Annotated in this window: 31 protein-coding genes and 11 pseudogenes; 30 read left to right on the plus strand and 12 right to left on the minus strand. The window is 58.8% G+C overall.

What is annotated here, in order from left to right; translation table 11 throughout:
* Positions 1-120: 120 nt before the first annotated feature.
* The 3 genes from tnpB to EOD15_RS01085 are packed head-to-tail and all read right to left on the minus strand — an operon-like array spanning position 121 to position 1,374.
* Positions 121-474: an IS66 family insertion sequence element accessory protein TnpB gene (gene tnpB, locus EOD15_RS01080; protein WP_127318491.1), complete on the minus strand. Its 354-nt coding sequence runs from the start codon at positions 472-474 to the stop codon at positions 121-123.
* Positions 475-505: 31 nt separating this feature from the next.
* Positions 506-715 (minus strand): hypothetical protein, encoded by a 210-nt coding sequence (locus EOD15_RS36210; protein ID WP_346016453.1) that lies wholly within the window; start codon positions 713-715, stop codon positions 506-508.
* On the minus strand, positions 682-1,374 hold the full coding sequence (locus tag EOD15_RS01085; protein WP_164762578.1) for a hypothetical protein: 693 nt from the start codon (positions 1,372-1,374) through the stop codon (positions 682-684). Before EOD15_RS01085 ends, EOD15_RS36210 begins: the two co-directional genes overlap by 34 nt.
* A gap of 245 nt (positions 1,375-1,619) precedes the next feature.
* Between EOD15_RS01085 and EOD15_RS01090 the strand changes: the two are divergent.
* The 4 genes and pseudogenes from EOD15_RS01090 to EOD15_RS01105 form a co-directional block, all read left to right on the plus strand.
* A pseudogene (locus EOD15_RS01090) lies at positions 1,620-2,752 on the plus strand (relaxase/mobilization nuclease domain-containing protein); the annotation flags it as partial.
* Positions 2,753-3,615: 863 nt separating this feature from the next.
* Complete coding sequence (locus EOD15_RS01095; RefSeq protein ID WP_127309732.1) at positions 3,616-4,851, plus strand: D-amino acid dehydrogenase; 1,236 nt, start codon at positions 3,616-3,618, stop codon at positions 4,849-4,851.
* 34 nt (positions 4,852-4,885) lie between these two features.
* Positions 4,886-5,314 (plus strand): annotated as a pseudogene (locus EOD15_RS01100) (heme-binding protein).
* A 190-nt stretch (positions 5,315-5,504) separates the two neighbouring features.
* Positions 5,505-6,674: a Xaa-Pro peptidase family protein gene (locus EOD15_RS01105; RefSeq protein ID WP_127318489.1), complete on the plus strand. Its 1,170-nt coding sequence runs from the start codon at positions 5,505-5,507 to the stop codon at positions 6,672-6,674.
* A gap of 58 nt (positions 6,675-6,732) precedes the next feature.
* On the opposite strand, the gene EOD15_RS01110 is transcribed toward EOD15_RS01105, so the two are convergent.
* The 3 genes from EOD15_RS01110 to EOD15_RS01120 all read right to left on the minus strand — a co-directional run bounded on the left by EOD15_RS01110 (position 6,733) and on the right by EOD15_RS01120 (position 9,706).
* Complete coding sequence (locus EOD15_RS01110) at positions 6,733-7,917, minus strand: glycine C-acetyltransferase (RefSeq protein ID WP_127318487.1); 1,185 nt, start codon at positions 7,915-7,917, stop codon at positions 6,733-6,735.
* Positions 7,918-7,980: 63 nt separating this feature from the next.
* Positions 7,981-8,940 carry an aminotransferase class IV gene (locus tag EOD15_RS01115; protein WP_245463536.1) on the minus strand — a complete coding sequence of 320 codons (960 nt, stop codon included), beginning with the start codon at positions 8,938-8,940 and terminating at the stop codon, positions 7,981-7,983.
* Positions 8,941-9,250: 310 nt separating this feature from the next.
* Positions 9,251-9,706, minus strand: a complete 456-nt coding sequence (locus EOD15_RS01120) for an Lrp/AsnC family transcriptional regulator (RefSeq protein ID WP_127309735.1) — start codon at positions 9,704-9,706, stop codon at positions 9,251-9,253.
* Between the two features lie 250 nt (positions 9,707-9,956).
* On the opposite strand from EOD15_RS01120, the gene EOD15_RS01125 reads away from it, so the two are divergent.
* The 11 genes from EOD15_RS01125 (at position 9,957) to gfa (ending at position 20,536) form a co-directional block, all read left to right on the plus strand.
* Positions 9,957-11,123: an amidohydrolase gene (locus tag EOD15_RS01125; protein ID WP_245463537.1), complete on the plus strand. Its 1,167-nt coding sequence runs from the start codon at positions 9,957-9,959 to the stop codon at positions 11,121-11,123.
* A 166-nt stretch (positions 11,124-11,289) separates the two neighbouring features.
* Entirely contained in the window at positions 11,290-12,135 is an 846-nt protein-coding gene (locus EOD15_RS01130; protein ID WP_127309737.1) for a transporter substrate-binding domain-containing protein, read from the plus strand.
* Between the two features lie 61 nt (positions 12,136-12,196).
* Complete coding sequence (gene ehuC, locus EOD15_RS01135) at positions 12,197-12,862, plus strand: ectoine/hydroxyectoine ABC transporter permease subunit EhuC (RefSeq protein ID WP_127318483.1); 666 nt, start codon at positions 12,197-12,199, stop codon at positions 12,860-12,862.
* 3 nt (positions 12,863-12,865) lie between these two features.
* A complete protein-coding gene (ehuD, locus tag EOD15_RS01140) occupies positions 12,866-13,531 on the plus strand; it encodes an ectoine/hydroxyectoine ABC transporter permease subunit EhuD (RefSeq protein WP_127309739.1) in 666 nt (221 codons plus the stop codon).
* 1 nt (position 13,532) lies between these two features.
* The gene (gene ehuA / locus EOD15_RS01145; RefSeq protein ID WP_127309740.1) at positions 13,533-14,348 is read left to right on the plus strand and encodes an ectoine/hydroxyectoine ABC transporter ATP-binding protein EhuA; all 816 of its coding nucleotides are present in this window, start codon (positions 13,533-13,535) and stop codon (positions 14,346-14,348) included.
* A gap of 466 nt (positions 14,349-14,814) precedes the next feature.
* Positions 14,815-16,038 carry a cytochrome P450 gene (locus EOD15_RS01150; protein ID WP_127318481.1) on the plus strand — a complete coding sequence of 408 codons (1,224 nt, stop codon included), beginning with the start codon at positions 14,815-14,817 and terminating at the stop codon, positions 16,036-16,038.
* Positions 16,039-16,049: 11 nt separating this feature from the next.
* Positions 16,050-16,367, plus strand: a complete 318-nt coding sequence (locus EOD15_RS01155; protein ID WP_127309742.1) for a 2Fe-2S iron-sulfur cluster-binding protein — start codon at positions 16,050-16,052, stop codon at positions 16,365-16,367.
* Between the two features lie 64 nt (positions 16,368-16,431).
* A complete protein-coding gene (locus EOD15_RS01160) occupies positions 16,432-17,649 on the plus strand; it encodes an FAD-dependent oxidoreductase (RefSeq protein ID WP_127309743.1) in 1,218 nt (405 codons plus the stop codon).
* 210 nt (positions 17,650-17,859) lie between these two features.
* Complete coding sequence (locus EOD15_RS01165) at positions 17,860-18,555, plus strand: hypothetical protein (protein ID WP_127408240.1); 696 nt, start codon at positions 17,860-17,862, stop codon at positions 18,553-18,555.
* 213 nt (positions 18,556-18,768) lie between these two features.
* On the plus strand, positions 18,769-19,896 hold the full coding sequence (locus EOD15_RS01170) for an S-(hydroxymethyl)glutathione dehydrogenase/class III alcohol dehydrogenase (RefSeq protein ID WP_127309745.1): 1,128 nt from the start codon (positions 18,769-18,771) through the stop codon (positions 19,894-19,896).
* 70 nt (positions 19,897-19,966) lie between these two features.
* On the plus strand, positions 19,967-20,536 hold the full coding sequence (gene gfa, locus EOD15_RS01175; RefSeq protein ID WP_127309746.1) for an S-(hydroxymethyl)glutathione synthase: 570 nt from the start codon (positions 19,967-19,969) through the stop codon (positions 20,534-20,536).
* A gap of 219 nt (positions 20,537-20,755) precedes the next feature.
* Here gfa and EOD15_RS01180 read toward each other — a convergent pair whose 3' ends face one another.
* On the minus strand, positions 20,756-21,982 hold the full coding sequence (locus EOD15_RS01180) for an acetyl-CoA carboxylase biotin carboxylase subunit family protein (protein ID WP_127309747.1): 1,227 nt from the start codon (positions 21,980-21,982) through the stop codon (positions 20,756-20,758).
* Positions 21,983-22,664: 682 nt separating this feature from the next.
* Between EOD15_RS01180 and EOD15_RS01185 the strand changes: the two are divergent.
* Positions 22,665-23,468: pseudogene (locus tag EOD15_RS01185) on the plus strand (transposase); the annotation flags it as partial.
* Between the two features lie 398 nt (positions 23,469-23,866).
* Here the strand turns inward: EOD15_RS01185 and EOD15_RS01190 are convergent.
* Positions 23,867-23,958 (minus strand): annotated as a pseudogene (locus EOD15_RS01190) (IS5/IS1182 family transposase); the annotation flags it as partial.
* 148 nt (positions 23,959-24,106) lie between these two features.
* Between EOD15_RS01190 and EOD15_RS01195 the strand changes: the two are divergent.
* From EOD15_RS01195 to EOD15_RS01230, 8 genes and pseudogenes are all read left to right on the plus strand, one after another.
* Positions 24,107-24,773: pseudogene (locus EOD15_RS01195) on the plus strand (transposase); the annotation flags it as partial.
* Positions 24,774-24,797: 24 nt separating this feature from the next.
* Positions 24,798-25,768, plus strand: a pseudogene (locus EOD15_RS01200) (IS110 family transposase).
* Positions 25,769-26,559: 791 nt separating this feature from the next.
* Positions 26,560-28,230 carry an ABC transporter substrate-binding protein gene (locus EOD15_RS01205; protein ID WP_127308898.1) on the plus strand — a complete coding sequence of 557 codons (1,671 nt, stop codon included), beginning with the start codon at positions 26,560-26,562 and terminating at the stop codon, positions 28,228-28,230.
* A 17-nt stretch (positions 28,231-28,247) separates the two neighbouring features.
* Positions 28,248-29,234 (plus strand): ABC transporter permease, encoded by a 987-nt coding sequence (locus EOD15_RS01210; protein ID WP_127408241.1) that lies wholly within the window; start codon positions 28,248-28,250, stop codon positions 29,232-29,234.
* On the plus strand, positions 29,231-30,160 hold the full coding sequence (locus EOD15_RS01215; RefSeq protein ID WP_127308897.1) for an ABC transporter permease: 930 nt from the start codon (positions 29,231-29,233) through the stop codon (positions 30,158-30,160). Before EOD15_RS01210 ends, EOD15_RS01215 begins: the two co-directional genes overlap by 4 nt.
* Complete coding sequence (locus EOD15_RS01220) at positions 30,157-31,164, plus strand: ABC transporter ATP-binding protein (protein WP_127320659.1); 1,008 nt, start codon at positions 30,157-30,159, stop codon at positions 31,162-31,164. The genes EOD15_RS01215 and EOD15_RS01220 overlap by 4 nt, the downstream gene beginning before the upstream one ends.
* On the plus strand, positions 31,157-32,158 hold the full coding sequence (locus tag EOD15_RS01225) for an ABC transporter ATP-binding protein (RefSeq protein WP_127308895.1): 1,002 nt from the start codon (positions 31,157-31,159) through the stop codon (positions 32,156-32,158). Before EOD15_RS01220 ends, EOD15_RS01225 begins: the two co-directional genes overlap by 8 nt.
* A gap of 82 nt (positions 32,159-32,240) precedes the next feature.
* Positions 32,241-33,683, plus strand: a complete 1,443-nt coding sequence (locus tag EOD15_RS01230; protein ID WP_127320658.1) for an amidase — start codon at positions 32,241-32,243, stop codon at positions 33,681-33,683.
* 46 nt (positions 33,684-33,729) lie between these two features.
* Here the strand turns inward: EOD15_RS01230 and EOD15_RS01235 are convergent, their stop codons facing one another.
* Positions 33,730-34,326 carry a hypothetical protein gene (locus EOD15_RS01235; protein WP_127320657.1) on the minus strand — a complete coding sequence of 199 codons (597 nt, stop codon included), beginning with the start codon at positions 34,324-34,326 and terminating at the stop codon, positions 33,730-33,732.
* A gap of 311 nt (positions 34,327-34,637) precedes the next feature.
* A complete protein-coding gene (locus tag EOD15_RS01245) occupies positions 34,638-35,849 on the minus strand; it encodes a tyrosine-type recombinase/integrase (RefSeq protein WP_245463538.1) in 1,212 nt (403 codons plus the stop codon).
* A 124-nt stretch (positions 35,850-35,973) separates the two neighbouring features.
* Between EOD15_RS01245 and EOD15_RS01250 the strand changes: the two are divergent.
* The 6 genes and pseudogenes from EOD15_RS01250 to EOD15_RS01275 form a co-directional block, all read left to right on the plus strand.
* A pseudogene (locus EOD15_RS01250) lies at positions 35,974-36,117 on the plus strand (transposase domain-containing protein); the annotation flags it as partial.
* Positions 36,118-36,354: 237 nt separating this feature from the next.
* Complete coding sequence (locus EOD15_RS01255; RefSeq protein ID WP_127308894.1) at positions 36,355-36,687, plus strand: hypothetical protein; 333 nt, start codon at positions 36,355-36,357, stop codon at positions 36,685-36,687.
* A 13-nt stretch (positions 36,688-36,700) separates the two neighbouring features.
* Positions 36,701-37,259: pseudogene (locus EOD15_RS01260) on the plus strand (tyrosine-type recombinase/integrase); the annotation flags it as partial.
* A pseudogene (locus tag EOD15_RS37310) lies at positions 37,256-38,135 on the plus strand (tyrosine-type recombinase/integrase); the annotation flags it as partial. The pseudogenes EOD15_RS01260 and EOD15_RS37310, both read left to right, overlap by 4 nt.
* Before the next feature lie 245 nt (positions 38,136-38,380).
* Complete coding sequence (locus EOD15_RS01270; protein WP_127320656.1) at positions 38,381-39,262, plus strand: tyrosine-type recombinase/integrase; 882 nt, start codon at positions 38,381-38,383, stop codon at positions 39,260-39,262.
* A gap of 12 nt (positions 39,263-39,274) precedes the next feature.
* A pseudogene (locus EOD15_RS01275) lies at positions 39,275-40,472 on the plus strand (IS91 family transposase).
* A gap of 459 nt (positions 40,473-40,931) precedes the next feature.
* Here the strand turns inward: EOD15_RS01275 and EOD15_RS01280 are convergent.
* Both EOD15_RS01280 and EOD15_RS01285 read right to left on the minus strand, forming a co-directional pair.
* Positions 40,932-41,939, minus strand: a complete 1,008-nt coding sequence (locus EOD15_RS01280) for a tyrosine-type recombinase/integrase (protein WP_127321397.1) — start codon at positions 41,937-41,939, stop codon at positions 40,932-40,934.
* A pseudogene (locus tag EOD15_RS01285) lies at positions 41,936-42,179 on the minus strand (integrase); the annotation flags it as partial. The pseudogene EOD15_RS01285 and the gene EOD15_RS01280, both read right to left, overlap by 4 nt.

Here is a 42,179-nt window from a genome sequence, read left to right on the forward strand (position 1 = left end):
CTGCAAAATCTGCGGGTCGGAAGGCAGATTTTCGAGATCGATCAACATGATCGAATCTATCATAAACAGCCTAAAAACCCAAGCTTTCCGGGCTTTTCCGCGACAATCGACGAGGCGATTTCAGCCCGCCAGCATCGGTCGCCAGAAGCGTTCCGGCGTGCGCCAGTCGATCCCCTCGATGAGCATCGCCAGTTGCGCTGGCGACAGTGTCACCGAGCCGCCTGGCTCAGCCAGGCGCGGCCACATGAACTGTCCGCGGTCCATGCGCTTGGTGAACAGGCACAGCCCCGTTTCATCCCAAAAAAGGATTTTCAAAAGCGAGGCATTCTTGCCGCGGAAGACGAACAGATGTCCCGAGAACGGATCCTTCTTCAGGTGTTCCTGGATCAGCGTCGCGAGGCCATCGAGGCCCTTTCGCATGTCGGTGTGACCCAAGGCCAGATGCACTTTCACGCCGGCCGGAACGACAATCATGACGCCTTCTCCTTACCAGTGAGCTGCCGCTTCACGGCGGCCGTGGTCGCGCCCGCCGGCGCGAACACGCGCCGTCCATATCCAGTTCCATTGCCACCATTCCGTCCGGCGGCTGCACGAGATCGCGCAACGCCGCGAGTGCCGGCAACTCGTTCGCCGCGCCGTCGGCGAGCGCGACCATCGCCAGTTGCGGCGCCTTGCGGGCAGTCAGGCCGAACTCTTCGCGCCAGCGGAAGGCCATGCTGGTGGCAATGCCGTGGCGGCGACAGACCTGCGCCACGGCGACGCCAGCCTCTCGGTCTCCGCGACGATCGCCCGCTTCTGCTCGTTGGTGAAGGTGCGCCGGTTCGAGCGACCGTCCGCAGCCCCAGGCGTCAAGCGGTATTTGCGCCGTACGCAATTAGCAGCGCTGCTTAATTGGGCCCGGGTACTCGGATGAAGAAGCGACCGCCAGTCCATTTCAGTGCCGGATTCCTCGAACCGATCGCGCCATCTGCGCAGCGCGTGCGGCGAAAGATCGAGCGCCGCCGCATACTCGGCGAGCCCCATGCCGCTCCAATTCATCGCCTCCACATGCATTCCCCAGAACGCATGCAGCGCAAGCGGACCGCGGTCCGTGCGCGCGCCGTAGCGGCGGCGAGGTGGCGCGTTTTGCTTCCGCCGAGGCGCATTCCTGGCGCGCTTCTTCTGCTTCTCCGCGTACAATTCCCGCAGATATTCCGCACGTTTACGCAGGTCTTTCGGCGTCAGCAGGTGGCGCGCCCAACGCTCGAAGGTCACCGTCGAAAGCTTGTGCCGGCGGCAATATTCCTCCGCCTCCAGAGAGCTGCGAAACCAGCTGCCGACATGCGTGCGCCAGTAGGGGTTGTCAGCCTTGTCCCAGGAGCGGCGGGGCGCCATCGCAGATCATCCTCCTCGACAAGAAGGAACCCGACATGACGCGAGATTGCACTACCTCAGATATGTGCAGGGACCGGACGCTTACCGGGGCTGGGGGGCTGGGCGCGTAAGGCAAGATAAAGGCACCGCCTCCAGGAGGCGGCTAAGTCTTTGTCTGCACATCGTTTTTCCAGGAGGCTGCCGCCGGTGCCAAGAGGGTTTGACGTGTAAGTGTCTGATTTTGCTTGATATGTCTGGGAGGTCGCATGGCAGATGACGAGTTCAGGCCGAAGCTCGGCAAAATCGGGTCGCGCGGCTCGAAGGCAGGCAAACGCTATGCCGGTCAAGTCCGGGCAGCCGTCAACCGAGCCGGCGGCCAGCCCCAGCCCGGCGGTCGCTTCACGGGCAGCCGGACAGGGCGTGGCGGGGCGGCTGCGGAGCTGCTGAAATCGCGCGACCGGTATGCCGCCTTCCGCCAGCGCCGGGTGATCGTCAAGGCGCGGATCGTCAAGCTCGCCGGCAAGGGCGCGGACGGGGCGCGTGCCCATCTACGCTATCTTCAGCGCGACGGCGTCACCCGAGAAGGTGCGCCTGGCGAGCTCTACGGCGCCGACAGCGACCGCGTCGACGGCAAGGCGTTCATCGATCGCGCGGACGGCGACCGCCACCAATTCCGCTTCATCGTCGCTGCCGAAGACGGCATCGAGTATGAAGACCTGAAGCCGCTGACGCGGCGGCTCATGGCGCAGATGCAGGAAGACCTCGGCACGAAGCTCGACTGGGTCGCGGTTGATCACTTCAATACCGGCCATCCCCATAGCCACATCATCGTCCGAGGCAGGGACGACCGTGGCGAGAACCTGGTCATCGCGCGCGAATATATCTCATCTGGCATCCGCGAGCGGGCGGCCGAGCTGGTCAGCCTCGATCTCGGTCCGCGAACCGACCGCGAGATTGAGCTTCGCCTGCGCCGGGAAATGGAGCAGGAACGCTTCACCAGCATCGACCGTCGGCTGCTCAGCATGCGTGATGATGACGGCCTGGTCTCGCCGGGCGGTCCCGACGCCATTCGCCAGACGCTGCACCAGGGACGGCTGCGCAAGCTCGAGCGGATGCCTCGACGATGAGCTCGAAGCCACGCTGCGCCGCACCGGCGAACGCGGCGGACATCATCAAGACCATGCACCGCGAACTGACCGGCAAGGGGCTTGCCCGCAGTACCGCCGACTGGGTGATCCACGATCGAGCCGGCGAGCCCGTCCAGTCTCTCGTCGGTCGCGTTGTCGCGCGTGGACTGGCCGACGAGATCAATGACCGCCATTACATGATCGTCGACGCCGTCGACGGTAAGAGCCATTGGATCGACATCGGTAGAGGCGAGGCGACAGAACCGACGCCGCCGGCTGCATCGTGCATGTCACAGAAATGGTCGAGAAGGAGTGGCTTTGGCTGGCTGTCGATACAACGGCTTTGTCCTCGACGTTCTGGTGCAAAGCTGCAGAAATGCCAAGGCTGCAAAGCAGCTGATGCGCAGGCTCTGAAAAAGCAGGGCCATGCTCTGCGCGTGATGATCACCGACAAGCTCGGCTCCTCTGCCGTCGCCGGCATAGAGATCTTGTCGGAGGTCGAACATCACCGGCACAACGTTGCTTGACAATTGGCCGAAAACTCCCGCCTGCCTGTGCGACGACGAGAACGGATCACGAAGCGCTTCCAGTCACCACGCCAGCTTCAGCGGTTCGTCTCTATCCAAAACCCCATCGTCGATCTGTTCACTTCCCCGCCAATGTCTATCATCTTCCGACATTCGGGTCTGCGCAGCGCTGTCACAGAAAATACCGCGAAATCTCGCATGTCGCGCAGCTTGAAGTCTAACTTCGCTGGCCCGCTGTGCCGGCCTATCGGTGTTCCTCGGTGGCCAGGAGCCAGCGCCGACCTCCGCGGCCAGACCCACGTTGAGGTGCTAATTGACCCCAGTCGGAGTGGCTGGTCTAGGCCAAGCCGCCCTGTCTGATTGGGTCAGTCATCTCTCGATGGGTTTCGATCAGAAATCCACAAAAATGGTCCGTATGTTTCAATTAACCTGAGAAAATGGCGATCTATGGCAAGAGTTATCATCGTATAGCTCCACCGTTCATCAGGCACAGCGGGAGAGATCGGCGAAATGCCGACGCCGACGCAGCAAGCTCTCAGGTACCCGAGACAGATTTGGGGATTCGCCGCGGGCCAGCCTCGCACCCGTTGCACCGTTCGGAGGTTAGAATGCCTAAAATAGTTGTCATCGGCGCCGGAATTGCCGGCGTGTCGACGACCTACGCATTGATAGAGCAAGGCTACGACGTAACTGTGGTCGAGCGGCGGCGCTATGCGGCGATGGAAACTTCATTCGCCAACGGTGGCCAGCTGTCCGCAAGCAATGCAGAAGTCTGGAATCACTGGTCCACCATCCTCAAAGGGATCAAGTGGATGCTTCGGCGGGATGCGCCGCTTCTTATGAACCCCACTCCGTCATGGCACAAGTACACCTGGCTGCTGGAATTCGTGTCCAATATTTCGCGATATCGCGAGAACACCATTGAAACGACCCGTTTGGCTATCGCGGCCCGTAAACACCTCTTCGATATCGCTGACCGAGAAGGGATCGATTTTGATCACGTCCGTCGCGGGATTCTGCATGTCTGTTGGGACAAAGCCGCCTTCGATCATGCGTTGAAGGTGAACGAGATGTTGAACGAGGGCGGCCTCGATCGTCGATCGGTGACGCCCGGCGAAATAGCCGGCATTGAACCTGCCCTGCATGGTAATTTTTATGGAGGATTTTACACCCCTTCGGATTCTACCGGCGACATCCACAAATATTGCGCGGGCTTGGAGAAGGCCTGCACAAAGCGTGGTGCCCAATTCATCTATGATGCTGCGGTAACTCGGATTGGACGCAGGGATCGCCTTGACCTCGCTTATACGACCGGTGGCGCCGATCAGACGCTGGAAGCCGACGGCATTGTAGTGTGTGCGGGAACGAACAGTCGCGATATCGCTGCGATGTTCGGGGATCGCGTCAACGTTTATCCGGTGAAAGGGTATTCAATTACGGTGGGGTTGGAGAGGTCTGCCTCAGATCTGGCACCTTGGGTAAGTATTCTGGACGACCGCGCAAAAATCGTGACCAGCCGCCTCGGCGCAGCGCGCCTGCGCGTAGCAGGCACCGCAGAGTTCAATGGTGTCAATTTCGACATCCGTGAGGATCGCATCAGACCTTTGGTAGACTGGACGCGTATGATGTTCCCGAAAGTGGCAACTGAGCACGTTGTGCCATGGGCGGGGCTTCGACCGATGATGCCAAATATGATGCCACGGGTCGGCAAGAGCCGGGTTCCGGGCGTGTTCTATAATACGGGTCACGGGCACCTAGGGTGGACGCTTTCTGCCGCTACGTCGGCGACGCTGGCCACAGTTGTGGCTACGGATCTTCCGGTCGATGCACGTTTGGCGGCATAGAGCCGCCTCTGTTATCAAGCTCAAGGGACTACAGATGACCAAACTGACATTGACATTTGCCAATTCAATCATTAGTCAGGCGTGCTTTACAGCAAACGGTAAGGGCCTGAAGCCCTGAGCATTGCGGTTCTCGATACTGGCGACCACTTGGTCGCGTTCCAGAAGCAAGTGGTGCTTCAATGCTCCGCTTTGAGATTGCATTCGGAAGGCTTACGGTGCGTTGGCCGCCGGATTCGGTTCACGCTGGCTCAACCAAGCGTCCGCAGACCGCCCTCACTTTGTAGCCGGGCTGACCGCTATATCAGGCGGCAAGATTGTCCCCGTGCCCGGGGGTGTCCTGGTGCGAGACCGGGTCGGTCGATTGCTGGGTGCGGGAGGGATTACCGGAGAAACATCTGACAACGATGAAGCCGTGGCCCTGGCAGCAATCGAGATTAGCGGTTTGAATGCACAGGCGGCCTGACTCAGGCAACCAGCGAAGCGCCTCGATCTTGCCGGGCCAGAGATCGGAGATCTGGCGGCCAATCAGGGCACATTTGCAATAGGGCCTGTGCCTCTGGCCCTATTTTGAAATGTTCCGCGCACTGGTTGCCCTTAGGTTGGTGGCTAAATGCTGCTGTCACGGCGCAAAACGTTTGGGAACAGGGTTAGAGATGGATCAGGAAGCCTCCTACGGCTTTGCGCCGACAGAGTTCGAAGAACGGGTCGCCCGGGCTCAGCGGTTAATGGGTCAACATCGCCTAGACGGCTTGTTGCTCACGTCGATGGACAACATCCGCTACTTCATCGGTGTCGATTCCACATTCTGGGAGAGCTATACCCGACCTTGGTTCCTGTTAATCCCTGCTACCGGTGCGCCCTTCGCAATCATTCCGGAGATCGGAAGGGCTATCATCGAGAAGACGTGGGTCAAGGAAATCAGATCCTGGCCTTCGCCTCGCCCAGAAGACGAGGGCACATCTCTTGTTGTCGAGGCGATATCGGGCCTACCCCGCCGACACGGACGCGTCGGAGCTGAACTTGGTTTCGAACTGCGACTGGGAATGCCGGTAACGCAATTGAATGCGATCAGCGGCGGTCTGAAAAGCGTCGAGATTATTGATGGCGCAAGCCTCATTTGGCAGCTTCGCATGATCAAGAGCCCGGCCGAGATCAGCAAAATCCAACAGGCCATCGACATCGCAGGTGCCGTATACGCCCAGGTGCCCGATTTCGTTAAGGTCGGCGATACCGAGCGTATGATCCTTCGGGAATTCCGCGGTCGCCTCAATGCTGGCGGCGCCGGCGCAATCCCAACCCTCATTTGCAGATCCGATGTCGGAGGGCCTTTCGAGATTACGGGCGGCCCAAGGGACCGGCCCATCGCTGATGGCGACCTGCTCTTCATCGACACAGGCACGACCTTCGACGGGTATTTCTGCGATTACGATCGCAATTACCAGATTGGCAGGGCTACAGATGCCCTACGGTATGCTCAGGAAAAGGTTTGGGAAGCGCACGAGACTGGGCTTCAAGCGGTAAGAGCGGGGCTTACTGCCGGATTTGTCTTTGAACAGATGGCCAAGGCACTCTCTTCGCGTGGTGCGGACCTCAACAGCAACGGACGCATGGGGCACGGCCTTGGGTTGCGGCTGACCGAGCCCCCGTCAATTCGACTGAAGGACGAGACAGTGTTGCAGCCAGGCATGGTGCTCTGCATTGAGCCTGCCTTGGAATACGAGCCAGGTAAAATCGTGCTGCACGAGGAAACAGTCGTGGTTACTGAAGGAAAGGCGCAACTGCTCACAGATCGGGCGCCGAAGCAGCTAGCGCAGATATGTTGATGGGGAAGAGACGCTGACGATTTGCGCTTTCCCCGAAGAGGTAGTTAGAGACCACCGATCATATGATCGAAAGTTCCTTAGCTACCTCCGCAAACGCCGTTACCGCATGGTCGATGTCCGCACTGGAATGCGCAGCCGACATCTGAGTGCGGATCCGCGCCTGGCCTTTCGGCACCACAGGAAATGAGAAGCCGATGACATAGATGCCGCGCTTCAGCATTCGCTGCGCCATCTCCTGCGCAAGGGCGGCATCGCCCAGCATCACCGGAATGATCGGATGATCGGCACCAGCAAGCGTAAAGCCCAGCCTACCCATTTGAGACCGGAAGCGTTCCGCATTGGCATATAGGCGCTCGCGTAGCGCGTCGCCATGCCGGATCAGCTCGAACACTTTCAGCGAGGCACCGGCAATCGCCGGCATCAGCGTGTTGGAGAAAAGATAGGGTCGCGATCGCTGGCGCAGCCAGTCGACCACCGGTTTTTTGCCCGATGTGTAGCCGCCGGACGCGCCACCCAACGCCTTGCCGAGCGTGCCGGTGATGATGTCCACCCTGCCCTCGACGCCACAATGTTCGGCCGAGCCACGGCCATTCCTGCCGACGAAACCGACTGCATGGCTGTCGTCGACCATGACCATCGCATCATATTTGTCGGCGAGGTCGCAGACGCCCTTCAGATTGGCGATGATGCCATCCATCGAGAACACGCCGTCGGTGGCGATCAGCCGGAACCGGCAATCCTTCGCATCCTTCAGGCGCGCCTCGAGCTCGGCCATGTCGTTGTTGGCGTAGCGGAAGCGCTTTGTCTTCGACAGCCGCACACCGTCGATGATCGATGCGTGGTTCAGCGCATCGGAGATGATTGCATCCTCCTCACCGAACAGCGCCTCGAACAGGCCGCCATTGGCGTCGAAGCAGGAACCGTAGAGGATGGTCTCATCCATGCCGAGGAAGGCGGAAATCGTGGCTTCGAGCTCCTTGTGCTCTTCCTGGGTGCCGCAGATGAAGCGCACCGAGGCCATACCGTAGCCATAGCGGTCGAGCGCCTGCTTGGCGGCCTCGCGCAGCTCAGGGCTGTCGGCGAGGCCGAGATAATTGTTGGCGCAGAAATTCAGCACCTTCTCGCCGCCGACCTCGATCTCGGCCGATTGGGTCGAGCTGATCACCCGCTCGGACTTGTAGAGCCCGGCTGATTTCAGGCCGGCGAGTCCGTTGGAGAGATGCAAGATGAAAGCGTCGGACATCGGCAAACTCACGGCAACACGGCCTTCCCCAATGGGAAGGCTTTTTCGACAAATATCGCGGCACTATCCGAAATTTACCGGGGTCGACCATGCGGGGTCGGCATGCTTCTCCCAATACAGATGTGTCAGCTGGCACGTCAGTCCACCGACCTTGCCGCCGCCTATCACGGTTTCGTCAATCTTGGACACGGGCATGATCCCGCCCGCTGTGGATGTGATGAAAACCTCATCGGCACCCTTCAGCTCGTCGCGATCAATGTCGCCGGCGCTGACAGAGAGGCCCAGTTCGCTGCATAGATCAAATACGGTCTGCCGGGTAATGCCGGCAAGGACGCCATAAGCCGGGGTCTTTAGACGGCCGGCTTTGACGATGAAAACGTTGAAGCCAGGCCCTTCGGCAATGTGATCGTTGATGTCGACAATCAATGCAGTTTCGGCACCGTAGTCATACGCATCAAACAGGCCTTTCACCAGATCGAGCCAGTGATAGTTCTTGATGGACGGATCGATCGACCTGGGCGGAATCCGAACGGTGTTGCTGATGGCGACGTGCAGGCCGCGCTCAAGCTGCTCTTTGTTCGCGACGGATCCGAACGGCACCGCGAATGCGATAAACCTATTCTCCGATTCCCGCGGGTCACGGCTAAAGGTGGGCGAGCCACCTCGCGTGCAGACCATTTCGACATATGCCGACTTGTGACCAGATAGCGCCACGCAGGTTGACAGAATCTTCTCGATCTCACTGCGGTTGTAGTGAAGCTTCATGCGGAGCTTTTCCATGCCGCGAAAGAACCGCTCCAGATGCAGGTCCAGCCTGAAGAACCGTCCGTTCCATACATGGACGGTGTCGTAGGTGGCATCGGAATGCAGAAAGCCCCAATCCAAGACGGATATTTTGGCTTCGGACATCGGCAGGTACTGACCGTCCATGAAGGCTACGCCATGAGGATACTGTCGTTGATCCAGGTGCCGTTGCTCTATGGTCGGGAGAGATGTTGCAGGTTCGGCTGCAGCAAGTGTCATTCCTGAGTCCTCCAAATCTTTCAATCCAGGCGCTTCGCACACCCGATCACGATTTACCGCCGCGAGACCGCCCAGCGGCTCCACGTCCCAGCAGTTCGAATGTTGGCGCACCTCGGACCACCCAGCACGCGGCGCGTGCCGGTGTCGACCCGACCGGGGCCATAAGCCCTTTGGTCCGACCACGGGTCACCCCGCGATCCAATTAAATCGCAGACTTCGATGCGCTGATTGCGATCAAAGTGGCGCGCCGGCCGAAATGCACGCTTCAAAAACCGGGTGGGAGTGGTGGAAACGTTCAGCCTTGAAGTGTCTACACTAGAACCCGGGGCTCAAACTTAACTCGGTCCAACGCAATCATGCTCTTGAACTTGCGCACATTGGGATTTGTGTAGAGTTTGGTCTTTACAAAAACGTCGAAGGCCTCGACGTCCTCCACCGCTACAATAAGAACGAAGTCGGCATCGCCTGTGATCATATAGCATTGAGTGACTTCTTTTGCCGTCCTCATCGCTCGCTTGAAGTCGTCGACGAGGTCCAAACGCTCACGGTCGAGTTCTACGGTGACGACCACTGTCAACGACTTCCCGAGCGCCTTGGGGTCGACTAAGGAGATATCAGCGGTCACAACCCCGTCGGCGCGTAACCTGTTGACCCGGCGCATGCATGAGGCAGCAGACGAACCCACGAGGTCCGCAAGCTCGGCAAACGACAGCCTGTTGTTCTTCTGAAGCGCCCCGAGTATCCGGCGGTCAAGATCATCTATCATCCCTGCACCTCAGATGCGAAACCATCATGTGGCATTAGCGATCCGAAATGCTCGTTGCAAGATCGGAGGCGTAACGAAACGCTACCCCATGCAAATGGAGCCATCATTGCAATCGTGATGGAAGCGTGATCGTTTCCTCTCATCCCAATGCGTGTTTTGACCAAAATATCCCAAATGTTTCCTGTAAATCTGCACAATGCCAGCCACATGGCGCTCCGTAGGACGACAGGCGCCGATGAATGGAGTCAGCATGTTCCAGAAGTTTTATCATCTGGCCGACGAGGCTACAGCTTGGCGCAGGCATCTTCATCAAAACCCCGAACTCGACTTCGCTGTGCATGAGACGGCACGTTTCGTCACGGAAAAGTTGGTGTCCTTTGGAATCAACTATATCGAAACCGGCATAGCCGGCACCGGCGTCGTCGCTTTCATCCAGGGCGAAGGCGGCGACGGGCCGACTATCGGCCTCCGTACAGATATGGACGCCTTGCCCATCCATGAAGTGTCTGGAAAGGATTGGTCCTCGAGGACCCCCGGGAAGATGCACGCCTGCGGTCACGACGGCCACACGGCGATGCTGCTTGGTGCTGCAAAGTACCTTTCCCAAAGAAGGAGTTTCAGAGGCACCGTCGCGCTTATCTTCCAGCCGGCCGAGGAGGTCGAATTGCCGTCGGGCGGGCTCAAGATGGTCGAAGACGGCTTTTTGGACCGTTTTGGCATCTCCCAGGTCTTCGGAATGCACAACTGGCCAGGGATCGATGTAGGCAAATTCGCGATCTGCGCAGGCCCGATGATGGCCTCCCAAGATGATTTCGATATCGTTGTAAAAGGTCGCGGCGGGCACGCTGCAGCCCCGCACCTTGCGGTCGATCCGGTCGTTATCGCCGCCCAAGTCATCACTGGCCTGCAAGGACTTGTGTCGCGCAGCACCGATCCAATCGAGTCGCTGGTAATTTCCGTCACGAAACTCAGGGCCTCGAATGCTTACAATGTGATCGCCGACGAAGTTGAACTGGCTGGAACCGTCCGCGCATTGGCCCCTTCCCTGCGTGACTTCGCCGAGACCCAGATCGAGCTCGTTGCGCGGAAAATCGCGCAAGCTTTCGGGGGCGGCATTGCCTACCGGTACCGCCGATCGGTTCCAGCGGCAGTGAATGATAGCGCTGCCACTGCTCTTGCCATCCGTGCGGCTCAAGGCACCGGCGCGGCAGCGGTAGACGACAGATTGAGGCCGGCCATGGTTGCAGAAGATTTCGCTTACATGCTGCAGGCACGCCCAGGAGCCCTCATTTTCATCGGCAATGGCCCTTCGGCCGCTTTGCACAATGGCGCTTACGATTTTGACGATCACGCAATCCCGTACGGCGTGGCTTATTGGGTGAACGTCGTGGAGGCTGCCCTTGGAAAAGATGGCTAACATTTCAAAAAAGCTGGACTTATGGTTGGAACGTTTCGCCCATCCGGCACATTTGGCGAAATACCATGCAAAGAGTGCCCCATGATGCGCAAGTACGGTCGGTTGCATCTTTGCCACAGGCAGCCGCAATCAACCACGATCAATCGTGGCAGTAAGGGGTAGCAAAATGAAAACCAAAATGGGAACAGCCATTCTAGCAGCCGGTATTTCCTTGTTCGCAGGCGCCTACACGGTAACTGCAGGTCCACTTTCGGACCGCATCAGCGCCGGTCAGCCGATCCGGATCGGGTTCTCTAACGTGCCGATCTATGCCTTTCCGGACGACAAGGGCCAGCCAAAGGGGTTCGTGAACGACGTCGCGCTCGGCATTTTGAAAGACATGGGCCTGACCAATTTCGAGACCACCGTTACCGATTGGGGCGGCCTTATCCCCGGCCTGCAGGCCAACCGCTATGACATAATCACGGGTGGAATGTACATCCTGGGAAGCCGCTGCAAGAACGTTGCGTTTTCTGAGCCAATTGCGAAGACCGGTGATGCGTTTCTGGTGCCCGCCGGAAATCCCAAGGGCATCCACAACTACAAGGATATCCTTCAGAAGAACGCTGCATTCGTCACCTATTCAGGCGCAAACCTGATCGAGGCAGCAAAAAAGGAAGGCGTGAGCGACGACCAGATAACACAGGTGCCAGGACCGTCTGAGGTCCTGGCCGCGGTCAAATCGGGCCGCGCGGACGCCGGCGGTATGACCTATTTCGAAGTGAAGTCCATGGCGGATGGGTCGAACGGCCAGTTTGAAGCTACAAACCCCGCGGACCTGCCCGAATGGACACAGAACTGGGTGGGCATTGGGTTTCGCACCGAGGACGCTGATTTCTTGGCCAAGTTCAACGAGGCCTTGAAAAGATACGTTGGGACTCCTCGGATGATCGAGGCCATTAAGCCGTACGGCTTGTCCGAGGTTAATCTTCCGGGTCCCACCACGACCCAGTGGGCTTGCTCAAACCGGTAAGGTACAGCGGATGCGGGCACCCGCTGGGAGCCCGCATCCCGGTCCTGCTAGCGGATAGATTATGGGTTTTCTAGAGTTTCTTGCGCAGTACTGGCCCCGGTTGTTATCAGGCACCTGGGTGACGATCCTTATTTTTGCATGCTCGGCGGTTCTAAGCATCGCGTTATCGATGATCGCAGGCCTCTGCAAGCTTGCGCCAACGCCCCTTCTGCGAGCGGTCGCCGTTTGCTACGTCGAACTGTTCAGAGGCACGTCCCTATTGGTCCAGCTCTACTGGATCTTTTTCGTGCTTCCGCTCTTCGGCCTTACAATCGAGAAGTTTACCGCAGGGTGTTTGGCGATTGGCTTGAACATCGGGGCTTACGGCGCCGAACTGGTTAAGGGCGCCGTTCTTGCAGTGCCAAGGGGGCAGTGGGAAGCCGCATTGGCCATCAATATGGCTCCAGCCCAGCGGATGCGGCGCGTTATCCTCCCCCAGGCGCTGGTGATTGCATTGCCGGCCTGGGGCAATCTTTTGATCGAGTTGTTGAAGGCCACGGCCCTCGTGTCCCTAATATCGGTTTCGGACGTCATGTTCGAAGCCAAGCAGATCAACGGCCAGACATTTCTGTCGGCCCAGGTTTTCGGCGCAGCGCTGGTCATCTACTACATATTGGCGAGATGCTTGCTGACTCCCGGTATGCGCAGTCTCGAGAAGCGAATGCGCTCCAAGTTGGGCTCAGCTTGAGTCATGTTCAAATGGGACTGGGATTTCACCTGGCAAATCTTACCGCGGTTGATACACGCCACGGGCAACACCCTCATTGCCGCACTGTCCGGCTATGCTATTGCTATGGTGCTGGGTCTGGCACTTGCCCTTGTTCAGCGTGGCAATGCTACAGTCCTGCGTTGGCTCATTCGTGAACTGATAGAGTTTATCCGCTCGACACCGCTCCTCGTTCAGGTTTTTTTTGTTTTCTACGTTGCCCCACAATTTGGAGTTCGGCTGAGTCCATGGGTATCAGGGATGCTAGCCATCGGGCTCCACTATGCCTGCTACCTGTCCGAAGTCTATCGCGGCGGGATCGAAGGGGTCGCCCATGGGCAATGGGAGGCGGCAACCGCGCTGAACATGTCCACCAAACAGACCTATGTTCGAATCGTCATCCCTCAGGCAATCCCGCTCTGCATTCCAGGAATGGGTAACTATCTGGTTGGTATATTCAAAGACACCCCGATGCTCTCGGTGATAGGTGTCGCAGAGCTGATGCACACGGCCAACGCTATTGGAACCGAGAATTACCGTTTCCTAGAGCCTTACACTTCGGTCGGAGTGATATTCCTAGCGATTTCATTGCCTTCAGCCGGCTTGGTGAACCTATTGGAACGGTATCTCCGCCATAGGTTAGGAACTTAACATGACCAACCTTATGAACATGCCCCTGCAACTCACTGGCGATACCACGCCCGTCGTGAGTTTCAGAAAGGTGCGAAAGGCCTACGGGCCGATCGTTGTGCTTGAAGACCTGAACCTTGATGTGGCGGCAGGAGAAACGGTCACCATCGTAGGCCCGTCAGGATCAGGCAAGACAACCGTATTGAGAGTCTTGATGACACTGGAGACAATCAATGGAGGATGTATTTACGTCGATGGAAAGCCCCTGACCCACATGGAAAAGAATGGAGTGCTGGTCCCGGCTAGTCAAAAATACATTCGCAGCCGCCGCTCCGATATCGGCATGTGCTTTCAGCATTTCAATCTTTTTCCCCACATGACTGCCCTGGAGAATTGCATGGAGGGCCCGGTTCAGGTGTTAAACATGCCAAAAGCCGAGGCTCGCGACCGCTGTGTCGAGTTGCTCGAAATGGTCGGCATGCTTCATAAAATGGATCAGCACCCCTCGAGGCTGTCAGGCGGCCAGCAGCAGCGCGTAGCAATCGCCCGCGCGCTAGCAATGCGACCGAAGGTTATGCTGTTTGACGAGGTCACATCCGCGCTTGACCCAGAAGTTATTGGTGAGGTCACTAACGTCATCAGGAAGCTCGTCGCGGAACATAACCTGACCATGCTGATGGTGACGCATCAGATGGGGTTCGCCCGCGATATTTCTGACAGGGTGTGTTTCTTCTACGGCGGCAAGATTGAGGAACAAGGTACCCCAGCAGAGTTATTCTCAAACCCGCAAAGGGAGAGGACCCAGCAGTTTCTTCGCGCCGTAAAGGAAGCCATCTGATCAGGATCGGCCTCGCCCAAAATGATTGACGCGGGCTCAAAATGGCTCGAGAAGCGGCCAACGCTCTTTGCCTTTAACTTCGCTGGACGGTCCCTCCTGTAGATCCGTTTCATGCCACGCAAGACTATGCAGAGCCTATTTCAACCGGCATCATCTTTTGACACGTATGCAGGCCATGCATGGCCTAATTTGCACCTGGTCACGCTTCCCCATGATCGTGCCTAGCGATCAGACGAAGCTACGTAGCGCCTGTTGAGAGCCCTAGGGCGGGCTTGTGACGGCTTGGCAATGCATGGGGCGTTAGAGGTGGAAACGTGGTGCGTGGTTGTGTCGGGCGAACAGCAGCGTACGCGCAGCTTCAACGCCACCCTTGGAGCCGTTCTCCCGAAAGCATCCCGCGATTGGTGTACGGATACTCTCGCAACCTGGAACCGATAAGACACTATTTTGATCAAGGAACGCCATCATGACACCTGCCTTGACGCCGATTTCTTCCCCCGATTGGTCGATGCTATCGCTGGCAGACGTGGACCCGTTCCCAAGTTACGATGAACTCAGGAGGCGCGGCCCCTTGGTGTGGGACCCCGGCATGAACTGCTGGCTCGCCGTCAGTTACCATGCCTGCAAAATTACGGAATCCGATGAAGAAACTTTCCGGATCATGTACGTCGACGCATCGCCGAAGACGCTCGAGATCAATGGCGGGGCGACCGGCGTATCGGTGATGACCGGTGAGAAACACGCGGCCATGCGGCGGGTTTATCTCAAGCTTCTCAGCCCCAGTGCCATGACAAAATACCGAGTTGACCACGTGTTGCCCGTTATCAACGATGCGATAGACCGCTTCCAGAAAAGGGGCGGTGCTGAACTCGTCACTGAGTATGCGCAGGCCATTCCAGAGCGGGTAATGGCCTCAATGTTCGGGCTCCCGTGGAAGGACGATGCGCTCGTCACGCAGGTTGCGGAGTGGCACAAGGATATCGTGGCTTGGATCGGTATGAAAAATGCCGGCGGCGAATTGATGCAAAAAGCTCAGCATGCGTCGGACAAGCTGAACGAGCTGTTCCTTCCCCTCGTCCTGGAACGAAAAGACAAGCGCGGAGACGATTTCATAAGCTTGCTCTGGTCGCAGGGTGAGAAAGATTATCCTGGCCTCGGGGTAACGGAAGTTCTCCATAATACACGAGATTCTGCCATTGGCTCAGGAGAAACGACGGCAAATGCCATTGCCAACGCGGTCTACCTTTATCTGACTAATCCCGAAGCCCGGCGTGCAATCACAAACGATCAGGGAGCAACCCTCAACGTCTTCGTGGAAGAGACCCTGCGGCTTTTGGGATCCGTGCAATGGCGCTTCCGCGTAGCGAACCACGACGTATCGGTCTTGGGTGTTTCGGTGAAGAAGGACGACGTGATTTGCAATCTGCACGCGGCCGCGAACCGCGATCCGGAACACTATAGTTGTCCACACGCCCTGGATCTCACCAGAAAAGCGCCGAATGACCATCTGGCCCTGAACGTTGGCCCGCGGCTCTGCGCAGGCATGCACTTTGCCCGGCTTTTAATGCGTGAAGGCATGAAGGGCCTTATCGAACGGCTTCCCGAGCTACGGCTTGATCCGTCCATGGAGCCGCCACGCTTTAGGAACTATTCCCATCGTTCCTACGGACCACTCAACGTTCTATTTTGAGGTAAATCAGGGTGAGAATAGTCGTATACGACCAGGGCGGCGCAAGAGTCGAAATCCGTGATGTAGCCGGACAAACTCTTATGAGCGTTATCCGCGATGCAGGCCTCAACATCACGGCCCAATGCGGCGGCTGTGCGGCATGCGCGACGTGCCACGTATATGTGGAAGATGAATGGACCAGCAAGCTAAAGCCAGTCAGCGATGTTGAAGATGCCATGCTGGACATCGCTGAAGAGCGGCAGGAGAACTCTCGACTCTCTTGTCAAGTCAAGCTGACTGAAGATCTCGACGGTTTGACCGTGAGGCTGGCACCTGGTTCCGGATTCTAGCGCAAGCCTATCACCTCTTGCGGCCCTTTTTTGCAGCAATCCAACGACGGCGGAAGCACGCCTTATGCGAAAGAGACTACTGATAGTCGGGGGCTCATACGCCGCATCCGAGTTGGCGTGCCAGGCGCGTGAGAGCGGCTATGCGGAAGAGATCTTGATCGTTAGTGATGAAGGCGACCTTCCATACCATAGGCCGCCCCTTTCCAAGTCCTATCTCAAGGACCCTGGTGAGGAGCTCATGCCTCTAAGGGCAGAAGCCTTCTACAGGGACAAGGCCATTGAAGTAGAGCTGGGCTCGAAAGTCGTCGCGATTGACGGGCGTGGGAATCGTGCCACCCTGTCCAACGACGTTGTCATACCATTCGACACCCTGGCCCTGACAACAGGCGCCCGTGCGCGCACGCTGCCCGGCCTCGAAACATGCCCCGGCAACCTGCACTACGTTCGCAGCGTTGCAGATGCCCGAAATCTTCGCTTGGCAATCCCTGGTGCGGAAAAGGTAGTGATTATCGGCGCAGGGTTCATTGGTCTCGAAGTCGCATCTGCCCTTGTTCGGCAAAACAAACACGTAACGGTAGTGGAAGCTGCGGACCGGGTTCTGGCTCGCGCGGTATCCCCGGAACTTTCGAGATTGCTGTCGGCAATTCACGCACAAAACGGGGTGAACCTAATCACTTCCCGTAAGGTGCGCCCGATCATTGGCCCCAGCGGCCAGATCAATCGTCTCGAAATGGACGACAGCTTGATCCTGAAAGCGGATATCGTCGTTGTTGGGGTCGGCTCTCAGCCCAATCTCGAGCTCGCGCAGCAGCTCGAGTTGCATGTGGGAAACGGGATTATTGTCGACAATAGGTCGCGCACCTCCAAGAGCAACGTATTTGCAGCGGGAGACTGCGCCACGTTCGCTGGTGAGTTCAACCGCGCGGGGATCCGCCTTGAATCGGTGCAGAACGCGATCGATCAGGCCCGCATAGCCGGCAACGCGATAGCTGGAGGAGACAAAGTCTACCACGCCGTACCTTGGTTCTGGTCCGATCAGTACGAGTCGAAAATCCAGATTGCGGGTCTATCTAGCGAGACGACCCATTCTGAATCGCGGCGCGGAGAGAAATCGGATGTTTCTGTGTTTCATTTCCGCGACGACGTCTGCGTCAGCGTTGAAAGCGTTAATCGTCCCCGAGACCACATGGCAGCGCGCCGCCTTCTGGCGGGCGGTAAGGACATTACCAGACGGCGTCTTCAAGAGGTTGATTTCAATATATCGGCCCTCCTAAACGCCTAGGCGTCCATAATACCAAGAGGCAGCATCATGTCTACTTCAGCTCAGTTAGCGTTGCATGATGAGATATTCTCTGTCGCCAGCGTGGCACAGGGCGTGCCCGCTTGCACTGAAGCTGAGTGTCTGGCGTACGGCAATGGTGTTTGGGTTGAGGTCGAGGGAATAGGCGACTGTATCCGCCACTGGTCGTCCGGTTTGTCCAATCGGACCCCAATGGCAGTGTTCTACATACATGGCGATCGCTTGTGGTTTGGAGAACCTGCGGGGTACGAGGACAACAGCGTTGCGAGGCAGCAGACCTATGCGAATATGACAGCGTCTTCGCTCGGAATGCCGTTCGTCAAGATCGCCCGGCCGGGACTCTATGGGTCGTCGGGCAAACACAGTTTGGCTCGCCAGATGCGCGAGATGGAGCTCGTTGCGGGGGCTGTTCGACAGCTTATCGCACGCCATAATATCAAGCGTTACGGATTTGCGGGACAGTCCGGCGGCGGTAGTGTAGCCAGTTATTTGCTGACGCAATTTCCGGACGTAGAATGTGTCGCATTTTCAGCCGCTTGCCTGTCCCTGGATGGGCTGCGCAGGGGTAGCCTGGAGCGCAGTGGGTACGATGGAGCGGATAATATCTATGACCCGGTTGCGCATCTGTCCAAGATCGCGATGAATCCTCGCCGTCGCTTGTTTGTCATTGGTGATGAAAAGGATGAGTCAGCGCTATTTTTGAACCTGGAGGACTACTATCAGGCTGCGAAGGCGCTAGGCCACGATGTCACTCTCATCCGAACCGAAGCTCTCGGTAACAACCATGTCCTGGACGCCACAGGCCAGCACGCGGTGGCGTGGGCTTTGAAGGGACTGTCCACGAAACAGATCGAAAAGAAAATCGCCAGCAAAGAAATCGTGGGTTAAACGGTGGCTGGCTGAGACAAACGAGGAGATCTACCAAGTTGCTCATATTTGCAATGTGAGTATGCCTGTTCCGTGCCCAGGCAGCTTTTGCAGAAACGCTGCCGGCAATTAGCTGATATCAGTTGATCAGGGACCCCAAGAGACATCCGTGTTAGTCAGTCACATGACATGTCGAAGCGAACAAGCCAGTAGCCAAGATTAAGGATATAAATCATGAAAACCCGCGCCGCTGTCGCTGTCGCCGCCGGAAAGCCGCTGGAGATCATGGAGGTCGACCTCGACGGCCCACGTGAGGGCGAGGTTCTGGTCGAGATCAAGGCGACAGGCATCTGCCACACCGACGAATTCACGCTGTCGGGCGCCGATCCGGAAGGTCTGTTTCCGGCCATCCTCGGCCATGAGGGCGCCGGCGTCGTCGTCGATATCGGCAAGGGCGTCACCTCGCTCAAGAAGGGCGATCACGTCATCCCGCTCTACACGCCCGAATGCCGCCAGTGCCATTCCTGCCTGTCGCGAAAAACCAATCTGTGCACGGCCATCCGCGCCACCCAGGGCCAGGGCCTGATGCCCGATGGTTCATCGCGCTTCTCGATCGGCAAGGACAAGATCTTTCACTATATGGGCTGCTCGACCTTCTCCAACTTCACCGTGTTGCCCGAGATCGCGCTGGCCAAGGTCAACCCCGACGCGCCCTTCGACAAGATCTGCTACATCGGCTGCGGCGTCACCACCGGCATCGGTGCTGTGATCAACACCGCCAAGGTCGAGATCGGCGCCACCGCCGTCGTCTTCGGCCTCGGCGGAATCGGCCTCAACGTGATCCAAGGCCTGAAACTTGCCGGCGCCGACATGATCATCGGCGTCGATTTGAACAACGACAAGCAGGAATGGGGCGAGCGGTTCGGCATGACGCATTTCGTCAATCCGAAGGAGATCGACGGCGATGTCGTGCCCCACCTCGTCAACATGACCAAGCGTGGCGCCGACCAGATCGGCGGCGCCGACTACACATTCGACTGCACCGGCAGCACCAAGGTGATGCGCCAGGCGCTGGAAGCCTCGCATCGCGGCTGGGGCAAGTCGGTCGTCATCGGCGTCGCCGGTGCCGGCCAGGAGATCTCGACGCGGCCGTTCCAACTGGTCACCGGCCGCACCTGGATGGGAACCGCCTTCGGCGGCGCGCGCGGCCGCACCGACGTGCCGAAGATCGTCGACTGGTACATGGCCGGCAAGATCGAGATCGATCCGATGATCACCCACACGCTGAAGCTCGAGGACATCAACAGGGGTTTTGACCTCATGCATGAAGGCAAGTCGATCAGGAGTGTGGTGGTTTACTGAGGAGGAGAAAGCCGCCGGCTAACCAGCCAGCGGCCGAAAAATGCAGATGCTCAACACGGGAGGAGACAAAATGCCGGAAAAACTGCATCCTAAAATCGACAATGGACTGCCACGGGAAAAGCCCGACTTTGCCGGCGGCACGCTGGTCTGCGCCTGCACCAGCAACCCGGTCAAGGTGAAGGTCAAGGGCCAGATCGCCCACAACCATGCCTGCGGCTGCACCAAATGCTGGAAGCCGGAAGGCGCATTGTTCTCGGTCGTGGCGGTTGCCGCTACAAACGACGTGACCGTGACCGAAAACGGCGACAAGCTGAAGGTGGTCGATCCGGGCGCGCTGATCCTGCGCCATGCCTGCACGGGCTGCGGCGTCCACATGCACGGCCCGGTCGAGCGCGACCATCCGTTCAAGGGCCTGTCCTTCATCCATCCGGAACGCTTCCAGGAAGACGGCTGGTCGCCGCCGGGCTTCACCGCCTTTGTCTCGTCGATCATTGAATCCGGTGTCGATCCGAGCCGCATGGACGGCATAAGGTCACAGCTGAAGTCGATCGGGCTCGAACCTTATGATTGCCTCAATCCAGGACTGATGGACTATATCGCCACCTGGACGGCTAAGAAGTCTGGCGCACTGCGGGCCTGAAACGTTGCGATAGGGCCGGGTACTGTCCGGCCCTTGCGCAACGCTGGAATTCACACACCGGGTGGAAAGAAGTATCATATGGGACTTTCTCCAGCCAAGAAAGCACGATGCAGGTCCGCAAAGAAAACGCAGACAAACACCTTCAGTACCCCGCCGCGCTCGACGGGGCTACGATGCCTCTTATTTCGATGGTGCGCGGACGTTAGCTTCTTCTATTTACTAAGGGGTCGGAAATGGTGCAATCGACCAGCCGATTAAGTCCACAGCCTCCTGAAGTATCGCCTCGGTCTGCGCACGGGTGGCTGAAGCGGCGATGACACATCCGATCCAGTCTCCGAGATCGCCTTTCCTAACGATGGGCGTCTTGGGTTCAACATAAAACGTGACCTCGGCTACCCCCGGTATGGCAGCCGCCCGACTGTCGCCACTGATCCAATCGAGAGTGCCATCGCGATCAGGTATCAAAAAACGCGCGGCCGCAGTGCGCGAATGCATTCTGCGCAAATTCGATTCCTCGCCGATGACAAGCTTGATGTGCTCGGTGACGAGATCGAGCCCGTAAGTGAGCTGAACCAGTTGAGGACCGGGCACACCACCAAGACGCGGGTTAACTTCAATAACCACAGGGCCACGGTTCGTCCAACGGAATTCTATGCAGGTGGGTCCCCAACCAAGGCCGAGAGCGCGCAAACAGGTCAGGGAAAGTTCAACAATCCGCTCTTGCTCTTCATCAGTCAGTAGGGCCGGTAGGGTGTATTCACGAAAGACGAAGTACGGCTCGGGGCCGACCTCACCGCCGTAAATCCCGATGACCTCATCTCCCATTATCTCGGAGCAATAGTAGGGACCTTGCGCGAATTCTTCGACCAGGATCCTGGGTGAAAACCGCCATACGTGCTTCCCACCCAATAGATAAGTCGTATGTTCCTTTAACTCATCGACGTTTCGGCACAACCGGACCCCGCTGCTGGCGTTGCCTACCGCTGGCTTAAGAACCACCGGCAGGCCGATTTCGGCGGCGGCGCTTTTAACGTCCGCCGCATCCGCTGCCAAGCGATAAAGAGGGAGGGGAACGCCAGCCTCCGCAAGAAGCTGAAGTTGAATAAATTTGTCGGAGCACTGTTCAATCGATGCCGGGTTCGGTCCAGGTAGATCGAAATGCCGACAGAGCCTGCCAGCTGTCGCATAGACCCATTCGCCGGGGTTCGGAAAGCCGGTAATGCCGGCAATGTCATAGTTCTCAGCCAGGCGGGAACATTCGCGGATTAGCGCATCGAGATTGTCTGTATCCACACATATCGCCTCTATGCCTTCCGCCGCAAGATAGTCGTACCGAGTTGGATCAGATGACATAACAAATGGTAAAAGATCAAGATTCTTAGCCGCTTTGACGTATCGGGAACCATTACTTGAAGATTCAATGAAGATGAGCGCTCTTCTTGCCACTTGTTTCGACCTCCAATATTTCGTGCTGTGCGGCTATCCTGGGATAATTCGGCGCAGCTCTTGGCCGTGCGGGCCTTGAACAATGCGGTGAACATACCCTTTTCAGTTCACCGCGGTCGCAAAAAGTCTGTAAATTAAGTTGAAGGATCTGTTGCAACCGATCGAAGGCGGCGATCGGCACGGTCTGGAGGGTGGCTCATGTGGCGGCGCATGATGTAATTAGATCTGGTGGACAATCGACGCAGGGCTGAGTAGCGGAGATGCTGCGCTCGAAGCGGGAGTGTAGCAGGCTACTTCAAGATTGGCGGCTTTTTCGGCAGGGCAACAACCATCGGAATTGACCGGTCAACTTCCTCCTGGAGGCAAGATCGGTGCCGACATGGCGCAAATTCCCCGCCTTTTCAGCACCCTGATTTTTAATGCCGCAGATTATGCCCAATCATTCCGTCGAACGATACGCATGTTAATCCCCCGATGAGGTTGATAATTCTGAGTTAGAGATGTGGGATGGCGTGTTCCCCGGGGGGCGGACTGCATCCAGCAGATGGGCAGCCTCCGGCTGGCTAACGGTCCATCAAGACGCGTTTTTACCGTGATCTGCACGTACAGCCAGTATTGAGCCTAGAGCTATGGCGGAAACTGGGTGATAACGTTTTGAGGAGAGCGGCGTACGAGGCGGGTGATGAAGCCTGCCAGAACCTCTCGAGGAGAGCGATACGCCATGAACGAGACTATCAACATTGTTCTCCTTCGTCAGCCTGACGAGTTTGATGATCCACTGATCGATGTGCTTCGCACCGGGGCGCGCAAATTGCTGGCGCAGGCGATCGAGATCGAGGCCGAGACGTTTCTTGCCGAGATGCGGGATCTCAAGCTTGCCGATGGCCGTGACCGGATTGTCCGGCATGGTCACGGCCCGGAACGGAGCCATCCAGACGGGCATCGGGCCGGTGCCAGTCAGGCGGGTGAAGATCCGGGATCGCGGCGCGAATGGCAAGGTGATCGGGTCCGGTTCTCCTCATTGATTCTGCCGAAATGGGCGCGTCGGACGCGGAGTCTGGATGCGCTGCTTCCCGTTCTCTACCTGCGCGGCGTTTCGACAGGGGATTTCCAGGAAGCGCTGAGCGCGCTTATGGGCAAGGACGCGCGGAACCTTCACCCTCGGTGATCACTCGGCTGACGGCGGAGTGGAACGCCGACTACGAGCGTTGGCAAAAGCGCGATCTTTCGGCGCGGCGCTACGTCTATGTGTGGCGGACGGGGTTTACCTGCAGGCCGCATGGAAGACCAAGCCGAATGCATGCTGGTCCTGATCGGCGCCACGCCCGAGGGCAGGAAAGAACTCGTCGGTTTCCAGACCGGCGTTCGCGAGAGCGCGCAGAGCTGGCGCGAGTTGCTGGTCGACGTGAAGCGGCGTGGCCTGAAGATCGCGCCCGATATTGCCGTCGGCGATGGCGCGCTCGGTTTGTGGAGAGCGCTCGACGAGGCCGTCCGGGTCGGCAATCAGGCAGCAGCGTGAACCCCGCAGATATCCAGAAGCGGCTAGAGCACTTCCGAGGAGGCGCGTCACACCGACTGCGTTACGCGGCCCATGCGCCGCCCATCGGCATCGGTCGATATCGGCTTCATGCCTTCCGAACTCGCAAGCGCTGGCGGAGCGCGTATGCAGCCGCAGGCTGCCCCGATAGGTTGCGACCTAGGACGTAGACTCATTACCACACAGCCAGATGCTTGATGTGAGCCCACCTCGCGAGCGACCGAGACTATGATCTCGATCCCCCCTTTTGCTGTCGCGCCCTGCTTATGGACGCGAACGATGGAGGTGTCGATCATCTGCGCCCGGCCGTCATGCGCTTTAGCAATTTCGATCATGAGGCGGTCCCACACACCTGCTTTCCGCCATCGGACAAAGCCGTTGTAGGGCCGTATCGCTCGGGGAGGTCCCGCCAAGGCGCACCGGACCGCAGTACCCAGAACTTGTTCGCTAAATCTCGGCTTTCTTCCAACCATTTACAGTTCCTGTAATTCAGAAACTGTCCCCTATCTATTTGCCTCAGTCGAGGGGTGCACTCCACTGCTGTCCGGGAATTAAAGGAACTCTTGTCCGGCTTGCGAAATCCGCACTATCGCCGGCTGGAGGGGCTTGAAGCCGCTGCGACTCTGGCACAACTCTACGCAACGGCGCGGCTGTTCGTGAACTTCTTCCAGCCCTCCTTCAAGCTGGCGGGAAAAGAACGGGACGGCGCCCGCGTGCGCAAGCGCTATCACCCGGCGGCAACACCATGCCAGCGACTGCGGCACATCCACTCACGGCTGAACCGGTTCGGGCCATGCTGGCGCAAACACAGGGGCGGCTGGATCCGGTAAAGCTGCTGCGAGAGATGCGATCGGCGCAGCAGCGCCTCGTCGACATTGCTGATGGATCTTGCACGCCGGCGCTGGTGGTGAGCGATCTGGCGCTGGATCAGTTCCTGTCGGGCCTGCGGACGGCCTGGAACTGGGGGAAATCCGCCCAGCCGCAAGAGCCAAGCCGAAGCAAAAGCGGGGTCGTCGGCGACCGGATCCGCTGCTGAAGGTCACGGGCCGGCTGCGCGCGTGGTTCGACGAAGAGCCCTGGCGGACGAGCCGCGAATTACTGGTGCGCCTGCAGGAGGAGCAGCCGGGGCAATATCCTGATCAACTTCTGCGCACGCTGCAGCGCCGTTTGAAGATCTGGCGGAAGGAAAAGGCACACGCGATGGTGTTTGGGCCAATGCACGTCGAGCCGCCAATCGAGCCGATGGCGAATTGATCCCAACCCGGCCCTGGGGAAATTATGGTGAGGCAACGGAAAATCGTTCGGGAACAATCCAGGGTGAGGCAATACGACCTCTCTCCCCAGATTTTCGAAAAGCTTCCGCCGTGTCTGGTTGGTTTGGAGGCGTGCGGCGGTTCGCATTATTGGGCGCACCAGATTGCGGCGCTCGGTCACGACGTGCGTTTAATCCCGCCGATTGTGTGAAGCCTTTTGTGAAACGGGGCAAGACGGACGCCGCCGACGCCGAAGCGATCAGCGAAGCCGTCACCCGCAAGACCATGCGTTTCGTTCCGATCAAATCGGCTGATCAACAGGCGGCGGCCATGGTGCTGAGGACGCGCGCCCTTTTGATCCGCCAGCAAACTCAGGCGATCAACGCGCTTCGCGGGCATTTGTCGAAGTTGCCGCCCTCGGCACGGCTAAAGTGGCTGCGTTGATCGAGATCGTCCGCGACGAGGCGGACGTTTGCCTGCCAAAAGCCGCTCGTTTGGCTCTGGCTGAAATCGCCGGTCAGGTCGAGGCGCTGACGCGTCAAATCGACAAGCTCGAATGAGGGAGTCGGCGAGGCGAAGCGCGACGAGGACATGCGACGGCTGACCACAATTCCGGGCGTCGGAGCGATCACCGCGGCTTCCGTCAAAGCGCTGATCCCGGATCCCGACGGGTTCAAATCCGGTCGTCACTTCGCCGCCTGGCTGGGATGACGCCAAAACCCCATTCGAGCGGCGGCAAGGAGCGGCTCGGCGGCATATCGAAATGGGCAACCCGACGCTCCGCTCGCTGCTTGTTTGTGGCGCGACGTCGGTCTTTGCGGCGTTAAGGGCAACGACAAAGCGCCGCGATGGCTCGTCGCCCTTTAAGCGCGGCAGCCTTTCAAGGTCATCGCGATCGCGCTCGCCAACAAGATGGCGAGGATTATCTGGGCGCTGCTCACCAAGGGCGGGACATATCGAAATGCTGGTGCGGCAAGCGGCGCACCACGCGCCTGAGCCGAACGACGACCAGGACGGATTGGCCGGCGCGACGCCGGACAGAGGCGAGGTGCAAAATTAGACGATGACCCACGGGCGAGGCGAGGCGAGAGAGGCCGGCGCGACAATGCGCTTACAGCGCGTCAGATTGATCAGCCCCTGGCATCGCGAATTTCATCGAGGCCAGCGGTCTTAGACCGCGCTGAAAGGTCGGACATATGACCGCACCTATCCCGCTGGATGACATGTCTGAAAAAGCGCTTGCCCGCGTGGCCGTTCCACATATGTCGCGCTATAAAATGGGCATGCGTTCGATGATGGCCGAAGTCCAAAGGTCTGCAAACCACCTGTCGTGGTTTCATTCCGCACTTATGAGTTCACGGCCTAGTCGTGTCCGCGATTTCTGAAACACGCACTTTGCTCGGGAGAGCCGTTCGAATGCAGAACGTTAGCATCAAATAGTAGCAAATTTTGGTCGATGCGTTTCAAGAAGCTGAGGCATTTGATCCATAAATATCCCGATGCAAGTTTAAGTTCTGGCGGGAGCGTGAATACTTGGGAGAAAAAGCAACCCGCGATGCAAAGTTCGCCGCCCTGGAGGGGATCGCTTGGCGGACCAGAGATCCACGAGTGCCTAGGTGGAGCTTTGGAATGAGCGGGCACAGCCGCCGCAAGCGTCGTTGCGCGGCTTTGAACCTCAATCTTGGCAGTCAAGAATCGTCGAAGTCCGGGTGTTCAGTTGACGCCTAGTGCGGCCGTATTCGCGACGACAAGACAAGGAGAACAATATTCTTAAGGGAGGGATGTAAATGAATATGTTGCCAGTCAACCGCCGCCTCTTAATCAAGGCGATGCTTCTCGGATCGGCGGCCCCCTTGCTCGCGAGCTCTGTGGCCCTTGCATCGTCATGTGGTGATCAGATCGTGCGCATGGCAGCAATTTGGGCTGCCGACACAATGAATCCATTCGCTACTTGGTCGTCCTTTTGGCCGACTGCATTCACCTATGACCCTCTCGTTGGCATGGATGCGCAACGCCATCGTGATCGGAGAGGCTTTGCCAAGGAATGGTCGGTTGCGCATGACAATCTGACATGGACGTTTAAAATCTGGCCGGGCATGAGGTGGTCAGACGGCCAACCCGCCACAGCCAGAGACGCTGCATTCACCTATAACTATTTGCGCGAGTCTATCGGCACCCCAAACGAGCTGAATGTTGGGTGGAATAATGCTGCTGGGTTGGAAAACGTCGAGTCCATTAGGGCTATTGATGATGAAACCCTCCAAATTGTGACCAAGCTTCCAACGCGATGGCCAGTCAATAATGCAGTTCTGATTGTTCCCGAGCACATTTGGGCGAAGATTAGCCACGCCGACGCGCGTAACACCTTTCGCAATGATCCTCCGCTGGTGGGCACAGGCCCCATGATTGTTTCAGAGTTTCAGCCGGGTCAATTTGTCCGCTTGGCGTCGAACAAGTATTTTCGCATGGGACAGCCGCCCATGGCAGGCATGATTTTGAACCTGTTCAATACAGCAGATCCCATCGCCCAAGGTCTAAAAAGTGGCAACCTTGACTACGGTTATGGCATCACATCTGCTCAGTGGGAGGATCTCTCCAACCATTCCGACATTAGGGTCGGCCAATCGCGGGTCGAACAACGGAACTATCTGGCCTTCAACACTGCGTCCGGGGAGGGGGCAGGCAGCACGAAGGCCCTGCAAGATACGGCGTTTCGCGATGCCATTGGGTACGCGATCGATCAGAAGACCATCGTCGATCGCGCCTTTCGTGGGCATGCCGACCCGGGCGTGGGGGTGGTCATGCCGGCGGCGACCGATTACTATTCAGAGTTGAGCGACATAAGGCGCCGCTTTGACCTTGCTGAGGCTGCTCGCCGGCTTGATGCCGCCGGTTATCTCGACACAAACGGCGACGGACTTCGGGAGGACGAGGAGGGAAACAGCCTTCAACTTGAGCTGATCACCGGAGCATCCGGGGGCGGCCTCGAGATTCCGATCGCGGCGGTGCAACTCGTTGCTGGTTGGTTGGGGCAAATTGGCATTCCGGTGTCAGTGACGCAGCTTGAAACCGGCGCGCTGGGCGCCCGCACAGCAGCACCGGCCAATGGCGGTGGAGGCTGGGACCTGTTGGTCTCTTCGACTTGGCTGTCGCCCACCCCACACGACATCCTCAACTTGGGTAACAGCAAGGGCATTGGGACAAACAACACCTCTTATTGGAGAAATGACAAGTTTGACTCACTTCTTTCAGAAGCGGACGTCACGGTTGACCTCGCGAAAAGCAAGCAGCTGGTCGACGAGGCGACGCGTCTCATCTACACACAAGCGCCCTACATCATGCTGTGTTACCCTTTTCTGCTCGACGCGCATCGAACGGACTGCATCCAAGGTTGGGGGACAGAGGATGCCGTATCAATGTGGGGCTATTTCCCGTTCGATCGTCTGAGGCCGGTCTGATGTCTAGTGCCTTCGCAATGGGAGGGCCAAGGAGCCGGCGCATCGTGCGCATCGTCATTAGGGCGATTGTGACACTTCTGATGGTGGGAGTCCTGAACTTCGTTTTGTTCAGGATCATTCCGGGCGACCCAGCCAAGCTTCTGCTCGGCGGAGCACGCAGCAGCGTGACAGCCGAGCAAATGCAGGCGCTGCGCCAGAACTGGGGCCTCGATCGGCCGCTATTCCCGGACCAGGTTATCGACTACTTGTCGGCAACTATTCAGGGCAATTTAGGCTACAGCTTCAAGTTCAGGGGCAGACATGTCGCTGACCTAATCTTGGAGCGTTTGCCGGCCACCATTGCCCTTGTAGGTCTAGCCCAATTAATCGCCATCCCATGGGGTGTCATGCTTGGCCTATATGCAGGGTGGCGCAGAGGAGGTGCCGTCGATCATATCGCCACGGCAACCTCTCTGGCGCTCTATTCGACACCCTCGTTCTGGCTCGGCATGCTCCTGGTGGTAGTCTTCAGCACGGCATTGGGTTGGTTTCCCGGCTACGGTGCATACTCGCCCGGCGCGATCACGGGCTCCCTTGGTTCGTTCCTCGACTATCTGCTGCATCTCACGCTTCCGGTTACCGCGGTGGCACTTGGGCTGATCGGCCAATACGTCGTGGTCGCACGTGCAGCGATGAGTGACGTAGTCACAGAAGATTATATGGTAACTGCGCGGGCCAAAGGGCTGACCAACCGTCAGATGCTAATGCGTCATGCATTTCGCAACGCAATGTTGCCCGTCGTAACGCTGATTGCTCTTAATCTTGGCTACGTAGTCGCCGGGGCCATCACCATCGAAGCCGTATTCGCCTGGCCGGGTATCGGAGGGCTGACAGTGGAAGCGCTGAATGCACGGGACTACCCTGTCCTTCAAGGCATATTTCTGTTGCTTGGTGCGTCGATTGTTGTCGCAAACCTTGTAGCCGACCTGGCCTACGGCTTTCTTGATCCGCGAGTCCGGCAATGAGCGAAGGAACAGTTCGGTATCCCCCGCGAGGCCGAGCGCGAGCGATAAAAAGCTTTCTGCGTCAATTTCTTGGCCGGGGCGGTGCTCAGGCTGGCGTCCTATGTTTAGTCTTCTTTCTTGTGCTGGCTGCCGTCCCAAATATCCTTGTAGGACCGCTCCAAACTGCAATCAACGCTACGGGCGATTTCCTCGCGCCACCATCAAGCCAGCATCTGCTGGGCACCGATGATGTGGGGCGAGACGTGCTCAATCTGGTTGTCCATGGTGCCCGGATATCGCTGACGATCGCGGTGCTGGCGACCGTGATAAGCCTTGTCTTCGGCACCACTGTTGGTATCAGCGCGGGCTATTACGGTGGAAGGGTTGACGTCTGGCTGATGCGCTTGACGGATTTCTTTTTTGTCATGCCCTCCTTCGTGCTGGCGCTGGTCATCACGCCAGTAATCCTTGAAGTTTGGGGGCGCGGTGGAGATATCTTCGGGTTCCGTCCTTCTCTTTTTGTGATTATTGTCGTTATCGGAATGACGAGCTGGGCTTTTGTTGCGCGGATCGTTCGCAGCCAAACGCTGTCGCTTAAGGAGCGAACATTCGTAGATCGCGCGCGGGTTGTGGGCAGCAGCAATATCGTCATCATGGTAAAGCACATCCTGCCCAACCTCGTGCCGCAAATCACGGCCAATGGCGCTCTAGTTGTCGCAGGCGCAATCTATGTTGAGACATCGCTCTCGTTCCTTGGACTTGGCGACCCTTTGCAGCCTTCATGGGGCACTTTGCTTGCGCTCGCTCAACGCGCCGGTGCTGCCAGTGCAGGAGCCTGGTGGGACCTCAGCCCAGGAGTATGCGTCCTTACGGTTTCGCTTAGCTTCGTCCTGATCGGCAATGCCCTCGACGACACCTTTAACCCACGACGCAGGGTGATCCCATGATAAACTCGTCCCAGGACAACGCACCGCTTCTGGAGGTCGACAGGCTCTCTGTCGATTATGGGCTCAAGGGCGTTTCATCGCGTGCGATCGACCGCGTGAGCTTCGCGCTCCGGGCCGGAGAGGCGGTTGGCCTCGTCGGTGAATCGGGCAGCGGGAAGACTACGACTGCAATGGCGATCGCGGGTCTGCTTTCACCCAACGCGCGGGTCAGCGGGGGTGAGGTACGATATCGCGGTAAGCGACTGCCGATCGATGACGATGCGGCGATGCGGCCACATCGCTGGAGTGAAACGTCCGTTGTCTTCCAGGGCGCGATGAATGCGCTTAATCCTGTTCACCGCATCATCAAGCAGATAGCCGAGCCGTGTGTGCTGAAGCTTGGCATGTCGCGTGTCGAGGCAACCGCGCGGGCAAGAGAACTGCTCGAACTCGTCGGCATTCCGGCAGATCGCGGCGCTGCCTATCCCCACGAGTTGTCGGGCGGTATGCGACAAAGGGTGATGATTGCCATGGCGCTGGCATGTCGCCCCTCGATCGTCATTGGTGATGAGCCGACCACGGCGCTCGACGTCATTACCCAGGCTCAGATTCTCAAACTGCTGGGTGACTTGCGATCGCAGCTTAACCTTGCTCTCATTTTAATCACTCACGATCTTTCTGTGGTGGCTGAGGCTTGTGATCGGGTGATGATCATGTATTCCGGCCGCCTCGTCGAGGACGGCACTGTCGCTGAGATCTTCGGCAAGCCTAAGCACCCGTACACGCGATTGCTGATCGACTCGATCCCGAACCCGGCGAACGGCAAAAAGGTGATCCGGCATATACCCGGTGATCCCCCCAGTCTGGTGAATCGGCCGTCGGGGTGCGCCTTCCATCCACGTTGCCCTTCGGCCATGGGGGTATGCCAGACAGAAGTACCTAGCCTCACTGGAGTCGGGCGGGGACGCGTCGCCTGTCACCTTCACCGGTTCTTGCAAGAAGACAAGGTCGCTGCTCATGCCTGACAACGCCAACTTCCTGCGTCTCGAGGGCCTGCAAGTTCACTTTCCCATACAGGGTGGGCTGTTCGACCGCGTCTTGGGCCGACCTCCCCGCGCCGTCCGCGCGGTGGACGGGATCGATCTCAACATCAGACGGGGCGAGATCGTCGCCTTGGTCGGAGAGTCGGGAAGCGGTAAAACGACGGTAGGCCGCGCAATCACCAAGCTTGCACAGCCAACAAGCGGCAGGTTGTTGTTCGAGGACGAGGACATGAGCTCAGTGCGCGGCTCTTCGGCCCTGCGTCCTTACCGGCACCGCGTGCAGATGATCTTCCAGGACGCTTATCAGGCGCTCAATCCGCGCCACACCGTGTTTGAGATTGTGGCAGAGCCATTGCGGTCACTGCAACTGGTCGAGGGCGGGAAGCAGCTTGCAGATCGTGTGAGCGAGGCGCTTGCAGCCGCCGGGCTCAATCCTCCTGGTGATTTCTTTTCCCGTTTCCCGCACGAGCTGTCTGGTGGCCAGCGCCAGCGGGTGGTGATTGCCGGAGCGCTTGCCGTGAAACCGAAGCTCATCGTCGCCGACGAACCTGTGTCAATGCTCGATGTTTCTATACGCGCACAGATTCTTCAGGTCTTGGTCGACTTGCGCGCAAAGCACAACATGGCGTTGCTGTTCATCACCCACGATCTTCCGCTTGCGTGGTTGATCGCCGACAGGATTGCCGTTTTGTATCTTGGAAAATTGGTCGAGATCGGCAGCGCCGACGAGATCACATTCAATCCACACCACCCTTATACGGTCGCACTGCGCAACGCGACGCCGCAAATTCGCAGCGACGCTAGTCGCGTCGGTCTGCCGGCGTTGCAAGGAGAGGTTCCAAGCGCCGCACGCGTGCCCAAGGGCTGTCGTTTCCATCCTCGCTGCCCGGTTGCCTTCCACCGCTGCAAGGAGGAGGAGCCGCCGGCCATCGAGGTGGCCGCGAACCACACCGCTGCATGTTGGCTGGCGACATAACTCCGTCCAGCAAGACATACCCACGTTGATTTGAATGCCGTCGTTAGACGTAATGTTTAACAATCAACCCGAGGCTGCATTAATGAAATTAAATGAGTATACAGAATTCGACGCTACCGGTTTGGCAGCTCTGGTCAATCAAGGGGAGGTCACCGCTTTGGAACTGACGGGTTTGGCGCGGCAGGCTTACGACGATGTGAATCCACGCGTCAACGCTGTAATCGAATTCTATGAAGACGCCGAGACAATTTCAGGCCCAGCTTCCGGGCTTCTGAACGGTGTGCCTTTCCTTCGCAAAGATATTGGAGCCAGCGAAGCTGGACGTCTCCAGGAAATGGGAAGTCGGCTGTTCAAAGGTTGCCGTTCCAAAACCGACAGCTTTTACTTTCGGCGCGCCCGGGATGCTGGACTTCGAACAATCGGAAGAACAGCAACGCCGGAGCTTGGTATGTCCGGTATGACTGAAACGATTGTCAATGGGATTACTTGCAATCCGTGGGATTTGAACCGTTCAGCAAGCGGCTCTTCTGGAGGTGCTGCGGCGGCAGTGGCGGCTGGGATCACACCAATCGCGCATGCAAGCGACGGTGGTGGATCCATTCGACAACCTGCGGCTTGGTGCGGGCTTGTTGGGCTGAATCCGTCTCGCGGTCGCATTTCTGGTGGCCCGAATGGTCAAGACGGGTGGTTCGGTCTATCTAGGCATTTTGTCCTATGTCGAACTGTGCGAGATATGGCAGCAGCGCTTGATGTCTTTTCTGGTCACGAGCCTGGGGACCCATTTGTTATCGTCCAGCCGAATCGCCCTTACGTTGAGGAACTTTTACACTCCACCGGGCACCTGAGGGTCGGGCTTGCCAGGACAAAATGGGGCCCGGTTGATCTCGAGCCTCAAGTTCTACAAGCGGTCGACGGGATCGCGTCACTGCTCGAAGAAATGGGACACTCGGTAGTAGAAATCGCCCCGCCATATGAATTCGAAGAATTGCCGAAGATAATGCTGGGGTTGTCAGATATGGGGGCAAGTTGGCTCGAAAGTGCGGCGCGCGCCTTGGGACGCTCCATTAGCGCAGACACCCTAGAGCCGGTTAACCTTAAACTTTATCAACGAGGGCAGAAGCAGCCTCTCTCAATCTCAACTGAGATACATGAGGCCATCCGAGGAATGCGGCTCAAGGTGGGCGAGGCAATCAATGCCTTCGATATACTTTTGACCCCGGTAATGTCGACCGTCGCCCGGCCGCATGGCGGGATCGACACCTTGACCAATGAAACCGTCTCGGTAGAAGAATTTATACAAGCCGAGTATCAAGAAGGTGGCCACCTCGGCGTGTTCAATGTGACTGGTCAACCTTCGGTCAGTTTGCCTCTGGCGCAAAGCACTGATGGACTGCCGATCGGCGTTCAGATCGTCGGCCGTTTTGGGGATGAGGCAACACTGGTCCGTATGGCACGAGACCTAGAGGATGCCCGACCTTGGATTGACCGGCGTCCAAACGTACGAGCTGGGGTTTCGCGGGCTTAATCTGCAGTCTATCGTGCAGGTCTTTCTATAAAGGACCACATCGTGCTCACCAACAATGGCACGGCCTTCGCGCCAACCTGCCCAAGAACCGCCACGGCTGCCTGGTCCAGGGGTGATACTGCTCGGTCAGCCGGCGCTGAGGTTTTTGCGGTGCAGACGCGGTCGAAGATGGATCCAGAAGGTTTCGGCTGGACGTACGCCGCCGGTGAAGCTTCCGAATAACCACATCGTCGGCTTGAGAGCGATGTCGTGCAACCGGGTCATGCCCGCCAGACGACCATATACCCGGAGGCGGATCATGGTTGCGGGCGAGATAGCCGCCAAGCATGGCGATTTGCAGCAGGTAAGCGGCGAGAGTGGTCCGTTGGAGGCGCGGTCGCGTTCGGGACGCGTCGATCGGGTTGAGCGTAGTGATCTCGGCGAAGGTGAGAACGCTGTCGGGCGCGGCGTCTGGCTTGGCTCGCGCCGACATCGTGACGAAGAATATGCGCCAGCTGACCACCGCGATGAGGGCGAGGAACTTCGCCAGCCTCTCGGCGGTCTCGAGCCTTGCCTCCTCGGCACGGCAGCCGGACTTCATGACCTTGTGGAACACCTCCGCCTTCCAGCGCAGGGCATACCAGCCGAACTTCTCGACCGCCACGGAGAGATCTTCGACCGGTAAGTCGTCACCAGCTTCCAGTCGATCGTAACCGCCCGATTGTCACCGCCTGCCTGACATTATAGCGCGACAATCTGGGAAAGAGGTCGTATTGCCTCACGTAACGACGCTCCCCGAGATTCGAGCGTTGCGCTGGCAATGAAGTGGGTGACGTTGATCGGCCGACAACCGAGTTGGTCCATCCGCCTAACCGATGTGCGCTGCTTCGCTCTGCACCTCGCTCATTTCGACCCCATAACGGAAGTGCCACCTCAAGACGCTGTGTCGCCGGCGCGGCGTGCAAAGCCCTACATCTATAACGATGCTGAGATCACGGCGCTTCTGGCGGCGGCACTGTCGCTGCCGCCGGCCAACGCCCGAAGCAACTGGCCGATCTCGGCAAAGCTGGCCCCCGACCGCAGCAGGTCGGTCGCAAGGCTGTGGCGGAAGAGGTGCGCGCCGTGGTGCGCATAGCCGTGAATACCCGCCCGCTCTAGGGCCTCCTTCGCGATCATCGTGATGGCGCAGCCTGAGGCAAAGCCGACGTGCGGAGCAAGCATTCGCAGAAATAACCGGCGACACGGTGAAGCCGGCCGCCCATGCCGGATGTAGGCGACGATAGCTGCACCGACGTCGTGGCGTAGCGGCATCATCGCTTGCCGCCGTCCCTTGCCATGGACGAGGACACTGCCCGACTGCCAATCGATATCGTCAAGACTGAGCGCGGCAACCTCGCTGGCGCGCAAGCCCAGCTTGGCCAGCGCCATCAAAACCGCATAGTCGCGAAGCCCCATTGCCGTGGTCCGATCGCAGGCATCGAGAACCACCTGAACCTTCTGTGGTGGCAGGAAGGTTGGTAGGCCAGCAAGCCGCCAGCGACGGATCGACGGCACACAATCGGCCAAGGCCACCGAAATGAAGCTCTTCAGATGCAAATAGCGCAGGAAGGCGCGCACCACCCCGCACATCGCCTTGCCGCTGTCGGCGGAGCCATCAAGAGCATGTCGCTCGACATAACCGATGACGATCTCCGGGGTGAGCGCTGCAAACCCATCTGCGCCAGCCGGACAGACCTCCTGCAGAAATCGGCGTGAGAGCAGCTTGTGGCTTTCCACCGTCGAGGCGGCGAGCCCTCTCTCATTCGTGAGGTAAGCCGCGAACACATCAACAATCTGCTCGTACTCCGTGCGCTCAATCGGAAGGGCGGTTGGTATCAAACCTTCTTGCCGTAACGCGGCAAGCAAGCGCCGGAGCGCCGATCGGTCGCCCGAATCGATGCTCCAGTGTTTGGAACGGTGCTCAAGAAACCGCTCAACATGAACTTCGCTTAAATCCTGGAGATCGTGCCCGTTGCCGACATGCCAGTCTTTCAACTCACGAAATATGCTTAGCGATCGCCAGGTGCATTGCCGACCGAAGCCTTCGTCCGACAATCTGCCCGCATAAACGCGTGCAAACTCGCCATATGGCCCGTGGATCAGCTTCCGATAAAGTGCGCTGCGTTGCAGATACTCATTCGCGTTCATGTGTCCTCTCCTTCGCGCCAATCGCGACGGAGAGACCCTAATCTATGCCGATCCTGCAGCGGCTAAGTCATGAAAAACGTTGGCGGAAACGCGCCCGCTCGGCATAGTTCGGTGGTCGGCATAAACCTGCAAGCTGAACGACGTCGAGCCGCTCGGCTACCTCGCCGACGTGCTCACGAGGATCATCGACGGCCACTTGAACAGCCAGATCGACGATCTCCTGCCCTGGGCCTACATCACCCCTCCAGAGCTTAAGGCCGTAGCCTGAGAACACCGCTACGATGAAAGCACACGAGGCGGATAGTTAGTTGAAGCAGCCGGAAGCTATCACGCCGGGTTCAACCACGATAGGTTCTGGCATCAACTGGGTTGGCCAACGAGACACACCCACCAGGCGGGCTACAGGGATGGCGATCACACCTACGCCCTCGGCAGTGGCCAATGCGATTGCGTTGATGAAGCTTCGGATGTGCCCATTGAATGAGGCGGCGGCATGCGGCACATAATGAGTGACCACAAGCACGGCATTTACGAGAACTGTGGATGCGATAAATGCACAGCGGCTCGCGGCGGCTCCGAATCGGCTGCCCTCTCGGAAGTGCCTGAAAGCACATACGTGCTTACGGTAGAAAAGATAAAGCCAGTCTGGGCTGCGCTCCTTGCAATGGCGGAAGACATCCGTAGCGGCCAAGACAACCTTTCTGAGGCGGATTGGCCCGCTGCTGATGCAGTTTTGGCGGATCTAACGCAGATCATGGAAGCTCGCCGCTTCCTGGAGCAGAAAGCGGCAGAAAATACGGGGCATCCATTTTGTCATTTTGTCCATGATGTCGGCTAGTTGCTGGTGGCCCCTGCGTCGCTGGACATATCATTGTCTGTTCGGATTGATAGCGGTCGCCGGGCTACGCCATTCCGAAGCGCTCGACCTGCGCCGAGACGACGTCGATCTCGACCAAGGTATCCTCACCATTCGGGAGACGAAGTTCGGCAAGTCGCGGCTGGTCCCGCTCCATGCCACGACGGTCGCCGTGCTGTCGGACTATGCCGCGCGACGCGACGCGCATCTCGTCGCGCCTCGTAGCCCCTATTTCTTTGTCGCCGAGCAGGGCGGCAGATTGCTGCACCAATACGTGCACCGGGTGTTCTGGCAGCTGTCGCGACAGATCGGTCTGTGGCAGCGGGGGCAGAGCAATGGTCCGCGGATTCACGATCTTCGTCACCGTTTCGCAGTCCAGGCCCTGACCAATTGGTATCGTGCGGGCGAAGATGTCGAGCGGGAACTGCCGGTCCTCTCGACCTTTCTCGGCCACGCCAATGTTCGCGACACCTACTGGTATCTATCCGCCGCGCCGGAGCAAAATGACCCATGCCGCGCGACTGCTGGATGAGCGGTGGGAGGTTCGCTCATGAGTGCCTCGAACGATCTGGCCGTGCTGATCGAGCGATGGTTCACCGATCGGCTCATGCGACATCGAGGCGTAAGCTCCAACACCATCGCCTGCTATCGCGACACCTTCCGGCTCCTGTTTGCATTCGCGCAGACACGCCTTGGCAGGTCTCCGTCGCAGTTGACACTTCGGGATTTGGACGCGCCTTTCATCGGCGCATTCCTGGAAGACATCGAGACACTGCGATCCGCCTCAGTGAGGACCCGGAACCTCCGCCTCACGGCCATTTGGTCTTTCTTTAGATATGCGTCGTTCGAGGAGCCGGCCCATAGCGCCCAGATTCAGCGCGTGCTCGCGATCCCGTGCAAGCGATGCGATAAGCGACAGCTTCAGTTTCTCACCAGGCCCGAGATTGAAGCGATCCTGGCCTGTCCGGATCGCAGCACATGGCTGGGACGGCGTGATCACACTCTGCTGTTGCTGGCCGCGCAAACGGGGTTGCGGGTCGGAGATCATCGATCTCGACCGGGACTCGGTGATGCTGGGGCACGGTGCCCACGTGCGATGCGTTGGCAAGGGCCGCAAGGAGCGAAGTACGCCGCTCCCCAAGGTTGCACAGCAAGCCCTTCGGGGCTGGCTCAACGAGCCCAGGAAACGGGGTGCAACGGCTCTCTTTCCGAACATGCACGGCGGCAGGCTGAGCGCCGACGGCGTGCAGGCGCTGCTGAACAAATATGTCGCCAAGGCTCGCGAACACTGCGTCACCCTCCGCTCGAAGCGGGTGTCGCCACATGTTTTGAGGCACAGCGCTGCAATGGAGCTGCTGCAGGCGGGCGTCGATTGTTCGGTCATCGCCCTATGGCTGGGCCATGAGGCGATGGAAACAACGCTGACCTATCCGGCAGCGCCGAGCATTGGGCGGTGATCGCTTGGCTGATCGAAACCTGCTTATGCCGCACGCGGCATAAGCAGGTCTGGACTAACCCGCTCCGCGATTGCGGAGCGGCAAGGAGGGTGTGTGCCGCCGGCGTGACCTGATCGCGTCGTCTGTCGCGCTGGTCATGTGTCCACAACAAGCTCCGACTGCGTCAGCATGGAGTGGCTGCTTGCAGCCCATTCCATCGGACAAAGGAGGAGTTTGTCATGACCCAACTTCGCCAACGCATGAGCGAGGACATGCAGGTGCGCAACTTCGCGCTCAACACCCAGCTGTCGTATCTGCAACAGGTGTCGCTGTTCGCCCGATACTTCTGTAAGTCACCGGACTTGCTCGGGCGCGAGGACATTCGGACCTATCAGATCTATCTGGCCAACGAGAAGAAGCTGGCGCCCGGCTCGATCCACACCGCCATTGCGGCGCTGCGCTTGCTCTACACTGTGACACTTGAGAGGGACTGGGTGCCTGAAGAGGTCCTGCCGCTTCCCAAGAAGCCGCAGAGGCTGCCGATCGTCCTCAGTCCCGAGGAAGTTCAGCGGTTTCTCGGCTGTGTCCTCGACATCAAACATTACGCCATCCTGACTACCTGCTATGCCGCCGGCCTGCGCATCTCGGAAGCGGTACAGCTGAAGCCCACGAACATCGACAGCCAGAGAATGGTCATTCGCGTCGAGCAGGGCAAAGGCCAGAAGGACCGCTACGTGATGCTGTCGCCCAAGCTCCTGGAGATTCTGCGCAAGTATTGGAAGGTGCGTCGGCCAGAGGCGTGGCTCTTCCCCGGCGATCGCGCCGGCCAACCGATCACCAGGGATGCGGTGGGACAAGCCTGCGCGAAGGCGCATGACCTTTCCGGATTGTCCAAACCGGTCACGCCACACGGCTTGCGGCACGCCTTTGCCGTCCATTTGCTGGAGGCCGGTGCCGACGTGCGCACCATTCAACTGCTGCTCGGTCACAGGAGCCTTGCGACCACCGCCCATTACCTGCGGATTGCCACCAACAAGGTCTGCGCCACGTCGAGCCCCTTCGGGCTTTTGCCGCGTCCGGCGCCCACCATGCCGCCGCCTGCCAAGCCGCAATACTTCTGAACGGTCACGGCAATGGCCCGCTCGGGGCCGGAAGTGGCGGATATCTTCCGCTACTACGGCGAAGCCTATCGCGCACAGCATGATGCGTCGCTGTCGGTCGCCCAGCGCCGTGTCATGACGGCTATTGAACTGTGCCGGACCGCCGCGCTCGGCGGGCACGTCGAAGCATGTGATCAATGCGGCCACCGGCGCATCGCCTTCAACAGCTGCCGCGACAGGCATTGTCCCCGCTGCCAATCTCTGGCCCGCGCGCAATGGCTGGAGGACCGTCGCGCCGAGCTTCTCGACACCCCGTACTTTCACGTCGTCTTCACGCTGCCGGAGCCCATTGCCGCGATTGTATCAGAACAAGGCACTCGCCTACGGCCTGCTCTTTCGCGCTACCGCGGAGACGTTGCGGACGATCGCCGCCGACCCCCGACATCTCGGCGCCGAGATCGGTTTCTTCGCCGTGCTGCACACCTGGGGGCAAAATTTGCTGCACCACCCCCACCTGCACTGCGTCGTGCCGGGTGGCGGGTTCTCGCTGGACCGCACGCGATGGATCGCCTGCAAGCCCGGCTTCTTCCTGCCGGTCCGCGTGCTCTCGCGCCTGTTCCGACGATTGTTTCTGCAGCACCTGGAGAAAGCCTTCGACGCCGGCCAGTTGAAGTTCTTCTCTGACTTGCAGGCCTTGAGCGAGCGCAATGCCTTCCAGCGCTATTTGGCGCCGCTACGAAAGGCCGAGTGGGTCATCTATGCCAAGCCGCCCTTCGCCGGACCCGAACAGGTCCTCGACTACGTCGGCCGCTATACGCACCGCGTCGCCATTTCCAACAATCGCCTCGTCGCCATCGAGGACGGCAAAGTCGCCTTTCGCTGGAAGGACTATCGGCACGGCAGTCGGCAGAAGGTCATGGCCGTCGCGGCCGATGAGTTCATTCGCCGCTTCTTGTTGCACGTCCTGCCCGAAGGCTTCCATCGCATCCGCTACTACGGCTTTCTCGGCAATCGCTATCGTGCGCAAAAGCTCGCCCACTGCCGCGACCTGCTCGGCATGCCGGTTCCCGAGCCCTCGGATAGCCGATCCGCAAAGGACTATCGCGACCGCTACGAGGACCTCACCGGGCATTCCCTCAGGCAATGCCCCGCCTGTCGTCAAGGCCAGATGATCATCATCGAAACATTCGACGGCGTCACCGGACGCCCGCAATACCAGGATACGTCATGAAACAGGGGCGTCGCCTTCGTTGTCATAGTAATCGCGCCGGCCGGCTCGGAAGCCAAACTGAGCCGGTCCTGCAAAAGTGTGCGCCGTCATCACCGGCAACCTCTCCCAGGCAGGGGCCGGCGCCGATCCTCACATGCCGGAACCGATATCTGTGCCGCTTTCGGCGTATGCCACGCCTTCAGTTGCCGCGGCCGCGACCGGATCCGCACCGTCATGCGATACCTGTTCATGGGTGCGGCCCTAATTGAAAACCCATAGCGGCCACCCTTGCCCGCGGCTTAGTCCAACACGTTTTTAGCTCACCGTCGCGATCCACCGCAGCGCGCTCTCGCCACCCGCCTTTCTGCGCGACGCCAAGCTAAAAACGCTCTGCATTATGCGTCGGGCGAGATTATGTGGCGGAGCCGCCCTGACCGCTTTCGGGCCGGCCAAACCCAGCTTGCCTCCGCCACATAATATTCAGATGGAGTTCAGCAGTTGCAGAACGGAGTCATTCGGTCGGAATCGCGCGCCGTGATCGCCGTTGACGCCGGCCTTCTCGAGTCCATTGCGCATCATCTCGACATCCGCTGCGGTATAGTGGTGGGTCGTGGCGACCTGTGCGTGCCCGAGCCAGGCTTGGATCGTCAAAAGGTCCACGCCAGACTGGAGAAGCTTCATGGCGAGGGAGTGCCGGAAGATGTGCGGCGATATGGGCTTGTCGGCCAAGGCTGGCCTGATAGGCACGGCCTCGGCCGCCGCACGCCGCACGATATGGGTCGCTCCGAAGCGAGTCAGGCGCTCGTTGCGGGCGCCGACGAATATCGGTCGCGGCTCGTGATGGGTGATCCCGCGCTCGCCCAACAAGGTCGTCAGCGCTCGCGCCAGGTCCTTAGGAATGGGCACGACGCGGTCTCTGCGCCCCTTGCCGCGCAGCAGCACTTGCGGGTGAGAGCGCTCCAACTGAAGGTCATTTGCGTTGACGCCGGTGGCTTCCGAGACCCGGGCGCCGGTCCGTGCCAGGAAGAGCAGAAAGGCTCGGTCGCGCCGACCACGAGGCGTCTTTGGATCGGGCGGCGCGATGAGGGTATCCACTTCGGCCTTGGTGAGATGGTGCGTTACCTCGATGTGTGCCCGTTTAATGGGAATCGACAGCACGCGTTGGGCGACACCGAAGGACGCCGGGTCGGCGGCAGCGACGTGGTGGAAAAAAGACCGGATCGCGGCCAAGCGGGCGTTGCGCGTCGCGACGCAATTGTTCCGCTTCTCCTCGAGTTCGTCGAGAAAAGCGAGAACGAGGTCTCGATCGAGATCTTCGAGCGCCAACGCCGCCGGCTTCTTATGCAACCGGTCGGCGGCAAAGAGGATCAGCATGCGCAAGGCGTCGCGATAGCTGGCCACGGTCGCGGGAGTCGCATTGCGCTGCTTCGTCAGGCGCCGGCGGAAATAGGACTCCAGGAGCGGCGCCAGGAGCAGGTGTTCGCTCATGCTGCGCCTCCATCGAGGGCGGCACGCTCAGCCGCGATGGCGAGGAGCTCCGCCGAGCCCGTGAGGTAGTAGGCCGTGTCGCTGTAACTGGCGTGGCCGAGATATGTGGCGAGCAAAGGCAATAGCGCCTGAACGTCTGCGCGCTGTTGGTGCCAGAGGCTGAGGCGGGTCACGGCGAAACGATGCCTGAGATCGTGTGGCCTTAACGGCTTGCCGCCATCAAAGTCGGCGAGTTTACGG

It is taken from the genome of Mesorhizobium sp. M7A.T.Ca.US.000.02.2.1 (genome assembly GCF_003996995.1).
Taxonomy (GTDB): Bacteria; Pseudomonadota; Alphaproteobacteria; order Rhizobiales; family Rhizobiaceae; genus Mesorhizobium.

What these genes read in the sequence shown, in the direction of transcription:
- tnpB (WP_127318491.1), bottom strand. Translation starts at nt 474, where the DNA reads ATGATTGTCGTTCCGGCCGGCGTGAAAGTGCATCTGGCCTTGGGTCAC.
- EOD15_RS36210 (WP_346016453.1), bottom strand. Translation starts at nt 715, where the DNA reads ATGGCCTTCCGCTGGCGCGAAGAGTTCGGCCTGACTGCCCGCAAGGCG.
- EOD15_RS01085 (WP_164762578.1), bottom strand. Translation starts at nt 1,374, where the DNA reads ATGGCGCCCCGCCGCTCCTGGGACAAGGCTGACAACCCCTACTGGCGC.
- EOD15_RS01095 (WP_127309732.1), top strand. Translation starts at nt 3,616, where the DNA reads ATGCCTAAAATAGTTGTCATCGGCGCCGGAATTGCCGGCGTGTCGACG.
- EOD15_RS01105 (WP_127318489.1), top strand. Translation starts at nt 5,505, where the DNA reads ATGGATCAGGAAGCCTCCTACGGCTTTGCGCCGACAGAGTTCGAAGAA.
- EOD15_RS01110 (WP_127318487.1), bottom strand. Translation starts at nt 7,917, where the DNA reads ATGTCCGACGCTTTCATCTTGCATCTCTCCAACGGACTCGCCGGCCTG.
- EOD15_RS01115 (WP_245463536.1), bottom strand. Translation starts at nt 8,940, where the DNA reads ATGACACTTGCTGCAGCCGAACCTGCAACATCTCTCCCGACCATAGAG.
- EOD15_RS01120 (WP_127309735.1), bottom strand. Translation starts at nt 9,706, where the DNA reads ATGATAGATGATCTTGACCGCCGGATACTCGGGGCGCTTCAGAAGAAC.
- EOD15_RS01125 (WP_245463537.1), top strand. Translation starts at nt 9,957, where the DNA reads ATGTTCCAGAAGTTTTATCATCTGGCCGACGAGGCTACAGCTTGGCGC.
- EOD15_RS01130 (WP_127309737.1), top strand. Translation starts at nt 11,290, where the DNA reads ATGAAAACCAAAATGGGAACAGCCATTCTAGCAGCCGGTATTTCCTTG.
- ehuC (WP_127318483.1), top strand. Translation starts at nt 12,197, where the DNA reads ATGGGTTTTCTAGAGTTTCTTGCGCAGTACTGGCCCCGGTTGTTATCA.
- ehuD (WP_127309739.1), top strand. Translation starts at nt 12,866, where the DNA reads ATGTTCAAATGGGACTGGGATTTCACCTGGCAAATCTTACCGCGGTTG.
- ehuA (WP_127309740.1), top strand. Translation starts at nt 13,533, where the DNA reads ATGACCAACCTTATGAACATGCCCCTGCAACTCACTGGCGATACCACG.
- EOD15_RS01150 (WP_127318481.1), top strand. Translation starts at nt 14,815, where the DNA reads ATGACACCTGCCTTGACGCCGATTTCTTCCCCCGATTGGTCGATGCTA.
- EOD15_RS01160 (WP_127309743.1), top strand. Translation starts at nt 16,432, where the DNA reads ATGCGAAAGAGACTACTGATAGTCGGGGGCTCATACGCCGCATCCGAG.
- EOD15_RS01165 (WP_127408240.1), top strand. Translation starts at nt 17,860, where the DNA reads ATGGCAGTGTTCTACATACATGGCGATCGCTTGTGGTTTGGAGAACCT.
- EOD15_RS01170 (WP_127309745.1), top strand. Translation starts at nt 18,769, where the DNA reads ATGAAAACCCGCGCCGCTGTCGCTGTCGCCGCCGGAAAGCCGCTGGAG.
- gfa (WP_127309746.1), top strand. Translation starts at nt 19,967, where the DNA reads ATGCCGGAAAAACTGCATCCTAAAATCGACAATGGACTGCCACGGGAA.
- EOD15_RS01205 (WP_127308898.1), top strand. Translation starts at nt 26,560, where the DNA reads ATGAATATGTTGCCAGTCAACCGCCGCCTCTTAATCAAGGCGATGCTT.
- EOD15_RS01210 (WP_127408241.1), top strand. Translation starts at nt 28,248, where the DNA reads ATGGGAGGGCCAAGGAGCCGGCGCATCGTGCGCATCGTCATTAGGGCG.
- EOD15_RS01215 (WP_127308897.1), top strand. Translation starts at nt 29,231, where the DNA reads ATGAGCGAAGGAACAGTTCGGTATCCCCCGCGAGGCCGAGCGCGAGCG.
- EOD15_RS01220 (WP_127320659.1), top strand. Translation starts at nt 30,157, where the DNA reads ATGATAAACTCGTCCCAGGACAACGCACCGCTTCTGGAGGTCGACAGG.
- EOD15_RS01225 (WP_127308895.1), top strand. Translation starts at nt 31,157, where the DNA reads ATGCCTGACAACGCCAACTTCCTGCGTCTCGAGGGCCTGCAAGTTCAC.
- EOD15_RS01230 (WP_127320658.1), top strand. Translation starts at nt 32,241, where the DNA reads ATGAAATTAAATGAGTATACAGAATTCGACGCTACCGGTTTGGCAGCT.
- EOD15_RS01245 (WP_245463538.1), bottom strand. Translation starts at nt 35,849, where the DNA reads ATGAACGCGAATGAGTATCTGCAACGCAGCGCACTTTATCGGAAGCTG.
- EOD15_RS01255 (WP_127308894.1), top strand. Translation starts at nt 36,355, where the DNA reads ATGAGTGACCACAAGCACGGCATTTACGAGAACTGTGGATGCGATAAA.
- EOD15_RS01270 (WP_127320656.1), top strand. Translation starts at nt 38,381, where the DNA reads ATGACCCAACTTCGCCAACGCATGAGCGAGGACATGCAGGTGCGCAAC.
- EOD15_RS01280 (WP_127321397.1), bottom strand. Translation starts at nt 41,939, where the DNA reads ATGAGCGAACACCTGCTCCTGGCGCCGCTCCTGGAGTCCTATTTCCGC.